The organism is Kosakonia sp. WA-90 (assembly GCF_039871955.1).
GTDB classification, from domain to species: Bacteria; Pseudomonadota; Gammaproteobacteria; order Enterobacterales; family Enterobacteriaceae; genus Kosakonia; species Kosakonia oryzendophytica.
This window is the reverse complement of the sequence record NZ_JBDPLJ010000004.1, coordinates 114,763-172,433: the sequence shown is the minus strand read 5'-3', so window position 1 is coordinate 172,433 and position 57,671 is coordinate 114,763. Positions and strand designations below refer to the sequence as shown.

Annotated in this window: 51 protein-coding genes, 1 pseudogene and 1 other annotated feature (2 of these 53 only partly in view); of the genes and pseudogenes, 16 read left to right on the top strand and 36 right to left on the bottom strand. The window is 53.8% G+C overall.

The window, feature by feature from the left end:
- Together rapA and rluA are read left to right on the top strand one after the other, a co-directional pair.
- A protein-coding gene (gene rapA / locus ABGA49_RS09710) for an RNA polymerase-associated protein RapA (RefSeq protein WP_061497757.1) crosses the window boundary here: on the top strand, positions 1-2,804 show its 3' portion. Its footprint begins 103 nt before the window's first position; the window shows 2,804 of its 2,907 coding nt (coding positions 104-2,907); its start codon lies off the left edge, out of view; the stop codon is at positions 2,802-2,804.
- Positions 2,805-2,815: 11 nt separating this feature from the next.
- Positions 2,816-3,475: a bifunctional tRNA pseudouridine(32) synthase/23S rRNA pseudouridine(746) synthase RluA gene (gene rluA / locus ABGA49_RS09705; RefSeq protein WP_088237374.1), complete on the top strand. Its 660-nt coding sequence runs from the start codon at positions 2,816-2,818 to the stop codon at positions 3,473-3,475.
- A 40-nt stretch (positions 3,476-3,515) separates the two neighbouring features.
- Here rluA and djlA read toward each other — a convergent pair whose 3' ends face one another.
- Positions 3,516-4,337, bottom strand: coding sequence for a co-chaperone DjlA (gene djlA, locus ABGA49_RS09700; protein WP_061497762.1), 822 nt, complete (start codon positions 4,335-4,337; stop codon positions 3,516-3,518).
- 197 nt (positions 4,338-4,534) lie between these two features.
- Here djlA and lptD point away from each other — a divergent pair, with 197 nt between their 5' ends.
- From lptD to apaH, 6 genes are read left to right on the top strand one after another with little or no spacing between them, the layout of a single operon-like run.
- A complete protein-coding gene (gene lptD / locus ABGA49_RS09695; RefSeq protein WP_088237373.1) occupies positions 4,535-6,931 on the top strand; it encodes an LPS assembly protein LptD in 2,397 nt (798 codons plus the stop codon).
- Positions 6,932-6,984: 53 nt separating this feature from the next.
- A complete protein-coding gene (gene surA / locus ABGA49_RS09690) occupies positions 6,985-8,271 on the top strand; it encodes a peptidylprolyl isomerase SurA (protein ID WP_061497765.1) in 1,287 nt (428 codons plus the stop codon).
- The gene (gene pdxA / locus ABGA49_RS09685) at positions 8,271-9,257 is read left to right on the top strand and encodes a 4-hydroxythreonine-4-phosphate dehydrogenase PdxA (RefSeq protein WP_061497768.1); all 987 of its coding nucleotides are present in this window, start codon (positions 8,271-8,273) and stop codon (positions 9,255-9,257) included. Before surA ends, pdxA begins: the two co-directional genes overlap by 1 nt.
- On the top strand, positions 9,254-10,075 hold the full coding sequence (gene rsmA / locus ABGA49_RS09680) for a 16S rRNA (adenine(1518)-N(6)/adenine(1519)-N(6))-dimethyltransferase RsmA (protein WP_061497770.1): 822 nt from the start codon (positions 9,254-9,256) through the stop codon (positions 10,073-10,075). Before pdxA ends, rsmA begins: the two co-directional genes overlap by 4 nt.
- Before the next feature lie 3 nt (positions 10,076-10,078).
- Positions 10,079-10,456, top strand: a complete 378-nt coding sequence (gene apaG, locus ABGA49_RS09675) for a Co2+/Mg2+ efflux protein ApaG (protein WP_061497772.1) — start codon at positions 10,079-10,081, stop codon at positions 10,454-10,456.
- Between the two features lie 6 nt (positions 10,457-10,462).
- Positions 10,463-11,311 (top strand): bis(5'-nucleosyl)-tetraphosphatase (symmetrical) ApaH, encoded by an 849-nt coding sequence (apaH, locus tag ABGA49_RS09670; RefSeq protein ID WP_061497775.1) that lies wholly within the window; start codon positions 10,463-10,465, stop codon positions 11,309-11,311.
- Between the two features lie 33 nt (positions 11,312-11,344).
- Here the strand turns inward: apaH and folA are convergent, their stop codons facing one another.
- The 8 genes from folA to ABGA49_RS09630 form a co-directional block, all read right to left on the bottom strand.
- The gene (folA, locus tag ABGA49_RS09665) at positions 11,345-11,824 is read right to left on the bottom strand and encodes a type 3 dihydrofolate reductase (protein ID WP_061497777.1); all 480 of its coding nucleotides are present in this window, start codon (positions 11,822-11,824) and stop codon (positions 11,345-11,347) included.
- A 177-nt stretch (positions 11,825-12,001) separates the two neighbouring features.
- The gene (kefC, locus tag ABGA49_RS09660) at positions 12,002-13,864 is read right to left on the bottom strand and encodes a glutathione-regulated potassium-efflux system protein KefC (RefSeq protein WP_347665492.1); all 1,863 of its coding nucleotides are present in this window, start codon (positions 13,862-13,864) and stop codon (positions 12,002-12,004) included.
- On the bottom strand, positions 13,857-14,387 hold the full coding sequence (gene kefF / locus ABGA49_RS09655; RefSeq protein ID WP_061497782.1) for a glutathione-regulated potassium-efflux system oxidoreductase KefF: 531 nt from the start codon (positions 14,385-14,387) through the stop codon (positions 13,857-13,859). The genes kefC and kefF overlap by 8 nt, the downstream gene beginning before the upstream one ends.
- A 132-nt stretch (positions 14,388-14,519) precedes the next feature.
- Positions 14,520-14,753 carry a YgdI/YgdR family lipoprotein gene (locus ABGA49_RS09650; protein ID WP_061497784.1) on the bottom strand — a complete coding sequence of 78 codons (234 nt, stop codon included), beginning with the start codon at positions 14,751-14,753 and terminating at the stop codon, positions 14,520-14,522.
- Between the two features lie 197 nt (positions 14,754-14,950).
- A complete protein-coding gene (carB, locus tag ABGA49_RS09645; protein ID WP_088237370.1) occupies positions 14,951-18,175 on the bottom strand; it encodes a carbamoyl-phosphate synthase large subunit in 3,225 nt (1,074 codons plus the stop codon).
- A gap of 17 nt (positions 18,176-18,192) precedes the next feature.
- Positions 18,193-19,341: a glutamine-hydrolyzing carbamoyl-phosphate synthase small subunit gene (gene carA / locus ABGA49_RS09640; protein WP_134318876.1), complete on the bottom strand. Its 1,149-nt coding sequence runs from the start codon at positions 19,339-19,341 to the stop codon at positions 18,193-18,195.
- Positions 19,342-19,794: 453 nt separating this feature from the next.
- Positions 19,795-20,616 carry a 4-hydroxy-tetrahydrodipicolinate reductase gene (gene dapB / locus ABGA49_RS09635; RefSeq protein ID WP_061497792.1) on the bottom strand — a complete coding sequence of 274 codons (822 nt, stop codon included), beginning with the start codon at positions 20,614-20,616 and terminating at the stop codon, positions 19,795-19,797.
- A gap of 163 nt (positions 20,617-20,779) precedes the next feature.
- The gene (locus ABGA49_RS09630) at positions 20,780-21,409 is read right to left on the bottom strand and encodes an alanyl-tRNA editing protein (RefSeq protein ID WP_347665491.1); all 630 of its coding nucleotides are present in this window, start codon (positions 21,407-21,409) and stop codon (positions 20,780-20,782) included.
- Positions 21,410-21,508: 99 nt separating this feature from the next.
- On the opposite strand from ABGA49_RS09630, the gene ABGA49_RS09625 reads away from it, so the two are divergent.
- Positions 21,509-22,408, top strand: a complete 900-nt coding sequence (locus ABGA49_RS09625) for a LysR family transcriptional regulator (RefSeq protein WP_061500189.1) — start codon at positions 21,509-21,511, stop codon at positions 22,406-22,408.
- Here the strand turns inward: ABGA49_RS09625 and rihC are convergent.
- From rihC to ribF, 6 genes are all read right to left on the bottom strand, one after another.
- A complete protein-coding gene (gene rihC / locus ABGA49_RS09620; RefSeq protein WP_088237368.1) occupies positions 22,405-23,319 on the bottom strand; it encodes a ribonucleoside hydrolase RihC in 915 nt (304 codons plus the stop codon). The two genes, ABGA49_RS09625 and rihC, sit on opposite strands and share 4 nt — an antisense overlap.
- Before the next feature lie 74 nt (positions 23,320-23,393).
- Positions 23,394-24,344, bottom strand: coding sequence for a 4-hydroxy-3-methylbut-2-enyl diphosphate reductase (gene ispH / locus ABGA49_RS09615; protein WP_061497798.1), 951 nt, complete (start codon positions 24,342-24,344; stop codon positions 23,394-23,396).
- Positions 24,345-24,794, bottom strand: a complete 450-nt coding sequence (fkpB, locus tag ABGA49_RS09610) for an FKBP-type peptidyl-prolyl cis-trans isomerase (RefSeq protein ID WP_061497800.1) — start codon at positions 24,792-24,794, stop codon at positions 24,345-24,347.
- 106 nt (positions 24,795-24,900) lie between these two features.
- Complete coding sequence (lspA, locus tag ABGA49_RS09605; protein WP_061497802.1) at positions 24,901-25,401, bottom strand: signal peptidase II; 501 nt, start codon at positions 25,399-25,401, stop codon at positions 24,901-24,903.
- A complete protein-coding gene (ileS, locus tag ABGA49_RS09600; RefSeq protein ID WP_347665490.1) occupies positions 25,401-28,217 on the bottom strand; it encodes an isoleucine--tRNA ligase in 2,817 nt (938 codons plus the stop codon). The genes lspA and ileS overlap by 1 nt, the downstream gene beginning before the upstream one ends.
- A 45-nt stretch (positions 28,218-28,262) precedes the next feature.
- A complete protein-coding gene (gene ribF, locus ABGA49_RS09595; protein WP_061497806.1) occupies positions 28,263-29,204 on the bottom strand; it encodes a bifunctional riboflavin kinase/FAD synthetase in 942 nt (313 codons plus the stop codon).
- 327 nt (positions 29,205-29,531) lie between these two features.
- Between ribF and rpsT the strand changes: the two genes are divergently transcribed.
- Entirely contained in the window at positions 29,532-29,795 is a 264-nt protein-coding gene (rpsT, locus tag ABGA49_RS09590) for a 30S ribosomal protein S20 (RefSeq protein WP_061497808.1), read from the top strand.
- A gap of 47 nt (positions 29,796-29,842) precedes the next feature.
- Here the strand turns inward: rpsT and nhaR are convergent, their stop codons facing one another.
- The 4 genes from nhaR to dnaK all read right to left on the bottom strand — a co-directional run bounded on the left by nhaR (position 29,843) and on the right by dnaK (position 35,242).
- Complete coding sequence (nhaR, locus tag ABGA49_RS09585; RefSeq protein WP_061497810.1) at positions 29,843-30,742, bottom strand: transcriptional activator NhaR; 900 nt, start codon at positions 30,740-30,742, stop codon at positions 29,843-29,845.
- 30 nt (positions 30,743-30,772) lie between these two features.
- Entirely contained in the window at positions 30,773-31,936 is a 1,164-nt protein-coding gene (gene nhaA, locus ABGA49_RS09580) for a Na+/H+ antiporter NhaA (protein ID WP_088237367.1), read from the bottom strand.
- 164 nt (positions 31,937-32,100) lie between these two features.
- Positions 32,101-33,243, bottom strand: a complete 1,143-nt coding sequence (dnaJ, locus tag ABGA49_RS09575) for a molecular chaperone DnaJ (protein ID WP_061497814.1) — start codon at positions 33,241-33,243, stop codon at positions 32,101-32,103.
- An 85-nt stretch (positions 33,244-33,328) separates the two neighbouring features.
- On the bottom strand, positions 33,329-35,242 hold the full coding sequence (dnaK, locus tag ABGA49_RS09570; RefSeq protein ID WP_061497816.1) for a molecular chaperone DnaK: 1,914 nt from the start codon (positions 35,240-35,242) through the stop codon (positions 33,329-33,331).
- 297 nt (positions 35,243-35,539) lie between these two features.
- Here dnaK and satP point away from each other — a divergent pair, with 297 nt between their 5' ends.
- Positions 35,540-36,106: an acetate uptake transporter gene (gene satP / locus ABGA49_RS09565; RefSeq protein ID WP_347665489.1), complete on the top strand. Its 567-nt coding sequence runs from the start codon at positions 35,540-35,542 to the stop codon at positions 36,104-36,106.
- 50 nt (positions 36,107-36,156) lie between these two features.
- On the opposite strand, the gene ABGA49_RS09560 is transcribed toward satP, so the two are convergent.
- The 3 genes from ABGA49_RS09560 to tal form a co-directional block, all read right to left on the bottom strand.
- Entirely contained in the window at positions 36,157-37,464 is a 1,308-nt protein-coding gene (locus ABGA49_RS09560) for an MFS transporter (RefSeq protein ID WP_134318877.1), read from the bottom strand.
- A 126-nt stretch (positions 37,465-37,590) separates the two neighbouring features.
- Complete coding sequence (gene mog, locus ABGA49_RS09555) at positions 37,591-38,178, bottom strand: molybdopterin adenylyltransferase (protein ID WP_061497822.1); 588 nt, start codon at positions 38,176-38,178, stop codon at positions 37,591-37,593.
- A 110-nt stretch (positions 38,179-38,288) separates the two neighbouring features.
- On the bottom strand, positions 38,289-39,242 hold the full coding sequence (gene tal / locus ABGA49_RS09550; RefSeq protein ID WP_061497824.1) for a transaldolase: 954 nt from the start codon (positions 39,240-39,242) through the stop codon (positions 38,289-38,291).
- A gap of 284 nt (positions 39,243-39,526) precedes the next feature.
- On the opposite strand from tal, the gene ABGA49_RS09545 reads away from it, so the two are divergent.
- Positions 39,527-40,957, top strand: a complete 1,431-nt coding sequence (locus tag ABGA49_RS09545) for a sodium:alanine symporter family protein (protein ID WP_347665488.1) — start codon at positions 39,527-39,529, stop codon at positions 40,955-40,957.
- An 80-nt stretch (positions 40,958-41,037) separates the two neighbouring features.
- Complete coding sequence (gene yaaA, locus ABGA49_RS09540) at positions 41,038-41,811, top strand: peroxide stress protein YaaA (RefSeq protein ID WP_347665487.1); 774 nt, start codon at positions 41,038-41,040, stop codon at positions 41,809-41,811.
- A gap of 37 nt (positions 41,812-41,848) precedes the next feature.
- Here the strand turns inward: yaaA and ABGA49_RS09535 are convergent, their stop codons facing one another.
- From ABGA49_RS09535 to yjjY, 7 genes and pseudogenes are all read right to left on the bottom strand, one after another.
- Positions 41,849-42,145 (bottom strand): DUF2502 domain-containing protein, encoded by a 297-nt coding sequence (locus ABGA49_RS09535; RefSeq protein ID WP_061497829.1) that lies wholly within the window; start codon positions 42,143-42,145, stop codon positions 41,849-41,851.
- A gap of 193 nt (positions 42,146-42,338) precedes the next feature.
- Positions 42,339-43,625: a threonine synthase gene (gene thrC, locus ABGA49_RS09530; protein ID WP_088237362.1), complete on the bottom strand. Its 1,287-nt coding sequence runs from the start codon at positions 43,623-43,625 to the stop codon at positions 42,339-42,341.
- 3 nt (positions 43,626-43,628) lie between these two features.
- On the bottom strand, positions 43,629-44,558 hold the full coding sequence (gene thrB / locus ABGA49_RS09525) for a homoserine kinase (RefSeq protein ID WP_061497833.1): 930 nt from the start codon (positions 44,556-44,558) through the stop codon (positions 43,629-43,631).
- A 1-nt stretch (position 44,559) separates the two neighbouring features.
- Complete coding sequence (gene thrA / locus ABGA49_RS09520) at positions 44,560-47,022, bottom strand: bifunctional aspartate kinase/homoserine dehydrogenase I (protein ID WP_347665486.1); 2,463 nt, start codon at positions 47,020-47,022, stop codon at positions 44,560-44,562.
- A 24-nt stretch (positions 47,023-47,046) separates the two neighbouring features.
- Positions 47,047-47,164: a sequence feature (Thr leader region), on the bottom strand.
- Positions 47,103-47,171: a thr operon leader peptide gene (gene thrL, locus ABGA49_RS09515; RefSeq protein ID WP_134319007.1), complete on the bottom strand. Its 69-nt coding sequence runs from the start codon at positions 47,169-47,171 to the stop codon at positions 47,103-47,105. (Overlaps the previous feature by 62 nt.)
- 210 nt (positions 47,172-47,381) lie before the next feature.
- Positions 47,382-48,068 (bottom strand): tRNA/rRNA methyltransferase, encoded by a 687-nt coding sequence (locus ABGA49_RS09510; protein ID WP_347665485.1) that lies wholly within the window; start codon positions 48,066-48,068, stop codon positions 47,382-47,384.
- Positions 48,069-48,469: 401 nt separating this feature from the next.
- Positions 48,470-48,609: pseudogene (gene yjjY, locus ABGA49_RS09505) on the bottom strand (protein YjjY).
- 94 nt (positions 48,610-48,703) lie between these two features.
- On the opposite strand from yjjY, the gene arcA reads away from it, so the two are divergent.
- Complete coding sequence (arcA, locus tag ABGA49_RS09500; RefSeq protein ID WP_061497839.1) at positions 48,704-49,420, top strand: two-component system response regulator ArcA; 717 nt, start codon at positions 48,704-48,706, stop codon at positions 49,418-49,420.
- Positions 49,421-49,460: 40 nt separating this feature from the next.
- Here the strand turns inward: arcA and creD are convergent, their stop codons facing one another.
- From creD to creA, 4 genes are read right to left on the bottom strand one after another with little or no spacing between them, the layout of a single operon-like run.
- Positions 49,461-50,840 (bottom strand): cell envelope integrity protein CreD, encoded by a 1,380-nt coding sequence (gene creD / locus ABGA49_RS09495; RefSeq protein ID WP_347665484.1) that lies wholly within the window; start codon positions 50,838-50,840, stop codon positions 49,461-49,463.
- A 57-nt stretch (positions 50,841-50,897) separates the two neighbouring features.
- Positions 50,898-52,322, bottom strand: a complete 1,425-nt coding sequence (creC, locus tag ABGA49_RS09490) for a two-component system sensor histidine kinase CreC (protein ID WP_347665483.1) — start codon at positions 52,320-52,322, stop codon at positions 50,898-50,900.
- On the bottom strand, positions 52,322-53,017 hold the full coding sequence (gene creB, locus ABGA49_RS09485; RefSeq protein WP_088237358.1) for a two-component system response regulator CreB: 696 nt from the start codon (positions 53,015-53,017) through the stop codon (positions 52,322-52,324). Before creB ends, creC begins: the two co-directional genes overlap by 1 nt.
- 4 nt (positions 53,018-53,021) lie before the next feature.
- Positions 53,022-53,495, bottom strand: coding sequence for a protein CreA (gene creA / locus ABGA49_RS09480; RefSeq protein ID WP_061497856.1), 474 nt, complete (start codon positions 53,493-53,495; stop codon positions 53,022-53,024).
- Positions 53,496-53,709: 214 nt separating this feature from the next.
- Between creA and robA the strand changes: the two genes are divergently transcribed.
- Positions 53,710-54,585 carry an MDR efflux pump AcrAB transcriptional activator RobA gene (gene robA, locus ABGA49_RS09475; RefSeq protein WP_061497858.1) on the top strand — a complete coding sequence of 292 codons (876 nt, stop codon included), beginning with the start codon at positions 53,710-53,712 and terminating at the stop codon, positions 54,583-54,585.
- Here robA and gpmB read toward each other — a convergent pair.
- The gene (gene gpmB / locus ABGA49_RS09470) at positions 54,582-55,229 is read right to left on the bottom strand and encodes a 2,3-diphosphoglycerate-dependent phosphoglycerate mutase GpmB (protein ID WP_061497859.1); all 648 of its coding nucleotides are present in this window, start codon (positions 55,227-55,229) and stop codon (positions 54,582-54,584) included. The two genes, robA and gpmB, sit on opposite strands and share 4 nt — an antisense overlap.
- Positions 55,230-55,328: 99 nt before the next feature.
- On the opposite strand from gpmB, the gene yjjX reads away from it, so the two are divergent.
- Positions 55,329-55,844 carry an inosine/xanthosine triphosphatase gene (yjjX, locus tag ABGA49_RS09465; protein WP_061497860.1) on the top strand — a complete coding sequence of 172 codons (516 nt, stop codon included), beginning with the start codon at positions 55,329-55,331 and terminating at the stop codon, positions 55,842-55,844.
- On the opposite strand, the gene trpR is transcribed toward yjjX, so the two are convergent.
- Positions 55,835-56,164 (bottom strand): trp operon repressor, encoded by a 330-nt coding sequence (trpR, locus tag ABGA49_RS09460; protein ID WP_061497861.1) that lies wholly within the window; start codon positions 56,162-56,164, stop codon positions 55,835-55,837. The two genes, yjjX and trpR, sit on opposite strands and share 10 nt — an antisense overlap.
- Before the next feature lie 74 nt (positions 56,165-56,238).
- A protein-coding gene (gene sltY / locus ABGA49_RS09455; protein WP_088237357.1) for a murein transglycosylase crosses the window boundary here: on the bottom strand, positions 56,239-57,671 show its 3' portion. The gene runs 508 nt beyond the window's last position; the window shows 1,433 of its 1,941 coding nt (coding positions 509-1,941); its start codon lies beyond the right edge, outside the window — the gene reads right to left on this strand; it ends in the stop codon at positions 56,239-56,241.

Genomic DNA, 57,671 nt, shown 5'->3' with positions numbered 1-57,671 from the left:
CTGCCACAGGTGAGAACCGTTTGTACGCACGCAGCGACTCGCCGGTTACCCGTGTGATGTTTAACCCCGGCGATACGGTAACCAGTCACGAAGGCTGGCAACTCGCGGTTGAAGAGGTAAAAGAAGAAAACGGTCTGCTCGCCTATACCGGTACCCGCCTGGATACGCAAGAGAACAACATCGTCCTGCGTGAAGTACTGCTCGACAGTAAACTGGTATTCAGCAAACCGCAGGATCGCCTGTTTGCCGGGCAAGTCGATCGCATGGATCGTTTTGCTTTACGTTTTCGCGCCCGTAAATACCAAAGTGAACAGTACCGCATGCCGTGGAGCGGCCTGCGTGGTCAGCGCACCAACCTGATCCCACACCAGTTACATATCGCCCACGACGTGGGTCGCCGCCATGCGCCGCGCGTACTGCTGGCGGATGAAGTGGGCCTTGGGAAAACCATCGAAGCCGGGATGATCCTGCATCAACAGCTGCTCTCCGGCGCGGCCGAGCGCGTGTTGATCGTGGTGCCGGAAACCCTGCAACATCAGTGGCTGGTGGAGATGCTGCGCCGCTTTAACCTGCGTTTCTCACTGTTTGATGATGAGCGTTACGCTGAAGCGCAGCACGATGCGGACAACCCGTTTGAAACTGAACAACTGGTGATCTGCTCGCTGGATTTCGTACGCCGTAACAAACAGCGCCTGGCGCATCTGTGTGAGGCTGAGTGGGATCTGTTAGTCGTCGACGAAGCCCACCATCTGGTGTGGAGTGAAAACGAGCCGGGTCGGGAATATCTGGCGATTGAGCAACTGGCTGAACGCGTACCGGGCATTCTGCTGCTGACCGCCACGCCGGAACAGTTAGGGATGGAAAGCCACTTCGCGCGTCTGCGTTTGCTGGATCCAAACCGTTTTCACGACTTTGCCCAATTTGTTGAAGAGCAAAAAAATTACCGCCCGGTTGCCGATGCTGTCGCGCTGCTGCTGGCGGGTGATCACCTGAATAATGATGAACTCAATACGCTGGGTGATCTGATTGGCGAACAGGATATTGAGCCGTTACTGCAGACGGCCAACAGCGATCGTGAGGGTGCGGCCGCTGCTCGCCAGGAATTGATCACCATGTTGATGGATCGCCATGGCACCAGCCGTGTGCTGTTCCGTAACACCCGTAATGGCGTAAAAGGTTTCCCGAAACGCGAACTGCACACGGTGAAACTGCCGTTGCCAACGCAGTACCAGACTGCAATTAAAGTCTCCGGCATTATGGGCGCGCGTAAAAGCCAGGAAGAGCGCGCTCGCGATATGCTCTACCCGGAGCAGATTTATCAAGAGTTTGAAGGGGATAGCGGCACATGGTGGAACTTTGATCCCCGTGTCGAGTGGCTGATGGGCTATTTAACCAGTCACCGCTCGCAGAAAGTGCTGGTGATCTGCGCCAAAGCGGCAACCGCCTTGCAACTGGAGCAGGTTCTGCGCGAACGCGAAGGCATCCGTGCGGCGGTTTTCCATGAAGGAATGTCCATTATCGAACGCGACCGCGCAGCGGCCTGGTTTGGTGAAGAAGACAGCGGCGCACAGGTGCTGCTCTGTTCCGAAATCGGTTCTGAAGGCCGTAACTTCCAGTTTGCCAGCCATCTCGTGATGTTCGATCTGCCGTTTAACCCGGATCTGCTGGAACAACGTATTGGGCGTCTGGATCGTATTGGTCAGGCGCACGACATTCAAATCCATGTTCCTTATCTGGAAAAAACCGCACAGTCCGTGCTGGTGCGCTGGTATCACGAAGGGTTGGATGCGTTCGAGCACACCTGCCCGACTGGCCGCGCCATCTATGATAGCGTGCACGGCCAGCTCATTAATTACCTTGCTGCACCGGAGAACACCGACGGCTTTGAAGCGCTGATCGCATCCTGCCGCGAGCAGCACGATGCGCTGAAAGCACAGCTGGAACAGGGCCGCGACCGCCTGCTGGAGATCCACTCTAACGGCGGCGAAAAAGCGCAGGCGCTGGCGGAGAGCATCGCCGAACAGGACGATGACACGGCGCTGATCAGCTTTGCGATGAACCTGTTCGATATCATTGGCATCAACCAGGACGATCGCGGTGAAAACATGATCGTCCTGACGCCATCAGACCATATGCTGGTGCCGGATTTCCCGGGCCTGCCGGAAGACGGTTGCACCATCACGTTTGAGCGTGATGTGGCCCTCTCTCGCGAAGATGCGCAATTTATTACCTGGGAACACCCGCTTATCCGCAACGGTCTGGATCTGATCCTCTCAGGCGATACCGGTAGCAGCACCCTGTCGCTGTTGAAAAACAAAGCCCTGCCGGTCGGTACGCTGTTGCTGGAACTGATTTATGTTGTGGAGGCGCAAGCGCCGAAGCAGTTGCAGCTTAACCGCTTCCTGCCGCCAACGCCTATCCGCCTGCTGGTGGACAAAAACGGCACTAACCTGGCGGCGCAGGTGGAATTCGAAAGCTTTAACCGTCAACTCAGCGCGGTTAATCGCCATACGGCCAGCAAGCTGATCAACGCCGTACAGCAGGACGTGCATACCATCCTGCAAAAAGGTGAAGCGCAGGTGGAAGCGGCCGCACGTGAACTGATCGACGCAGCGCGCAGCGAAGCCGACGAAAAATTGTCTGCGGAACTTTCACGCCTGGAAGCGCTGAAAGCGGTCAACCCGAACATTCGCGATGACGAACTGGCTGCCATCGAAAGCAACCGCCAGCATGTTATGGAAAGCCTGTCGCAAGCGGGATGGCGCCTGGATGCGCTGCGATTAATCGTTGTGACGCATCAGTAACGGAGCCGACCATGATGATGGAGCCCTACAATCCGCCGCAAGAACCCTGGCTGATCATTCTTTATCAGGATGAGCATATTATGGTCGTCAACAAGCCCAGCGGCTTGTTGTCGGTCCCGGGGCGTCTGGACGAGCATAAAGACAGCGTGATGACACGTATTCAGCGCGACTTCCCGCAGGCTGAATCCGTGCATCGTCTGGATATGGCGACCAGCGGTGTGATTGTGGTGGCGCTCACCAAAGCCGCAGAGCGTGAGTTAAAACGTCAGTTCCGCGAGCGCGAGCCGAAAAAACAGTATCTGGCGCGTGTCTGGGGCCACCCCGAAAACGTGGAAGGTCTGGTAGATCTGCCGCTGATTTGCGACTGGCCGAATCGCCCGAAACAAAAGGTCTGTTATGAAACCGGCAAAACGGCGCAGACCGAATATGAAGTGCTGAGTACGGATGAGGATGGAACGGCACGCGTGCGTCTGAAGCCGATCACCGGTCGTTCGCATCAATTGCGTGTGCATATGCTGGCGCTGGGACACCCCATCCTTGGCGATCGTTTTTATGCTCCACCGGAAGCGCTGGCGATGGCACCGCGTTTACTGCTGCATGCAGAAACACTGACCATCACCCACCCGGCGTTCGGCAACAGTATGACCTTTAAAGCCCCGGCCGATTTCTGAATCTTCCCCCCGGCCTGACGACGGCCGGGGGTTCTCACGCTTACCTGAAGCCCTTCTGCTCGCGGATAAGTTCGTACGCTTTCTGTATTTCTTGCGCTTTTTGCTTCGCCATTTCCATCATCTCTGGCGGTAAACCTTTCGCCACCAGTTTGTCCGGATGGTGTTCGCCCATTAATTTACGGTAAGCACGCTTGATGGTGGTGGCATCGTCAGACACTTTAACCCCCAGCACATTACAGGCATCTTCCAGCGTAGGCCCGCGCCGCGCCTGCTGCCAACCGCCGCCCGTCTGTTGTTGCTGATGATGGTAACCGCCACCAAACTGCGCCCCACCCTGCATCATGCGCAGGAACTGGTCGAACTGCATGCGCGAGATGCCAAGTTCTTCAGCAATCACGTACAGTACATCTCGTTCGCTGGGGTGCAACGTGCCATCGGCAAAGGCGGCCTGGATTTGAATTTCCAGAAACATCCTAATCAAATCAAAGCGCCCGAAACAGATGCTGCGGAACTGACGCATTTTGTCCCGTAGCGGGTAATTATCCGCTTTGCCGACGCGAAAAGCCTGCTGCGCCGCCGTACGCGATTCGCCATGCAGGTTCATCCGATCCATAAACAGGCTGGCTACCTGAATGTCGGCTTCGGTGACACGGCCTTTCGATTTGGTCAGATGCCCCATCACTTCAAAGGTAGTGGCAAAAAAGAGCGACTGACGTTCACGTTGATTGGCAAACCACGCCATTTTCCGGCTGCGGGCTTTATCAAACATATGCCCGATAATGAGTCCCAGAATCGCGCCCCAAAAGCCGCCGCCCACGAAAAGGGCAATGACCACACCAACCACTTTTCCCCAATACTGCATATACTCCCCAAATCGTCATGCCGTCGGCTAAAATTTGCTTTATCATACCCGTCATTCTATGCCGTGCACAGGCACAGTCTTCTCTGACCTGGCTCGAACGCGGGCAGGATTAACACTAGCGTTGCAAAGGTGAGTAAGTTAGTCTCTGACCGTTTGCCAGCGTAAAGCCACAGATGACGGAACAACAAATACAACGTATGAAAAAACGTATCCCCACCCTCCTGGCCACCATGATTGGCTCTGCTCTCTATAGCCAGCAGGGGTTGGCAGCCGATCTTGCCTCGCAGTGTATGCTTGGCGTTCCCAGCTACAACCGCCCACTGGTGCAGGGCGACACCAACAACTTACCGGTGACCATCAACGCCGATGATGCGAAGGGCAACTACCCGGACAATGCCGTTTTCAGCGGCAATGTGGATGTGAATCAGGGTAATAGCCGCTTACAGGCGGATGAAGTCCAGCTTCATCAACAGCAGGCGGAAGGTCAGGCGGATCCGGTACGCACAGTGGATGCACTGGGTAATGTGCACTATGACGACAACCAGGTCATCCTGAAAGGTCCTAAAGCCTGGGCGAATTTAAATACGAAAGATACTAACGTCTGGGAAGGTGACTACCAAATGGTGGGGCGTCAGGGGCGCGGCACCGCCGACCTGATGAAACAGCGTGGGGAAAACCGCTACACCATTCTGGAAAATGGTTCTTTTACCTCCTGTCTGCCAGGTTCCAATACCTGGAGCGTAGTGGGTACTGAAGTGATCCATGACCGCGAAGAACAGGTCGCTGAAATCTGGAATGCGCGCTTTAAGCTGGGGCCGGTTCCGGTGTTCTACAGCCCTTATCTGCAATTGCCGGTCGGCGATAAACGCCGTTCAGGTTTCCTGATCCCGAACGCCAAGTACAGCACCAACAACTCCTTCGAGTTTTATCTGCCGTACTACTGGAACATTGCACCAAACTTTGATGCCACAATTACCCCGCACTATATGCATAAACGCGGCGGCGTACAGTGGCAAAACGAATTCCGTTATCTGACGCAAGCCGGTGCTGGTCTAATCGAATTTGACTACCTGCCGTCGGATAAAGTGTATCAGGATGAGTACCCTACCGAAGGCGATCGCCATCGCTGGCTATTTTACTGGCAACATGCCGGGGTAATGGATCAGGTATGGCGTTTTAACGTTGACTACACCAAAGTCAGCGATGCCAGCTATTTTAACGACTTCTCGTCCAAATACGGTTCCAGCACCGACGGTTACGCCACGCAGAAATTCAGCGTCGGCTACGCGGTGGAAAACTTTGACGCCACGGTTTCCACCAAACAGTTCCAGATCTTTAACCGCCAGAACAGCAACTCTTATTCCGCACAACCGCAATTGGATGTGAACTGGTACCAGAACGATCTGGGGCCATTCGATGCGCATATTTATGGCCAGGCCGTAAACTTCGTTAGCTCCAACTCCAATCGTCCTGAAGCGACGCGTGTTCACCTGGAGCCGACATTAAGCCTGCCGGTATCAAACGAGTGGAGCAGTCTGAATACCGAAGTCAAAATGCTGGCGACTCACTACCAGCAGAGCAATCTTGACTCCTATCGCTCATATGCTCAGCAGCTTTACAGCAATGATGCCAGCAGTTCAAACCTGACAACGCTGGAGTCAGCAAATAAATTAAAAGACTCCGTTAATCGCGTGATACCGCAGTTCAAAATGGACGGCAAAATGGTTTTCGAGCGCGATATGAACTGGGCGGAAGGCTATACCCAAACGCTGGAGCCACGTGCCCAGTATCTCTACGTTCCGTATCGCGATCAGAGCCATATCAACAACTACGACTCGACGCTGCTGCAATCTGACTATAGCGGTCTGTTCCGCGATCGTACTTACAGCGGCCTCGACCGTATCGCATCCGCGAACCAGGTCACTACCGGCGTCACATCCCGCATTTATGATGATGCGGCAGTTGAACGTTTTAACGTTTCTGTTGGTCAAATCTACTATTTCACCGAGTCCCGTACCGGTGATGACAACATTAACTGGGAGAAAGATAACAAAACGGGTTCGCTGGTGTGGGCGGGAGACACGTACTGGCGCATCTCCGATCGCTGGGGTCTGCGCGGCGGGGTGCAGTATGACACTCGTCTGAACAACATCGCGAACAGCAGCACCTCGCTGGAATATCGCCGTGATGAAGACCGTATGGTGCAACTGAGCTACCGTTACGCCAGCCCGGAATACATTCAGGCAACACTGCCAAGTTATGCGTCAGTGGCGCAATACAAAGACGGTATTTCGCAGGTGGGTATGGCAGCAAGCTGGCCGATCGTAGACCGTTGGTCTGTCGTCGGCGCTTACTATTACGATACTAATACCCGTAAACCGGCCGATCAGATGTTAGGTTTACAGTATAACTCCTGCTGTTATGCCATTCGCGTTGGCTATGAACGCAAAATTAACGGCTGGCAAAATGACCAAAGCAAGTATGACAACGGCATCGGTTTCAACATTGAGCTGCGCGGCTTGAGTTCCAACTACGGTTTGGGCACGCAACAAATGCTGCGTTCAAACATTCTGCCGTACCGTAGTTCAATGTGATCTGTTTGATTTGCAACGTAATCCGCATTGCGGTTAATTGAAATGGAAAAGGTATGAAGAACTGGAAAACGCTGCTTCTCGGTATCGCTATGGTTGCGAATACCAGTTTTGCTGCGCCTCAGGTTGTAGATAAAGTCGCCGCTGTCGTGAACAATGGCGTGGTGCTTGAAAGTGACGTTGATGGTTTGATGCAATCTGTGAAGGCTAACGCAGGACAGGCAGGCCAGCAGTTACCTGATGACGCCACACTGCGCCATCAGATCCTTGAACGCCTGATCATGGATCAAATCATTCTGCAGATGGGCACGAAGATGGGCGTCAAAGTCACTGACGAACAGCTTGACGCTGCCATCGCCGATATTGCGAAACAAAACAATATGACGATGGATCAGATGCGCAGCCGCCTGGCTTACGACGGGGTGAACTTCAGCACCTACCGTGCCCAGATCCGCAAAGAGATGATCATTTCCGAAGTGCGCAACAGCGAAGTTCGCCGTCGCGTCACCGTGCTGCCGCAGGAAGTTGAAACGCTGGCAAAGCAAGTGGGCAACCAGAACGACGCCAGCACCGAGCTGAATTTGAGCCATATCCTGATCCCGCTGCCGGAAAACCCAACTTCTGATCAGGTCAACGAAGCCGAAAGCCAGGCGCGTTCTATTGTTGAACAAGCCCGTAGTGGCAATGACTTCGGAAAACTCGCTATCACTTACTCTGCCGACCAGCAAGCGCTGAAAGGCGGTCAGATGGGCTGGGGGCGTATTCAGGAACTGCCAAGTATTTTCGCCCAGGCATTAAGCACGGCGAAAAAAGGCGATGTGATCGGCCCCATCCGTTCTGGTGTGGGTTTCCACATTCTGAAAGTGAACGATCTGCGTGGTCAGAGCCAGAGTATTTCCGTTACCGAAGTGCACGCACGTCACATCCTGCTGAAACCATCGCCGATCATGAGCGACGATCAAGCTCGAGTGAAACTGCAAGAAATCGCTGCCGATATCAAGAGTGGCAAAACCACCTTTGCTAACGCGGCAAAAGAGTTCTCTCAGGATCCAGGCTCAGCGAACCAGGGAGGCGATCTTGGTTGGGCTGCGGCCGACATTTACGATCCCGCTTTCCGTGACGCGTTGATGAAACTGAAACGCGGGCAAATGAGCGGCCCGGTTCACTCCTCTTTCGGTTGGCATCTGATCGAAATGCTTGATACCCGCAACGTTGATAAAACCGACGCGGCGCAGAAAGACAGAGCCTACCGTATGCTGATGAACCGTAAGTTCTCTGAAGAAGCGGCAACCTGGATGCAGGAACAACGCGCCAGCGCCTACGTGAAAATTTTGAGCAACTAATGAAAACAGCGCGTGTCGTTATCACTCCCGGCGAACCCGCCGGGATTGGCCCGGATTTGGTGGTGCAACTCGCCCAGCGCGACTGGCCGGTTGAACTGGTTATCTGTGCAGATGCGACGCTGCTAACCGAGCGGGCTGCCCTGCTCGGTCTGCCGCTGGTGCTGCGGGAGTACGCTCCCGCCGCCCCCGCCGCGCCGCAACAGGCCGGGACACTGACCGTGTTGCCCCTGTCTCTGCGCGCTACAGTTACCCCCGGCGTGTTGAATACGCAAAACGGTCCGTATGTTGTCGAAACGCTGGCTCGCGCTTGCGATGGCTGCCTGAACGGTGAATTTGCCGCATTGATCACAGGTCCCGTGCATAAAGGCGTGATCAACGATGCCGGAACTCCCTTTACCGGGCATACGGAGTTCTTCGAGGAGCGCTCGCACGCCGCCAAAGTGGTGATGATGCTGGCCACCGAAGAGCTACGCGTTGCGCTGGCCACCACCCATTTGCCGCTCAAGGCGGTAGCTGACGCGATCACGCCGGAACTGCTTCGCGAAGTGATCGGCATCCTGTACGGTGACCTGCAACAAAAGTTTGGCATCCGCCAGCCGCATATTTTAGTTTGCGGTCTTAACCCGCATGCGGGCGAAGGTGGCCATATGGGCACCGAAGAGATTGATACCATCATTCCGGTGCTGGATGAAATGCGGGCGCAAGGGATGAACTTAAGTGGCCCATTGCCCGCCGATACGCTGTTTCAACCCAAATACCTCGATAATGCCGACGCTGTGCTGGCGATGTACCACGATCAGGGCCTGCCCGTGCTAAAATACCAGGGATTTGGCCGCGGCGTGAATATCACCCTCGGTTTACCTTTTATTCGCACATCCGTTGACCATGGCACCGCGCTTGAACTCGCAGGCCTGGGAACAGCGGATGTCGGCAGTTTTATTACGGCGCTTAATCTCGCCATCAAAATGATTGTTAATACTCAATGAATAATCGCGTCCATCAGGGCCACTTAGCCCGCAAACGCTTCGGGCAAAACTTTCTCCACGACCAGTTCGTGATCGACAGCATCGTTTCGGCGATCAACCCGCAAAAAGGTCAGGCCATGGTCGAAATCGGCCCGGGTCTTGGCGCGCTGACGGAGCCTGTCGGTGAACGTCTGGATAAAATGACGGTCATCGAACTTGACCGCGATTTGGCTGCGCGCCTGCAGACGCACCCATTTCTTGCGCCAAAACTGACTATCTATCAGCAAGATGCAATGACCATGAACTTTGGCGAATTGTCTCAGACGCTGGGTCAGCCACTGCGCGTCTTCGGCAATCTGCCGTATAACATCTCTACGCCGCTGATGTTCCATCTGTTTAGCTATACTGATGCCATTGCCGACATGCATTTTATGTTGCAAAAAGAGGTGGTCAATCGCCTGGTTGCAGGACCAAACAGTAAAGCGTATGGTCGATTAAGCGTCATGGCGCAGTACTATTGCCAGATCATTCCGGTATTGGAAGTGCCGCCGACGGCGTTTGCGCCGCCGCCAAAAGTGGATTCAGCCGTGGTTCGCCTGGTTCCGCACGCGACACTGCCGCATCCGGTAAAAGATATACGCGTGTTGAGCCGCATCACTACGGAAGCCTTTAACCAGCGTCGCAAGACTATCCGCAACAGCCTCGGTAATGTGTTTACCGTCGACGTGTTGACATCGCTGGGTATCGATCCGGCGATGCGTGCAGAAAATATCTCTGTTGCGCAATATTGCCAGTTGGCGAACTACCTGGCTGATAATCCGCCGCCGAAGGAGAGTTAACGTATGATCAATTCGCCCCGAGTCTGTATTCAGGTGCAAAGCGTCTATATTGAGTCTCAGTCCGCTCCCGACGATGAACGTTATGTCTTTGCTTACACCATTACTATCCGGAACCTGGGGCGAACCCCTGTCCAGTTGCTGAAACGCTACTGGTTGATCACAAATGGAAATGGCCGCGAAACGGAAGTTCAGGGCGAAGGTGTGGTCGGCGTACAGCCGCACATCGAACCCGGCGGCGAATACCAGTACACCAGCGGCGCGGTTATCGAAACGCCGCTGGGCACCATGCAAGGCCACTACGAAATGATCGATGCGCAAGGGGACCTCTTTCGCATCTCCATCCCGGTCTTCCGGCTCGCCGTTCCTACACTGATCCATTAATACACAATGTCTACATATCTTATTGGCGACGTTCATGGTTGCTATGATGAACTGATCGCATTGTTAAAACAGGTCGACTTTACCCCCGGCCAGGATACCTTATGGTTGACCGGCGATCTGGTTGCCCGTGGGCCTGGCTCACTGGATGTGCTGCGTTTTGTCAAATCCCTTGGCGACAGCGTACGTGTCGTACTGGGAAATCACGACCTGCATCTGCTGGCCGTCTTTGCAGGCATCAGCCGCAATAAGCCGAAAGACCGGCTGACTCCGCTCCTGGAAGCCGCCGATGCCGATGAACTGATTAACTGGCTGCGCCGCCAGCCGCTACTCCAGGTCGACGAAGAGAAAAAACTGGTGATGGCTCATGCCGGGATCACGCCCCAGTGGGACCTCGAGACGGCCAAACATTGCGCGCACGATGTTGAAGCCGTGCTGTCGAGCGACTCCTATCCTCTGTTTCTGGACGCCATGTATGGCGATCTGCCCAACCACTGGTCAACGGAACTGAGTGGACTTGCTCGTCTGCGCTTTATCACCAACGCATTAACGCGCATGCGCTACTGCTTCCCAAACGGGCAGCTTGATATGTACTGCAAAGACATTCCTGCCCATGCTCCCGCACCGTTAAAACCGTGGTTTTCCATCCCAGGCCCTGTGTCAGAGGAGTACAGCATTGTCTTTGGTCACTGGGCTTCGCTGGAAGGTGAAGGGACACCAGAAGGGATCTACGGCCTGGATACGGGGTGTTGCTGGGGCGGCGTGTTAACCTGCCTGCGCTGGGAAGACAAAGCCTACTTTGTGCAACCCTCTAACCGCCAAATGGATCTGGGTGAAGACGAGGCGATCGCCTCCTGAAAGCAGTCCCCGGCATAAAGCCGGGGACGTGTATTATCTGCGGTCCAGGATCTCGAAGCAGTAGCTGTGCGAGTTCTGCGCATCCGCATCGTTAAACTCGCTAAATACCGATTCCCAATCGTCCGGATCGTAGTCAGGGAAATGGGTATCGCCTTCCACTTCCGCGTCGATATGCGTCAGGTAGAGACGCTGCGCTTTCGGCAGGAACTGCTCGTAAACGCGACCGCCGCCGATCACCATGATCTCTTCCACATCACCGCAGGCGGCAATCGCTTCATCGACAGATTTCACCCACACCACACGATCGTCTGTGCCTGGCTGGCTACTGATGACAATGTTTTTACGGCCTGGCAGCGGGCGACCAATGGATTCCCACGTCAGACGCCCCATCACAACCGGTTTGTTTAAGGTATTGCGCTTAAACCAGGCCAGATCGGCAGGTAAATTCCACGGCATCGCGTTTTCCATGCCAATGACGCGATCCACCGCTAACGCCGCAATCAAACTGATCATTCATTCATTCCTGGATGCAAAAAAATTGTCGCCACTATACGGAAAGCGCAATCTTTCGTCGACGGTGGGCAGGGTAAAGAATGAGAAAATTTTTCATTCTGCTGGCGACACCACAGCACAGTACTGTATCGCCAGCGTTCCACCGTTTTTGAATCAAACGCTTACCCGATAATGCCGTCAGACCTGTGGTTTCACTACGGGCTCATCACCAGGATCGCCAGTATGCCGCCCTTCATCCGTCCCCTGCCAGCCATGTTGCTGAATCAGCGACAGATGCGCGCGATCTTCTGCAATAATTTCCGTCAGCATCGCGCTGGTGCGTTTGAATACCGCCGCCCGCGCCAGCGCATCGTTTTCGACCTGTGCCATCTCCTCCACCATCCGGGTGTTGAAACGGCGGAAGTGATCGGCACGCTCACGGGCTTCATACGAACCCAGGCCTAACCCTTCCAGTGCGATGCGCCCCACTTTCAGCGCCGCCTCAAAGGTTTCACGCTCCGGTTTATCAACCCCGGCCTGGCGCAGCCGTATATAGTGATCAACATCGCGCGCACGGGCAATCACCTGCAGATCGGGGAAGTGCTCTTTCGCCAGTTCTGTCAGCAACAGGCTGGCCTGGGGATCGTCAATCGCATTGATCAAGACTTCCGCGCGCCCTGCGCCGGCAGACTCCAACAGATCCACCCGCGTGGCATCACCGTAAAAGACCTTCATGCCGAACTTGCGCAGTGTTTCGATATGATCCGGATCGTGATCGAGCACCACCATCTTCACGCCGCTGGAGAGCAACAGGCGCCCGGCAATCTGACCAAAACGCCCGAACCCGGCGATAATCACCCGCGCTTCTTCTTCATCAATTTCATCGGCTTCGCGCTCCTGCTGTGAGCCCGCTGTTTCCAGACGAGTTAACAGCACCAGCAGCAGCGGCGTCGCCGCCATTGAGAGCGCGACGGTAAGCGTTAACGCTTTTGCCCACTCGCTATCGAGCACCTGCGCCGTTTGTGCCGCGCCAAACACCACAAAGGCGAATTCGCTCCCCTGCCCCAACAATGCCGCAAACCATAGTCGCTGCTTACCGGGCACCTTCAACGGGCGGGCAATCAGCCACAGCACCGCACTTTTAATGGCCAGGAAGCCCACCAGCAGCAACAAAATCCGCAAGGGGTGTGTTACCAGTGTGCCAAAGTCGATAGACATGCCAACGCCGATAAAGAACAACCCGAGCAGCAAACCTTTGAAGGGTTCAATATCGCTTTCCAGCGCATGCCGGTATTCGGAGCTGGCGAGCAATACGCCAGCCAGAAATGCCCCCATCGCCATCGACAAACCCGCCTCTTCCAGCAACAAACCAAAACCGAAGACCAGAAAGAGCGCCACGGCGCAGAACACTTCTCTCAGGCCAGAGCGCGCGACAAAGCGCAATGCCGGACGGGCAACATAGCGCCCCAGCAAAACAACCAGCACCAGCGCGCCAACCACTTTCAGCGCCGAAAGCGTGAATGCTCCCAGCGTGGTAGAAGCGCCGCTCGCCGCCAGAAGTGGGATCATCGCCACCAGCGGAATGGCGGCGATATCCTGGAAGAGCAACACCGAAAAAGCGCTGCGTCCCATTTGCGACACCGTCAGGTTACGCTCATTCATCGCCTGCATCGCAATAGCGGTTGAGGAGAGTGCCAGCGTCAGGCCAATCAACAATGCTACCGGCCAGGGGAGGCCTAACAGCGCGCAAAACAGGCCCAGCAGGAGCCCACAACTGGCCATTTGCAACGCGCCACCGCCAAACACCGAGGCTCTCAGCTTCCATAGCCGCTGCGGATCCAACTCAAGGCCGATCACAAACAGCATCAGCACAACGCCGATTTCGGCGAAATGCAGGATAGATTCAGCGTCGGTGACCAACCGTAATCCCCACGGACCAATCACGCTGCCGGCTATCAGATAGCCGAGCACAGACCCCAACCCCAGCCTGACGGCAATAGGCACTATCAGTGCCGCCGAACCAAGGTAGATCAACGCCTGAATTAAGGAATGACTATCCATGTTGCGCCTCCTGCCACTCCAGCAAACGTTGTTTATAATGACGCGCCTGCGCCTGCAACGTTTCATCATCGCAGACAAAGGTGTAATGCACCGCGCAGGGCGGCAGCCAGTTCAACCCGCAATAAAGCGCTGTGGCCTGTAACGGCTGGCACAGCACGTCAAACCCCGGATGAGAACCAATATTGAAATGATTTTCCCCTCCGCCGGTGGTGACCGCCCACATCACACTCTTACCGTGTAACGCCGTACCTCCGTGACCATAAGCCCAGCCGTGCGACAACACTTTATCGATCCACAACTTGAGCAACGGCGTGACGCCATACCATTGCATTGGATGTTGCCAGATAATCAGATCAGCACGGGAAACAGCCTCCTGCTCGGCGGCTACGTCGATATTAAAATCGGGATAGAGCTCATAGAGGGAACGCACTTCGACATTTTCCAGCGTCCGTGCCAATTCAATCATCCGCTTATTCGCATGGGAGTGTTGCGGATAGGGATGTGCATAAATAATCAGAATCATCGATCAGCCTGTCTTCACTGCCTTATTTTTCTTTGAGTGTAGACAGTTAATCGTCCGGCTAAAAGCGGCAATCTGTGTGGGAATAAGGGGAGAGGCGTGCGATGGCAATCGCCACCGCACCACATTCGCGGATCAGTTATCCAGCTCGCTCATGTTTTTTACCTGATCGCGGTTAATCTGCTCGGTTTTACCGGTTTCTGCATTTTTATAGGAAACCAGCCCGGTGTCATCATCCACTTTCGGTTTTCCGTCGGTGACAATGGTCTTACCGTCGGTGGTACGTACAGCCTGATTCGAAGAACACCCGGCTACGGTAAACAGTGCAGCGGCAGTAAAGAGTGAAGTCATAAGAAGTTTCGTTCGCATGGTTATCTCCCTGCTTTTCAGTGTATTTCATTCATCTGTTAACCCATTTTAGGTTAACTCACTGAGTAACGGGGAAAATGCAGAACACTCTGAAGAGAATGGAAAGCGTGAGGTATCACAGACCTGATGAGTAAAGCGCCATCAGGCCTGTGAATCAGGAGAAGCAAATCCGGCCCAGGAAGCGGGCCAGAGGTCGATTACTTACCGATCAGTGCGTGCATTTCCTGCACCGAAATCACTTTCTCCGTTGCATCCGCGTTCAGTGCCATGGTCGTCGCGAAGCCACCGTTCAGTGTGGTGTCATAGTGTACTTTGTACTGCAGTGCACTGCGGCGAATCAGTTTGGAGTCTTCAATCGCCTGGCGACCCGCAGTGGTGTTAATGATGTAAGTGTATTCGCCATTCTTGATACGATCCTGAATGTGCGGACGCCCTTCATGCACCTTGTTCACCAGACGTGGATTAATGCCCGCTTCGCCCAGTACAATCGCCGTCCCGTGAGTCGCATCCAGCTCGAAGCCCTGTTTCAGCAGTTTCGCCGCCAGATCCACCACACGCTCCTTGTCGCCTTCACGCACAGAGAGCAGCGCACGACCGTGTTTCTTCATCGTGGAGTTGCTGCCGAGCTGCGCTTTGGCAAACGCTTCCGCGAATGTACGCCCCACGCCCATCACTTCACCGGTCGAGCGCATTTCTGGCCCTAACAGCGGATCGACGCCCGGGAATTTATTGAACGGCAGCACCACTTCTTTCACTGAGTAGTATGGCGGGATGATCTCTTTGGTGTGGCCCTGCTGCACCAGTGTTTTACCGGTCATCACGCGCGCAGCAACTTTCGCCAGCGGCAGGCCAGTCGCCTTGGAGACAAACGGTACGGTACGCGCGGCACGCGGGTTCACTTCAATCAGGTAGACTTCGTTATCTTTCACGGCAAACTGCACGTTCATCAGACCGCGCACCTGCAATTCGAACGCGAGTTTCTGCACCTGCTGGCGCATCACATCCTGAATTTCCTGACTCAGGGTATAAGCTGGCAGGGAACAGGCGGAGTCGCCGGAGTGTACGCCAGCCTGCTCGATGTGCTCCATGATGCCGCCAATCAGCACATTTTCGCCATCGCACACCGCATCGACATCCACTTCCACCGCGTCGTCGAGGAATTTATCCAGCAGTACCGGCGCATCGTTGGAGACGCTGACAGCCGTCATAAAGTAGCGACGCAGATCCACTTCGTCATAGACGATTTCCATCGCGCGACCACCCAGCACATAAGAAGGGCGCACGACCAGCGGGTAAGTAATCTCTTTTGCTTTCTCAACCGCCTGCTCCAGCGCCGTTACCGTGGCGTTAGCGGGCTGTTTCAGTTTCAGACGTTCAACCGCATGCTGGAAACGCTCGCGGTCTTCCGCACGGTCAATGGCATCCGGGCTGGTGCCAATTACCGGCACGCCAGCGGCTTCCAGCGCACGCGCCAGTTTCAGCGGCGTCTGACCGCCGTACTGCACAATCACGCCTTTCGGTTTCTCGATGCGCACGATTTCCAGCACGTCTTCGAAGGTAACCGGTTCAAAATAGAGGCGATCGGAAGTGTCATAGTCGGTCGACACGGTTTCCGGGTTACAGTTGACCATAATGGTCTCGTAACCATCTTCACGCAGCGCCAGCGAGGCGTGTACGCAGCAATAGTCGAACTCAATACCCTGACCGATACGGTTTGGACCACCGCCCAGCACCATGATCTTGTCGCGATCCTGGTTCGGGTTGGCTTCGCACTCTTCTTCATAGGTGGAGTACATATACGCGGTATCGGTGGCGAATTCGGCAGCACAAGTATCAACGCGTTTATAAACCGGGTGTAAGTCATACTGATCGCGCAGCTTGCGGATTTCCACCTCGCGTACGCCAGCCAGTTTCGCCAGTCGCGCATCAGCAAAGCCTTTACGTTTCAACTGGCGCAGGAAGTCCGCATCCAGACCGTTGATGCCCACTTCCGCAACCTGCTCTTCCAGACGCACCAGCTCTTCAATTTGTACCAGGAACCAGCGGTCGATATTGGTCAGGTTAAACACGCCATCCACGGAGAGGCCTGCGCGGAATGCGTCCGCGATGTACCAAATGCGCTCTGCGCCGGCATCTTTCAGCTCGCGGCGGATTTTGGTCAGCGCTTCCGGGTCGTCAAGGCTAACTTTCGGGTCAAAGCCGGTTGCGCCCACTTCCAGACCACGCAACGCTTTCTGCATCGATTCTTGCTGTGTACGACCAATCGCCATCACTTCGCCCACAGACTTCATCTGCGTGGTCAGACGGTCATTGGCACCAACAAACTTCTCGAAGTTGAAGCGCGGGATCTTGGTCACGACGTAGTCGATAGAAGGTTCGAACGATGCCGGGGTACGACCGCCAGTGATGTCGTTCATCAGCTCGTCCAGCGTGTAGCCCACTGCCAGTTTCGCCGCGACTTTGGCAATCGGGAAGCCGGTCGCTTTTGACGCCAGCGCTGAGGAGCGGGACACGCGCGGGTTCATCTCAATTACAATCAGACGGCCGTTTTTCGGGTTTACCGCGAACTGTACGTTGGAACCGCCTGTTTCTACGCCGATTTCACGCAGTACCGCCATCGAAGCGTTACGCATGATTTGGTACTCTTTATCGGTGAGCGTTTGCGCTGGCGCAACGGTGATGGAGTCACCGGTGTGGATCCCCATGGCATCGAAGTTTTCAATCGAGCAGACGATGATGCAGTTGTCGTTCTTATCACGCACCACTTCCATCTCGTACTCTTTCCAGCCAATCAGCGACTCGTCAATCAGCAGCTCATTGGTTGGGGACAGATCCAGGCCGCGGGCGCAAATTTCTTCAAACTCTTCGCGGTTATAAGCGATGCCGCCGCCGGTGCCGCCCATGGTAAAGGAAGGACGGATAATGCACGGATAGCCGACATCTGCCGCCACCGCCAGCGCTTCATCCATTGTGTGCGCAATGCCGGAACGGGCAGTATCGAGACCGATTTTCTTCATCGCAATATCAAAGCGACGGCGATCTTCTGCTTTATCAATTGCATCGGCAGTCGCGCCAATCATGGTCACGCCAAACTCTTCCAGTACGCCCTGGCGCTCCAGCTCCAACGCGCAGTTCAGCGCAGTCTGGCCGCCCATGGTCGGCAGTACAGCGTCCGGACGCTCTTTTTCGATGATTTTGCGCACCACTTCCCAGTGGATAGGCTCAATATAGGTGGCATCCGCCATCTCCGGGTCCGTCATAATGGTCGCCGGGTTGGAGTTCACCAGGATCACGCGGTAGCCCTCTTCACGCAGGGCTTTACAGGCCTGCGCGCCAGAGTAGTCAAACTCACACGCCTGGCCGATAACAATCGGACCTGCGCCAAGGATCAGGATGCTTTTTATATCTGTACGTTTTGGCATGGCTCTTGTTCTCCTGATTATTTGGCGGTGTTGCGGTATTGCTCAATTAACTCGATAAAATGGTCGAACAGCGGCGCGGCATCGTGCGGCCCCGGGCTTGCTTCCGGATGCCCCTGGAAACTGAATGCCGGTTTGTCGGTGCGATGAATCCCCTGCAGCGTGCCATCGAACAGCGATTTATGCGTTACGCGCAGGTTAGCAGGCATAGAGGCTTCGTCGACGGCAAAACCGTGGTTCTGCGCGGTAATCATCACCGTGTTGTTATCGATATCTTTTACCGGGTGGTTACCGCCGTGGTGACCAAATTTCATTTTCACAGTTTTCGCACCGCTCGCCAGCGCCAGCAACTGATGGCCGAGACAGATGCCGAACACCGGAATCTCCGTCTCAAGGAACGTTTTAATCGCGTCGATAGCGTAGTCACACGGCGCCGGGTCACCAGGACCGTTAGACAGGAAAATCCCATCCGGATTGAGTTTCAAGACATCTGCGGCAGGCGTTTTCGCCGGAACCACCGTCAGGCGGCAGCCTCTGTCCACCAGCATGCGCAGGATGTTGCGTTTCGCACCGTAGTCATAAGCCACTACATGGAACGGCAATTCACTCTCTTTTTTTGCCTGCGGCAGGTCGCCCGCCAGTGTCCAGCTTCCTTGTGTCCAGCTGTAGGTTTCTGCGGTGGTCACTTCTTTCGCCAGATCCATACCGTTCAGGCCCGGGAAGGCTTTCGCTTTCTCCAGCGCCACAGCGGCATCAACATTGTCGCCTGCGATAATGCAGCCGTTTTGCGCACCTTTTTCGCGCAGCAAACGGGTCAGCTTACGGGTATCAATATCAGCAATGGCCACAATGTTATGGCGCTTCAGGTAAGAAGAGAGATCTTCGGTATTGCGGAAGTTGCTGGCAATCAGCGGCAGGTCACGAATGACAAGGCCTTGCGCATGTACCTGAGAGGATTCTTCGTCAGCGGAATTGGTGCCGACATTACCGATATGGGGATAAGTAAGAGTGACGATTTGGCGGGAATAGGAAGGATCAGTGAGGATTTCTTGATAACCGGTCATTGAAGTATTGAAAACGACTTCCCCAACCGCCGTGCCCGTTGCCCCTATGGCCCGACCGTGAAACTGGGTTCCGTCTTCCAGAACCAATAGCGCTGACTTAATCAAAACATCCTCCAGAGAATATTCACTCACTTTATTTGCATATTAATTCAAATGCAGATGATGAATCAATGCAAATTTGCTGGCCGTGGATTTTTGGCAAACGGCGGCATTCTGGAGAGATGTCGGTTAAAAGTCAACTTATCTCGCATATTTTTCTTATTCTTTTACGCCACTGCCTTTGTTTACTGGCTTTAACAGACAAAAAGATCACATAAACCGTCCAGGAAAACGCTTGCGCCGCAAGAAAATTGCTTACGGGTTGTGCCATAACGTAAAAAGTAGACCAGATGGTCAAAATTTACAATTATGAAACAAAAAATACGGGGAAGATTGATAATTTTAGATGACTCTCGGCAAAATCACCTTGAAATGGAAAAAATAAAAGGGCAATAAAATATTGCCCTTTGCAATCAAGTCACTATGACTGCAACAACCACATCACGATGGGTAATAAACTTACAAATTATTGAGATCAAGCACGTCTCGCATATCAAAAAGGCCCTTATTTTTTCCTTTCAGCCACAAAGCGGAGCGCACTGCGCCATTAGCGAACGTCATGCGGCTTGAAGCTTTATGCGTAATCTCGACACGTTCGCCAAGATCGGCGAACATTGCCGTATGTTCGCCGACGATATCGCCTGCACGCACGGTCGCAAAACCAATTGTGCCTGGAACACGTTCGCCGGTGTGACCTTCGCGGGAGTACACGGCGCACTCTTTTAAATCTTTATTCAGTGCCTGCGCAATCGCTTCGCCCATTGCCAGCGCGGTACCTGACGGGGCATCGACTTTGTAACGATGATGGGCTTCAACGATTTCGATATCGGTATAGTTGCCCATCACTTTTGCTGCTTTCTCCAGTAGCTTCAGCATGACGTTTACGCCTACGCTGAAGTTCGCGGCAAAAACAATCCCTATCTCCTGCGCAGCATCAGCGATTGCCTGCTTACCTGCATCATCAAACCCGGTGGTACCGATGACCATGCCTTTGCCATGCTGACGGCAGAAAGCGAGATGGTTCAGCGTTCCTTCCGGACGAGTGAAGTCGATAAACACATCAAAATCATCTTTTACCGCCTCAAGGCTGCTCTGTATGGCTACGCCTGTTTTAGCCACACCGGCCAGTTCGCCCGCGTCGCTGCCTAACAGGGAAGATCCCTCGCGCTCCAGCGCGGCGCCAAGCTCCACGCCTTCCATTCCCAGTGCCGCCTGAATCAGCTGACGGCCCATACGCCCGCCAGCGCCCGCGATGGCTACGCGGATTGGTGCATCATGCATAGTTGTACTCTTTTGTTAAAAAAATGCGTGAGAATCGTTTCCAGATTAACCAGCCCGCGACGGGGCCACCAGCCGAAAACGCCGATAATTAGAATTTAATGATATACAGCCAGAAATATCAGTAAAAGGCATGATACGACGAAGCAGACTCAGACGTTATGGCTTATTGCACCGTGTAACTGACGATAAGCTGACCTTTTTTCATTTTAACGCTACCGATCACCACCGAACCCAGTTCAGCCAGCGAAGCGACATGCGTACCGCCGCAATCATAGGCAGGGAGATCGCCAAAGCGCACTTTGCGACGCCCATCTTCAAAGGCAATATGACGGGGCAATGCCGCAGACCGCCAGCCTTCAATGAACTCATCCAGCCACTGAATCTCCGGTTCGCGGGCATTCTCCCCGGCAGCAAAGGTGATGCGCCCTTCCCCCGGCCAGTGGTGCGCTTTTACGGGCCGCCAGCCATACTGCTCTCCGGCATAACCAATCAGGTGCCCGGCGGAATGCAGACGCGCATGCAGTGCCCGACACAGGGCATCGACTTCTAACCTGACCGCATTTGCCGCCAATGGCTGGGCCAGAATATGCACAACGTCATCACCTTGTTGCAAAACAGTCTCAACCGGCATCCCGGCGATCCATCCCTTATCGGCGGGCTGTCCCCCGCCCTGCGGATGAAAAATTGTTTTATCGAGCACAATTGCATAGTGCTCTTCGCTTTGTTGATCGCAGCGTCGCACCTGTGCAGTACATTCCAGCACATCGCTGGTGTAATAAAGGCGTTCAGTCATGGGGTGTCCTCCTCTCAAGAGGCAGAGTATATTCAATTCACTGGCAGCGATAATTACATCGCCATTCAATGCACTTTTGCCTGAGACGCACAAATGAATCTGAATCTGAGCCTGCTTCCGGATCTTGCGACGTTTGTCTGCATCGTTGATCAGGGCAGTTTTTCCGCTGCCGCTCGCTTGTCAGGCGCGACACCCTCGGCAATCAGCCGTAGCGTTACGCGACTGGAACGTGAGTTAGGCAATAAGTTGTTGCACCGTACCACCCGCAAACTGGCGCTCAGCGCCACTGGAAAAATGGTATATGACCATGCAGTGGAGATGCTGGATGCCGCACGCCAGGCCATGGATTCTGGTAGCAGTATGCAGAGCATCGCGCAGGGTAAGTTGACCGTCAGCGTTCCCAAAGCCATTGGTCGTTTTGTTATTCACCCGCTGATACCTGAGTTTCTTCAGCGCTACCCGCAAGTGGATATCTGTTTGCGGCTTGAAGACCGCTATATGGATTTGATCGACGATGGCGTTGATTTGGCGCTGCGCATAACCCATTCTCCCTCCCCCGGACTCTATGGCAGAACACTGATGCCAGTGACGCACGTTATCTGCGCGACACCGGAATACTTGCGCCAGCATGGTACGCCAACTCACCCGCAGGCATTGCGCGACCACAGCTGTATAAGCCTTGGCGAGACGCCAACGGATTCACGCTGGAAATTCTGTCGCGGCGACAACGTGGAAACCATTCAGACACGGGGACGTTATGCCGCGAATCACACTGGCGTGCGACTGGATGCTGTTAAGCAACATCTTGGTATTGGCAGCCTGCCACTGTTTACCGCCCGCGAATCACTCAACAGCGGCGAGATTGTGCAACTCCTGCCGGAATGGGAATTCATCAGCAGCTATACCGGAGAACTGTGGCTACTGTGGGCGCGTAACAAACATATGCCCGCCCGCATGCGGGCAATGATCGATTACCTGACTGAAAAAATGGCCTCTTAGGGTGCCAGTGCCAGCACTTCCGCCACCCAGTGGCGAAAACCGTTTATGTCGATGTCCAGCGCTACCCGTGCGTTTGGCGGTTGATTAAGCTTGCCGTCAAGATCCACCACGGTGGTCCCTGCGGTATAACGTCCCTGGGTTTCTACCGCCACAAAACAGGATTTCAGCGTAAACAACTCAGGGCGAACCAGACAGGCAATCGCACAGAGATCGTGCATCCGCAATCCCGTTGTCATGCTGCCGCTGCGGTAGTGGCTAAACAGCGCGTGTAGCATGTGGCCCGTGCGGTTTAGCGTGGGCAGCGTCGCCAGAAACTCGGGGGTTAATGTCGCCCGGTTGGTGACGTCCAGCCCACACATCACAATCTCCAGACCGCTGTTAAACACGCGGGCGGCGGCTTCCGGATCGACAGCAATATTAAACTCAGCGTTCGGAGTAAAATTGCCGCGCCCGGCGGAACCGCCCATCATCACCAGTCGGCGGATGTTGAACTGGCACTCCGGATAGTGCGACAACAATAGCGCAATGTTGGTGAGCGGGCCGATGGTGACCAGCGTTATCGGCTCCGGCGATGCCAGTAGCACGTCGCGGATCGCCTGAAATGCCGGTTTCGCCAGCGGCTGGCGCGGGTGCTCAACAAAGTCGTATCCCTCCATTCCGGACTCGCCGTGGACATCGGCTGCACAGTAAAGAGGTCGCAGCAAAGGTGTTGCCGCCCCCTGCGCCAGCGGAATGTCGGCCTGCCAGAAATTCAGTAGTTGCAACGCGTTACGGGTGGTTTTTTCCAGCGAAACGTTGCCGGCAACGGTGGTGATTAACCTGAGATCGCACTGCGGCGCAAACAAGGCCGCAGCAAGGGCAACAGCATCATCAATGCCGGGGTCGGTGTCGAGAATGATCGGCTGGCGCATAACACCTCCACAAGATTATTAAAAAAAATGCCAGACTGAGTCTGGCATCTTCGCATAAGGCACGGGTAAAAACGTTATTCGACTTCGCGAACATCCACGCGCAGCTCTTTTGGCACTTCGAAAACAATATTCTCTTCACGCCCTTCCAGCGGAATGGCCTCGCCGCCACCCAGCGCCTGTAAACGCGCAATCACTTGCTGCACCAGAATATCCGGTGCGGATGCGCCTGCCGTCACGCCAACGCAGGCAATGTTTTGCACCCAGACTTCCTGAATATCAGACGCGTCATCAATCAGATATGCCCGTTTCCCCATACGCTGCGCCAGCTCAGCAAGGCGGTTGGAGTTGGAGGAGTTTTTCGAGCCGACGACCAGCACCACTTCGGCCTGCTCAGCCAGCGCACGCACGGCTTCCTGACGGTTGGTGGTGGCATAGCAGATATCGTCTTTACGCGGGCCAACAATCTGCGGGAAACGCTCACGCAGCGCATCAATCACAGCAGACGTGTCATCGACTGAAAGTGTGGTCTGCGTCATAAATGACAGCTTGCCCGCGTCTTTGATATTCAGCGTTCCGACATCTTCCGGCGATTCCACCAGATACATGCCCCCTTCCGGGTTGCTGTACTGGCCCATAGTTCCTTCCACTTCCGGATGACCAGCATGACCAATCAGAATCGCCTCTTCGCCGCGTCGACTGGCACGAGCAACTTCCATATGGACTTTGGTGACCAGCGGACAGGTCGCATCGAAGACAGTCAGATCGCGACTTTTTGCTTCATTACGCACCGCCTGGGAAACTCCGTGGGCGGAGAAAATGAGGATCGCGCCATCCGGCACTTCGCTGATCTGCTCAATAAAAATAGCGCCACGCTCGCGCAGGCTATCAACGACGTAGCGGTTATGCACCACTTCATGGCGCACATAAATCGGCGCACCGTAGATGGCCAGCGCGTTTTCAACAATGCTGATAGCGCGGTCAACCCCGGCGCAAAAACCGCGCGGGTTAGCCAACAGGATCTGCATTTATGCCTCCAGCGCTGGATCGACTTCCAGCACATCGATATCAAAATGGACGGTTCTGCCCGCCAGCGGGTGGTTAAAATCAACGGTAATAGAGTCGCCGTTGACTTCACGGATCACGCCGGGCATTTCACTGCCGTCCATTGCCGTAAAAAGCATAATCGCACCGACTTCAGGTTCACCGGCGTCCATAAACTCGCGACGGGAGAAATACTGGATCAGGTCCGGGCTCGGCGTACCAAATGCGGCGTCCGGCTCGAGAGAGAACGCTTTTTTCTCACCGGCCTTCAAACCCAGCAGATGTTGTTCCAGCCCTTCGGAAAGTGAACCGTCACCAAGGCGAAACAACGCCGGTTTGCCGTTATTGCGGGTTGACTCAGCAAGAGAGCCATCTTCAAGTTTCAGCGTAAAGTGCACCAGCACTGCGCTATCGCTTTGTACGGATTTAGACATGCAGGTTGCTCTTATGTTTTGAGCAGTGATACTGCCCGGTTGCATTTCATTGCCGGATGACACAACGCTATCCGGCCCACAACCGGGCCTGCACTGCTTTGACGGATTACGCCTGTTTTTTCGTTGCCGCGGAGGGTAAGAAACCTTCCAGCACAATCAACGCCGCACCGATACAGATCGCGGTATCAGCAAGGTTAAACGTAGCAAAATGCCAGTCGCCCATATAGAAATCGATCATATCGACGACAAAACCATGCCACAAACGGTCGAACAGGTTACCCAACGCACCACCGATAATCAGCGCATAAGCGATGTTATTCAGTTTCTGCGAGGCTTTCGCCCGGTACATCAGCACCGCCAACACCACGCAGATGCCTATAGCGATACCCGCGAAAAACCAGCGCTGCCAGCCACCACTGTCAGCCAGAAAACTGAATGCGGCACCATAGTTACGCGCATAATGCAGATTAAGAGACGGGAACAGAGAAACCGTATCCCCCAGAGCAAAGTTCTGGAGGATCAGGTATTTACTGCCCAGATCGATAATCAGCACAACCACGACCAGCCATAGCCAGCGCAGCCCTGTTGAAAGGATCGGTTTACTCATCAGGCAAACTTACGTTTTTCGCCGTCACCGGCGACGTTGCTTACACAGCGTCCGCAGATATCTGCGTGTTCCGCCACCTGACCGACATCGGTAGTGTAATGCCAGCAACGCGGGCATTTCTCACCTTCGGCTTTGCTTAATTCGACCTTCAGCCCTTTGAGCACATCGCTCTGCCAGGCGTCCGCAGAAGCCGTGGCATAATCCGCAACTTTCGCACCCGAGGTCAACAGGACAAATCGCAATTCATCCCCCAGCGCTGTCAGCTTCGCCGCCAGCTCAGGTTCGGCAAACAGCGTTACCGCCGCTTCCAGAGAACCACCGACTTTCTTGTCAGCTCGCGCCTGTTCAATCACCTTGTTCACTTCGCCGCGGACTTTCAGCAACTCGTCCCAGAAGGCATCGTTCATGGCTTCGGTTTCAGCAAGACCAAACAGGCCTTCGTACCACTCACCAGTGAAAACATACTTCTCACGATCGCCCGGCAGGTATCCCCAGATTTCATCAGCGGTGAAGGACAGGATCGGTGCCATCCAGCGCACCAGCGCCTCGCTGATATGATACAGCGCGGTCTGGCAGCTACGACGCGCAACGCTGTCTGCTTTTGCGGTGTACTGACGGTCTTTGATGATGTCGAGGTAGAACGAGCCCATCTCGATGGAGCAGAAGCGCATCAGACGCTGTACCACTTCATGGAAGTCGTAGGACTCGTATGCTTTCAGGATATCTTCCTGCGCTGCTTGCGCGCAGCCAACCGCCCAGCGATCCAGCACCACCATCTCTTCCGGCTGCACCATATCTTTTACCGGGTCGAAACCGTTCAGGTTCGCCAGCAGGAAGCGCGCGGTGTTACGGATACGACGATAGCTGTCGGCGGCACGTTTGAGGATTTCGTCCGACACCGCCATTTCGCCGGTATAGTCGGTCGACGCCACCCACAGACGTAAAATGTCTGCACCCAGCTTATTCATCACATCCTGCGGCGACACGGTGTTGCCGATGGATTTGGACATTTTGCGGCCCTGGCCATCAACGGTGAAACCGTGTGTCAGCACCTGGCGGTATGGCGCTTTGCCTTTCATTGCCGTAGAAATCATCAGGGAAGACATAAACCAGCCACGATGCTGATCCGAACCTTCCAGATACATATCCGCCGCATGACCGGCAAATTCCGGGCGCACATCCACAACGGAAGCATGGGTTGAACCGGAGTCAAACCAGACGTCCAGCGTGTCCGGCACTTTCACATAATTGTCAGCATCGTCACCCAGGATGTCACGAGGATCGAGATCCCACCATGCCTGGATCCCCTCCGCTTCAACGCGTTTAGCAACGGCTTCAATCAGCTCTTCAGTACGCGGATGCAGCTCTTCCGTGTCTTTGTGAACAAACAGCGACATCGGCACGCCCCAGGTACGCTGACGCGAAATACACCAGTCAGGGCGGTTAGCAACCATGGATTCGATACGCGCCTGGCCCCAGTCCGGGATCCACTGTACACCTTTGATCTCTTTGAGAGACTGCGCGCGCAGGCCTTTTTGATCCATGCTGACAAACCACTGCGGCGTCGCACGGAAGATGATCGGCGACTTGTGACGCCAGCAGCACGGATAGCTGTGCTGCAGTTTTTCGACATGCAACAGTGCGCCGCTGTCACGCAGCATATTGACGATGATGTCGTTGGCTTTGAAGACGTTGATGCCATCCAGCGCAGGATAGGTCCCGGCCAGATACGCGCCGTCCGGGCCGACCGGATTAGCAATTTCCAGACCGTATTTCAGGCTGATGGTGTAGTCGTCCGGGCCATGACCGCCGGCGGTATGCACCGCACCGGTACCGGCATCCAGCGTAACGTGATCGCCCAGGATCGCTGGCACATCAAAGTCGAGGAACGGATGTTTAAAGCGCATCAGTTCCAGTTCAGAACCTTTCACGGTGCCCAAAACAGCGTAGTCTGCAGCGCCGATGCGTTTTGCTACGCTTTCAACCAGATCTTTCGCCAGGATCAGCGCCTGACCATCAACCTGCACCAACGCATAGTCGAATTCTGGTGAGAGGGAGATCGCGCGGTTGGCTGGTAGTGTCCATGGGGTGGTGGTCCAGATAACCAGCGAAATCGGGCCATTAACCGACGATACGCCGAATTTGGCTTTTACCGCAGCTTGATCAACCGCGTGGAATGCAACATCAATGGACGGAGAGGTTTTGTCGTAATACTCCACTTCCGCTTCCGCCAGCGCAGAGCGGCAGTCAACGCACCAGTGCACCGGTTTCGCGCCTTTATGCAGGTGGCCATTGCCAATGATTTTCCCCAGCGCACGAATGATGTTAGCTTCGGTTTTGAAGTCCATCGTCAGATACGGGTGCGACCAGTCGCCCAGCACGCCAAGGCGGATAAAATCAGCGCGCTGACCTTCAACCTGCGTGGCTGCATATTCGCGACATTTGGCGCGGAACTCGGCGGCGGTGAACTTCTCGCCCGGTTTCCCGAACTCCTGCTCCACTTTCAGCTCGATCGGCAAGCCATGGCAGTCCCAGCCCGGAACGTAAGGCGAGTCATATCCTGCGAGTCCTTTGGACTTCACAATAATGTCTTTCAGAATCTTGTTAACCGAGTGACCAATATGAATGCTGCCATTCGCATAAGGAGGGCCATCATGCAGAATGAAGGTTTTTTTGCCTTTTTTCGCTGCACGGATGATGCCGTACAGGTCATCATCAGTCCAACGCGCCAGCATCCCCGGCTCGCGTTTGGCGAGATCGCCACGCATCGGGAACCCTGTTTCCGGCAAATTCAGGGTAGATTTATAGTCACTCATCAGATTCTCGGTTCCGTATTTCGGTTTGATTAATACCACCAGGCCTTAAGAAGCCGGTTTAGATAGCCCAAAAAACTCGCGGGCCGCTACCTCATCTCGGGCGATTTGCGCTTTCAATTCATCGAGGGAGGCAAATCGCTGCTCATTGCGTAATTTTTTACGCAGTACTACATCTATATGGCGCCCGTAGAGGTCCATTACAACATCCAGCAAATGCACTTCCAGTTGCTGACGTACACCAGAGACTGTCGGGCGAGTGCCGATATTGGCAACGCCGGGAAGGACAGTATCGCCCAGTCCAGCCACTTCTACCGCATACACCCCTTTAACCGGGGAGACCTGACGACGCAGCGGTAAATTCGCCGTCGGGAAACCTATCGTCCGCCCCAACTCATCGCCGTGCACCACGCGCCCGGAGATGCTGAAAGGATGGCCCAGTAACGTTTCAGCTTGTTCGAGGTTATCGTCAGCCAACGCCTGCCGCACCGCCGTGCTGCTTACGCGAGTACCGCCTTCACAAAAGGTTTGTGTGCTGATAACGTCAAAGCCATACTTCTCGCCCGCTTTCTGTAATAACAAGAAATCCCCCTGGCGACCAGCGCCAAAGCGGAAATCATCACCGACGGCGAGAAATTTCACGCCAAGACGATCGACAAGCAGATCGCTGACAAACGTTTGTGCGGTCAGCGCTGCAAAACGGCGATCGAAACGCACGCACAGCACGTAATCCACGCCGCATTCCGCCAGCCAACGCAGCTTTTCCCGCAAACGCGTCAGGCGTGCAGGCGCTTTTTCGCCAGCAAACAGTTCCAGCGGTTGTGGTTCAAAAATCATCACCACCACGGGTAGCCCACGAGCACGGCCTTCTTCGCCAAGCCCTTGTAATAACGCCTGATGGCCACGGTGGACGCCATCGAAATTACCAATAGTCAGCACACACCCGTGCGGTGCCTGGCTGAGATTATGTATGCCGCGTATCAGCTTCATGTCTGGCTCAAAACAGTGAAAATCGTCGGATTATACCTTGTACAGCGTGCGACGTTAACCGACGATTGCCTTAACAAAGCAGAAAGGAGAAGGATTTCATCAGGCTGTGTCCTGTAGGTATGAAAATCTGGCCTTGATAGCGATTTTTCTGGTGGAAAAGCTGTATTCGCGACACGCAAGCTGTTAGAATCCTGCGCCATCACTACGTAACGTAGCGTCGTGCATTAACGGCGCTTATTTGCACAAATCCATTGACAAAAGAAGGCTAAAAGGGCATATTCCCCGGCCTTTGAATTGTCCATATAGATCATATTTGGGAGTTGGACCTTGGCTAATATCAAATCAGCTAAGAAGCGCGCCGTTCAGTCTGAAAAGGCTCGCAAGCACAACGCTAGCCGTCGCTCAATGATGCGTACTTTCATCAAGAAAGTGTACGCTGCAATTGAAGCTGGCGACAAAGCCGCTGCGCAGAATGCATTTAACGAAATGCAACCGATCGTGGATCGTCAGGCCGCTAAAGGTCTGATCCACAAAAACAAAGCAGCGCGTCATAAGGCTAACCTGGCCGCGCAGATCAGCAAACTGGCTTAATCGCCCGCTTGTTGGCTTTGTGAAAAACCCGCCTCCTGGCGGGTTTTTTATTTCCGTAAAGGTGAGAAGAGCCCTGAGTAATCTCGATTACAAATGCGCTGCACCGCCGGATGCTGGATCATCCGTTCCGCGAAAATGGCGTGATACTCCTCCATCACATTATCCACCCGCCCTATCTCTACCATGCGCTCGTCCGCATAAAAGTCGTGAATATACAGCGATGGTGCGACAAAAATTGCGTTATGCGCTGCACCGAACGCCTTCATTAACGCGGCATCGTCAAACTCCCCGAGGATTTCCACCTGTAACCCCTGGACGTTAAACCAGTTCAACAACTTGCGTCCGAGCATTGAGCGTCGGCCAGGTATCAATAAACGACGTTCTTCCAGGCAAAACGGGAATGGTTTTTGCGGCGGCGGATTACAACACCAAAAACTGACGCTGCATTCACCAATCTTCACGGAAAAGAGCCCCTCTTGTTGCGTGGAATCGATTGGGCAATCAGAGATGATCATATCCAGTTTATGCTGGCTTAATTGCTCAAGCAGCAGCTCGTGGGTAGACTCAAAACAGCGCAGATGAATTTGTTCCCCGTCCTGTACGGCAGCGTCCAGCACCCCACTCACCAGCCGTTTAGAGAGCGCATCGGCGACCCCCACATCAAAGAGCAAATTGGACTCTTTACGGTAATTAATGGTATCCAGCATTTCCTGACTCAGGGTGAACATTTTATCCGCATAGCGAAACACCAATTCACCCAGTTCTGTCGGCTCCAGCCCACGCCCCTTACGTTTAAAGAGTTTGCCTTGCAACCGCTCTTCCAGCGCTTTGATCTGCCCGGTGATAGTTTGCGGCGTCAGCCAGAGTGCCTCCGCCGCGCCAACGACGGAGCCTTCACGATAAACATGCCAGAAATAATACAAATGATTGTAATTAATATAAGACATCGATGATTCACTCCCTGCCGACGCCAGGCATTAAGGGCGGGCAATGCGCGTACGTAACAGGCAATAACCGAGTATTGCCGAGATGACAGAACCGGTGAGAATGCCCAGTTTACTCCAGGCAATCATCTCCGCATGTGCATCGCCGAAGGCCAGTGAAGAGATAAAGATAGACATGGTAAAACCAATACCGCACAGCACGCCCACAGCCATAATTTGACTGAATACCGCGCCTTGCGGCAGTTTCGCCAGTTTTGCACGTAGCGCCAGCCAGCAGAAAATAGAGATACCGAGTGGCTTACCGATAACCAGACCCGCAATAATTCCCAGGGGCAGCACATCAGCCAGCCCGGAGATCGACATGCCGTCCATGGAAACGCCCGCATTGGCGAAAGCAAACAACGGCAGAATGAGCCATGCCACCCACGGATTAATGGCATCCACCAGTTGATGTAAGGGTGAAACACCTTTCTCTTCACGCAGCGGAACAAAAAAGCCAACGACAACACCTGCGAGAGTTGCATGCACGCCGGATTTCAATACTGCCGTCCAAAGTACAACACCGACCAGCATGTAGAGGCCAATACGACGGACATTCAGGGCATTCATAATGGCCAACACGACGATAGCAGCAGCAGCCACACCCAGCGCCATGGTGGAGAGATCGCTGGTATAGAACAGCGCAATGATGATAATCGCTCCGAGATCATCGATGATGGCCAGCGCCATCAGAAACACTTTCAGCACGGGCGGAACCCGGTTCCCCAACAGGGCAAGCACACCGAGGGCAAAGGCAATGTCTGTGGCTGTAGGAATTGCCCAGCCGTGGCTCGCCAGCGGATTGTGAAAATTAAACAACAAAAAGATCAGCGCCGGTGCAACCATGCCGCCGAGTGCAGCGATGACGGGGAAAACCGCCTGCTGACGGCTGGCAAGCGTGCCTTCAACCAGCTCATATTTCACTTCCAGTCCGACCATCAGGAAAAAGACTGCCATCAACGCGTCGTTGATCCACAGCAACATGTCTTTTTTGATTTCCAGCGATCCGACTTTCAGCTCGACAGGCATTTGTAGAAAAGAGTTGTATAAATCCTGCGTAACGCCGAGGTTGGCGCATAACATCGCCAGCGCTGCCGCAATGATAAGGACAATGCCGCCGGAGGCGTCACTGTTAAAAAAACGTTGTAATAACTTCATCTTATTCTCCCGATCCCTGTAACGTCGTGGCAGCTATCTTACGCTCGTCAACTCTTCGCTAAAAACAGATTATTATTGCTTATAGACTCCTTTTTTCCGAGTAATGAGAAAGCGTAAAAAAAACCCGGCAAAAGCCGGGCCTGATAAATGTCTGGTGATCTCGCTTAACGCGTCAAATCATCAAAGAATTTTTTCACACCGTCGAAGAAGCTTTTAGAACGCGGGCTGTTATGTTCACCCGTCGGACCACCAAAGCTATCTTGCAGATCTTTCAACAGTTGTTTCTGTTTCTCATTCAGACCGACTGGCGTTTCTACGACGACCCGACACAGTAAATCGCCCTGTGCGCCGCCGCGTACAGATTTCACACCTTTGGCACGCATACGGAACAGTTTGCCCGTTTGGGTTTCGCTTGGCACTTTCAGCTTCACGCGACCGTCCAGCGTCGGTACTTCAATCTCACCGCCCAGCGCCGCCATAGCAAAATTGATCGGCACTTCGCAGTACAGGTTGTTACCTTCACGTTCGAAAATCGGGTGCTGTTTCACCTGTACCTGAACGTACAAATCGCCTGCTGGCGCACCGTGTTCACCCGCTTCGCCTTCACCGCTCAAACGAATACGATCGCCGGTATCGACACCTGCCGGGATTTTAACGGACAGGGTTTTGGATTTTTCTACACGACCATGACCATGGCACTTGTTGCATGGATCTTTGATCAGCGTACCGCGCCCCTGGCAATGCGGACAGGTTTGCTGCACAGCAAAGAAGCCCTGACGCATCTGCACCTGACCGGAACCATGACAGGTCGGACAGGTCTGCGGCTGTGTGCCTGCTTTCGCGCCGCTACCATGACACACATCGCACTCTTCCAGAGTCGGAATGCGGATCTCTTTTGTGACGCCACGGACCGCTTCTTCCAGCGTTAAGTCCATGTTATAGCGCAGGTCAGCACCCCGTGCCGCGCGCTGGCGACCACGGCCACCGCCGAAGATATCGCCGAACACATCGCCGAAAATATCGCTGAAATCCGCGCCGCCGCCAAAACCGCCGCCGCCGAATCCACCGCCGCCACCGCCCTGCTCAAATGCCGCATGGCCATACTGATCGTAAGCCGCACGTTTTTGGGCATCGGTCAGGATTTCGTAGGCTTCTTTGATCTCTTTAAATTTGGCTTCGGCCTCTTTATCGCCCTGATTGCGGTCCGGGTGATATTTCATGGCCAGGCGTTTGTACGCCTTTTTGATTTCACGCTCTTCCGCTGTTTTCGGAACGCCTAAAATCTCGTAATAATCTTGCTTCGCCATCGGTTTATCTGCCCCTTAACATACGAGCACGGGCGTGGAGAGAACTCCGACGCCCGTGCTGGTTATCTACCCTGCATAAGGGCGATTATTTTTTGTCTTTTACTTCTTCGAACTCGGCGTCAACAACATCGTCATCTTTCGCGTTGTTCGCGGAAGCATCAGCACCTGCTTGCTGCTGTGCGTGCTGCTGCTGTGCGATTTCCAGTAATTTCTGGGAAACCTGCGCCAGCGCCTGCATTTTCGCTTCGATATCAGCTTTGTCTTCACCTTTCAGTGCCGTTTCCAGCGCGCTCAGTGCAGACTCGATAGCAGTCTTGTCTTCTGCCGGCAGTTTGTCGCCCGCTTCTTCAACCTGCTTACGCGTGCTGTGCAGCAGATGGTCACCCTGGTTACGGGTTTGCACCAGTTCCTCGAACTTACGATCGGACTCAGCGTTCGCTTCTGCCTCACGCACCATTTTCGCGATCTCTTCTTCATTCAGACCAGAAGAGGCTTTGATGGTGATTTTCTGTTCGCGGTTGGTGTTCTTATCTTTTGCAGAGACATGCAGAATACCATCGGCATCGATATCGAAGGTGACTTCAATCTGCGGCATACCGCGCGGAGCAGGGTTGATGCCATCGAGGTTGAACTGACCCAGCGATTTGTTATCAGACGCACGTTTACGCTCACCCTGCAGCACATGGATGGTTACCGCAGACTGGTTGTCTTCCGCAGTAGAGAACACCTGGCTGTGCTTGGTCGGGATGGTGGTGTTTTTGTTGATCAGCGCAGTCATTACGCCGCCCATGGTTTCGATACCCAGCGACAGCGGGGTAACGTCCAGCAGCAGAACGTCTTTCACTTCACCCGTCAAAACACCGCCCTGAACCGCAGCACCGATAGCAACAGCTTCGTCCGGGTTCACGTCTTTACGCGGCTCTTTACCGAAGAATTCGGCAACTTTTTTCTGCACCATCGGCATACGTGTCTGACCACCGACCAGAATCACGTCGTGAATGTCGGAAACAGACAGACCAGCATCCTGCAGTGCAACTTTCAGCGGCTCGATGGAACGGTTTACCAGGTCTTCCACCAGGCTTTCCAGTTTCGCACGAGTCACTTTGATGTTCATGTGTTTCGGACCGGTTGCATCTGCAGTGATATACGGCAGGTTCACATCGGTCTGCTGTGCAGAAGAGAGCTCGATTTTCGCTTTTTCTGCAGCTTCTTTCAGACGCTGCATCGCCAGTGGATCGTTACGCAGATCGATACCCTGATCTTTCTTAAACTCTTCCACCAGGTAGTTAATCAGACGGCTGTCGAAGTCTTCACCACCCAGGTGGGTATCACCGTTGGTTGCCAGAACTTCGAAGGTTTTTTCACCGTCAACATCATCGATTTCGATGATAGAGATATCGAACGTACCGCCACCCAGGTCGTATACCGCAATGGTACGGTTACCGGTTTCTTTATCCAGACCGTAAGCCAGTGCCGCCGCGGTCGGTTCGTTAATGATACGTTTGACTTCCAGACCTGCGATACGGCCGGCGTCTTTGGTCGCCTGACGCTGCGCATCGTTAAAGTAAGCCGGAACGGTGATAACAGCTTCAGTTACCGGCTCACCCAGGTAATCTTCCGCGGTTTTCTTCATTTTTTTCAGGACTTCCGCAGAGATCTGCGGCGGCGCCATTTTGGTGCCTTTTACGTCAAGCCATGCGTCGCCGTTGTCGGCAGCAATGATTTTGTACGGCATGATGGATTCATCACGCTGAACTTCTTCGTCCTGGAAGCGACGGCCAATCAGGCGTTTGATCGCAAACAGGGTGTTTTGCGGGTTCGTCACTGCCTGACGTTTAGCCGGCTGACCCACCAGAGTTTCGCCATCCTGTGTGTAGGCAATGATAGAAGGTGTGGTGCGGTCGCCCTCTGCGTTCTCCAGCACACGTGCCTGAGTGCCATCCATAATCGCTACACAAGAGTTGGTAGTACCCAGGTCGATACCAATAATTTTACCCATCTAAACGTCTCCACTAAAAATTCGGTCAACATGTGGTTGTGAACCTGTAATAAGGGCGAAACGTGCGGTTTCAACTGCCCAGTATCGTTTTTTTTCAGGCCCACATACTGCGGTTGACTACAAGATGGGGTCGTAACGTCACGCATCAAGGGGGAGGGATAAAAAATTTTTTAATTTCCACCTGTTCAGATCATAGACAGGCTTATTGGCGCTAATTATGATGCCGCGCCTCGCTTCCTCAATAGTGATGCGGGGACTTTTCATTTCACCATTCAAATTGATTTATTTTGAGGAATTATGGGCAACACTAAGTTGGCTAATCCGGCTTCGCTGGGCTTAATGGGCTTCGGCATGACCACTATTCTGCTTAACCTGCACAATATTGGCATGTTCCCGCTGGATGGCATTATCCTGGCTATGGGCATTTTCTATGGTGGTATTGCACAAATTTTCGCTGGCCTTCTTGAATTCAAAAAAGGCAACACCTTTGGTTTAACCGCATTCACCTCTTACGGCTCTTTCTGGCTGACGCTGGTTGCTATCCTGCTGCTGCCGAAAATGGGGCTGGCGGATGCGGCGAACGGCCACTTCCTGGGCGTTTATCTGGGCATTTGGGGTGTGTTCACGCTGTTTATGTTCTTTGGCACCCTGAAAGGCGCGCGCATGCTGCAGTTCGTGTTCCTGAGCCTGACCGTACTGTTTGCTCTGCTGGCTGTGGGTCACCTGGCTGATAACGAAAGCATCGTCCACGTCGCTGGCTGGATCGGTCTGGTATGTGGCGCCAGCGCCATTTATCTGGCAATGGGCGAAGTGCTCAACGAACAGTTTGGCCGTACCGTATTGCCGATTGGTGAAAAACACTGATTTGTCATGCAATCGTATGAATAAGAACGGAGCCCTGTGGCTCCGTTTTTTTATGACTGCTGTACTGTAGGCCCTGCAATACGATCTTCATAGTAGAGATCCTGGCGCAACCAGATCCCCAGTGCCAACCCCATCAGCGATAGCGCCAACACATACCAGGCAGGAGCCATTGGCGAGACGCCCATCAACATGGTTACCGCAATCGGCGTCAGCCCGCCAAAAATGGCGTAGGAAACATTGTAAGAGAAGGAAATGCCCGTGAAACGGACCTCCGCAGGGAATGCACGTACCATCACAAAAGGCACCGCGCCCACCACGCCGACACACAGCCCGACCAACCCATAAAGCAAAAACAGGTATTCAGGATGGGGGCCAACCAGATGGTAGAAAAACCAGCTGGAGCAGGCGAGCAGAATGCTCCCGACAATAAAGGTGCGGCTGGCGCCAACACGATCCACCAGCAGTCCGGCGGCAAGGCAACCGAAACACAGCATAACGGTAGCGACGCTGTTCGCTTGTAACGTCAGTGCCGGAGCAAGCCCGTACTGTTTTTGCAGCCACACCGGCGACATCAGGATCACAACCACAATCCCGGCGGATAGCAGCCAGGTCAGTAGCATGCTGACCACCACCGCTTTCTTATGCTTCAGCACAACAGATTTCACCGGGAGCTCCTGCGCTAACGCTTTGCGTTGTTGCATCTCGAGGAAAATCGGCGTTTCCTGCAACCAGCGGCGCAGGTACATCGCTACCAGACCAAACACCCCGCCGAGCAGGAACGGAATACGCCATCCGCCATCGTGGATCCCTTGCTGCGTCATGCTGGTATTCACCAGCGTCGCCACGACCGAACCCAGCAGGATCCCCACCGTCAACCCAGCAGTCAGCGTCCCACAGGCAATGCCAATGCGCCGCGCCGGAACGTGTTCAGCAACGAACACCCACGCCCCCGGCACTTCACCGCCAATAGCCGCGCCCTGCAAAACGCGCATCAGCAGCAGTAATAATGGCGCGAGGATCCCCATAGAGGCATAGGTTGGCAGTAAACCAATCGCCAGCGTCGGCAGCGCCATCAGCAGGATACTCAGGGTAAACATCTTTTTACGCCCGACTAAATCGCCAAAGTGCGCCATCACAATACCGCCGAGCGGACGCGCCAGGTAACCTGCGGCAAAAATACCGAAGGTTTGTACCTGGCGCAGCCATTCCGGTATATCAGCAGGAAAGAAGAGCTCGCCAACAACCGCGGCGAAGAAGACGAAGATAATGAAGTCGTAAAACTCCAGCGCGCCACCAAGTGCGGCAAGGGTCAGAGTTTTATAGTCCTGTCGGTTCAGTGGGCGAGTGTAATTTGACATAATCAACCATTTGTAAAGAGGAAGTGCTGATTTAATTATTACGCACGATGTAAATTAAAAATTACTATATCGTAAATAAATCAACACTCCAGCACTGGCATCACTTATGTCATACAATCCCATTTTTTAGGATAATGTTTCGCGCCTTGCGCTTTTAGGACGGAAAGATGCTACAACTTGCGCATTGGTCTCCACATAAGGCCCATCAAGCAGCTGTACACAATACGGTACACTCGCAAAAATACCAGGCACCTTCACTTCGCCGTTTTCTGCTTTGACGCCTTCCAGCGTCTCTTTGATGGACTTCGGCTGGCCGGGTAAATTGAGAATCAGCGCCTGTTTACGAATAACCCCCACCTGGCGGGAAAGAATCGCGGTTGGCACAAAATGAAGGCTGATCTGCCGCATCTGTTCACCGAACCCCGGCATTTCGCGATCGGCAACTGCCAGCGTCGCATCCGGCGTTACATCACGACGCGCGGGCCCGGTTCCGCCCGTTGTCAGCACCAGATGGCAGCTCATTTCATCAACCAGTTCACACAGGGTTTGTTCAATGATGCTCTGCTCATCGGGGATCAGGCGGGTTTCAATGTGAAAAGGCGTGGTTAACGCGCTCGCCAGCCATTCTTCCAGAGCGGGGATGCCTTTGTCCTGATAAACGCCGCTGGAGGCGCGATCGGAAACAGAAACCAAACCAATGCGTAGTGTGTCCATATTCATTCCGTTCAAAAAAACCGAGATATACGGAAATGATACACGCTGAGGGGAGAGTCAAACAGAGCGGAGAAAAGTAAGCGTGACCGGAACCCGGCCACGCATGAGGATTACAGCAGGTCGCCAACCATTTTTTCCAGTTTTTCCTGGTCAACGGCAAACTTGCGGATACCGTCCGCCAGTTTGTCTACCGCCATCGGATCCTGGTTATGCTGCCACAGGAATTCCGCTTCGGTGATACGCTCCGGACGTGCTTTCACGTCGCCGGTGTACGCCAGTTTACGTTCAAGGCTGCCCGCGCTTTCAGACAGCTCTTTCAGCAATGCCGGAGCAATAGTCAGACGGTCACAGCCCGCCAGTTCAATGATTTCGCCAGTATTACGGAAGCTTGCGCCCATCACCACGGTTTCATAGCCGTGTTGTTTGTAGTACTGATAAATTTCGGTTACGGAAACCACGCCCGGATCTTCGGCCGGCGCATACTCTTTCTTATCGGTATTGGCTTTGTACCAGTCAAGAATACGGCCAACAAACGGAGAAATCAGGAAAACGCCCGCTTCAGCACAGGCACGCGCCTGGGCGAAAGAGAACAGCAGCGTCAGGTTACAGTTGATGCCTTCTTTTTCCAGTTGCTCAGCCGCGCGAATACCCTGCCAGGTGGAGGCCAGTTTGATCAGAATACGATCGTTGCTGATGCCAGCATCGTTGTACATTTTGATCAGACGTTTCGCTTTCGCGATAGAGGCTTCGGTGTCATAAGAGAGACGGGCGTCAACTTCAGTAGAAATACGACCAGGGATCAGTTTCAGGATTTCCAGACCAATGTTCACCGCCAGCTTATCCGTCGCGTCAACCACCTGCTGCGCACGATCGCTGCTCTGGCTACGCGCCCACGCCACCGCATCATCAATCAGCTTGCGGTATTCCGGGATTTGAGCAGCGCCAAGGATCAGAGAAGGGTTGGTTGTTGCATCCTGCGGCTGGTAAAGCTTCATTGCCGCGATGTCTCCGGTATCAGCCACGACTGTTGTGTACTGACGCAGGGAGGTCAATTTATCCGTCATGATAATGTTTCTCTTTAAACGATACCCTGAATAAATCACGTTAAGACCAACAGCGCATTCGTCATCCGGAAACCCGGAATCACAAACGCAGCCAGCGCACCTGAACGAGAAGTATGACGAGTATACTAGTTAGGGGGATGTAACCGGTCTGCCCCGATGATATCACGACGCACTGTGAGCGCAACCGCAGACAATGCTGTGAATATTGTATGGTAAACTCAGTGGATTCATCGCCTGCAACAGGCTGCAGGACCAGATTACCGGCATCAACAAGAGGGACGTTAATGCCAGAATTTTTCTCATTTATCAGCGAAATACTCTGGGGCTCCTTAATGGTTTACCTGCTGGCGGCAGCGGGTATCTGGTTTTTGCTTCGCACCCGGTTTGTTCCCTTTCGCTTTATCACGGACTTTGGGCTAAGTCTGAAAAGCAGTCGCTTATTGCAACCCGGCACGCTCTCTTCGTATCAGGCATTATGCCTCAGTCTGGCGACGCGGTTGGGCAGCGGTAACCTTGCGGGCGTCGCGTTTGCCCTTACCACAGGCGGCCCTGGTGCTATTTTTTGGATGTGGGTTTCCGCCATCATCGGCATGGCAACCAGTTTTGCTGAGTGCTCGCTGGCGCAGCTCTACAAGGAGCGAGATGCCAGCCACCAGCTACGCGGGGGACCGGCGTGGTACATGGAACGAGGGCTGGGCATGCGCTGGATGGGCGTGCTGTTCTCTGTTTTTCTGCTGCTTACCTATGGGCTGGTATTTAATACCATTCAATCCAGCGCTGTCGCACGCGCCATACACTATGCCTGGCAGGTGCCGGGATTTATTACCGGTCCATTGCTGGCCGCATTCTCTTTCCTGTTTATCGTTAAAGGTCTGAGAGGCGTAGCCCGGTTAACGCAATGGATGGTGCCGATAATGGCGTTTACGTGGATTATCATGGGCTTTGGCATCAGCCTCTGGCACGCGAATCTGCTGCCAGGGGTCTTTATCACCATCATTAAAAGCGCTTTTGGCTGGCAGGAGGCCGCAACAGGCACAATGGCTTACACCTTGAGCCAGGCCGTCACCAGTGGTTTTCAGCGCAGTATGTTTGCCAATGAGGCGGGCATGGGGTCATCACCCAATGCCGCCGCGACCGCTGCATCATGGCCGCCGCACCCCGCTGCGCAAGGCATAGTACAGATGATTGGCGTATTAACGGATACCTTCCTGGTGTGCACCGCCAGCGCACTGGTGCTATTACTGGCAGGCGTCACCCCGGCCACTGACACGTACGGCGGCATTCAGTTAATGCAACAGGCCATGGTATCGCTCACCGGTGGCTGGGGCGCGGGTTTTGTGGCGCTTATCGTGATTCTGTTTGCTCTGACTTCCATCGTCGCCAACTATATCTACGCGGAAAATAACCTTGTCTTCCTGCGGCGCAACAGCCGACGAAATATCCTGCTGCTACGTACCTGTGTCATGGTGATGGTGTTACTGGGCGCGGTGATCAACGTGCCGCTGATCTGGCACGTTGCAGATGTGGTGATGGCGCTGATGGCGATGATCAATCTGACTGCGATTCTGCTCCTGTCCCCGGTGGTGAGGCTGCTGGCTCGCGATTATATGCGCCAGCGCAAGCTGGGCGTCATGCCAGTGTTTGATCCCAAGCGCTACCCGGATATTAACCGGCAACTGGCGCCAGGCGCCTGGGATGACATTCCCCGTTCGTAGCGCTAATCGCAACTATCGATCAAGTTTGTTCTTTTTTTTGCTAAAGTCAGCGGAAATTTCTCGCACAGCAAGGACTGAGTATGCTGATTTTAATTTCACCTGCTAAAACACTCGACTACCAAAGCCCGCTGGCGACTACGCGTTATACGCAGCCGGAGCTGCTGGATTATTCGCAGCAACTGATTAAGATCGCGCGCAAACTCTCTGCGCCGCAAATCAAAACGTTGATGGGCATCAGCGATAAACTGGCCGACCTGAACGCCACCCGCTTTCATGACTGGCAGCCAGACTTCACGCCGGATAACGCCCGCCAGGCGATCCTGGCTTTTAAAGGCGATGTCTACACCGGGCTTCAGGCTGAAACATTCAGCGACGCGGATTTCGACTTCGCGCAGCAGCATCTGCGGATGCTGTCTGGCTTATATGGCGTGCTACGTCCGTTGGATCTCATGCAACCTTATCGCCTGGAAATGGGCATCCGTCTCGAGAACGCCAAAGGCAAAGATCTGTACTCATTTTGGGACGATGTGATCACTAACAAACTCAATGAAGCGGTTGCTGCGCAAGGCGACAACGTGGTGGTGAACCTGGCTTCTGATGAGTACTTCCGTTCCGTTAAAACGCAAAAACTGAATGCGCAGCTGATTAAGCCCGTATTCCTTGATGAGAAGAACGGTAAATTTAAGGTGATCAGTTTCTATGCCAAGAAAGCGCGCGGCCTGATGAGCCGTTACATCATTGAGCATCGTTTAACGAAGCCTGAGCAGTTAACCGGATTCAACAGCGAAGGTTATTTCTTTGATGAAGAGGCTTCGGTAACAGGCGAAATGGTGTTTAAGCGCCACGAACAGTAAAAGTTACCCTCTCCCGGTCGGGAGAGGGTGATAAAGGTTACGGGTGGCGCTGCCACTCCTGCTCCGGGTCGCCACGGTGGTCATCGTGGTGATCGCGGGGATCATCACGACGATCGTCAAAGTGGCCGTGCGGTTGCCAGCGGTTTTCACGCCATTCGTAGTGTTTTTTCCACCAACTGTGATCGCGCCAGTGGTCACCATCCCAGTAGTGACCGCTATTGTCACGGTCGCCAATTTGCAGTTTCACTGCCGGCACAAGCGTGATTTCTGCGGCCTGAACCGCAAGGGGAGCCACCAACATCATGGAAAGCGCTAACATTACAGGTTTCAACATAGGTTACTCCTTTGCATCATCCAGCCCGTAGTGGGCCGATGTGAGGAGATTACGTAACGCCTGCCTGCGTTGTTATTGGCGCAATCCTATTCTCTAACCCTGCGCATTTATTGGGAATTTCTGCTTTTTCCCTGCCAGATCTCTACATAATTTCTCCCCATTTCCCCCGCCAGTACAGGGGGAAACAGAGAAATTACGCGTTACGCATCATTAACTGACGTAATGCCGCAAAATCCGCAGGCAACTGATGGGACAGCAGCGGCAGGTCCGCGCGATCCGCCAGTTCTTTTGGCAGCGCTAACGGTTCCCCCAGGATCTCCTCTACGCTCTCTTTAAACTTCGCCGGGTGCGCAGTCCCAAGGAACAGACCGTATTCTCCCGGATTCAATTGATCGCGCAGCGCACGATAGGCGATGGCCGCATGCGGCTCGGAAATATAGCCTTTGCCCTGCAGCTCACGCATCGTGGCTTTGGTGGTTTCATCATCCACTGCGGCATAGCCCAACTCATTGAGACGCCAGATTTTACGGCGGAACAACTCTTCGACGCGCGGCCAGTTATTGGGTTGGCTGACGTCCATAGCGTTAGACAACGTGGCCTGGGTCGCTTTTGGCTTCCACTCACCCTCTTTCAGGAAGCGTGGAACCGTGTCGTTGCTATTGGTCGCTGCAATAAAGCGTTTGATCGGCAGGCCGAGGGATTTTGCCAGCAGGCCGGCGGTCAAATCACCGAAGTTACCGCTGGGGACAGAGACAACCAGTTGGTTGCGCGCTTCCTGAGGCAGTTGTGCAACCGCTTCAAAGTAGTAACAAATCTGCGCCAGCAGACGGCTAATGTTGATCGAGTTCGCTGAGTTCAGCCCCAGCGCCGCTTTCAACTCTTCATCGTCAAAAGCCTGTTTTACCAGAGCCTGGCAGGCATCGAAGTCCGCATCAACAGCGACCGTTTCGATATTACCACCCAGCGTGCAGAACAGTTTTTCCTGCAATGGGCTGATTTTGCCCTGTGGATAGAGGATAACAACGCGGACGTTTTTCATGCCATAGAATGCATGCGCCACTGCCGCTCCGGTATCCCCTGACGTTGCGGTCAAAATAGTGACTGGTTTATCGCCGCTGATGGCGCTCAGCATCTGCGCCATAAAACGCCCACCAAAGTCTTTGAACGCCAGAGTCGGCCCGTGGAAGAGTTCCAGGCAGCCCACATCGCTTTCAACCGAACGCACCGGCGCCGGGAAGGCAAAAGCCGCACGAACACGTGCTTCCAGCGCATCCTGAGGGATTTCATCACCGATATAGGCAGCGAGGATTTTCGCGCTACGGGTGACAAAATCCTGATTCAGCATCTCGTCAATTTCCGTCAGGTTGAATTCCGGTAAATCGTGAGGGAAAAACAGCCCCTGATTTTTGCCAAGCCCTTGGGTGACGGCCTGCGCAAAGCTGACCTGCTCGTTGTGATCTTTTAAATTGTAGAGTTTCATTGGTTATCCCACTACTCGTGCGCCCGCCGTATCCAGCCGGCAAATATGAACGAAGCCTTCCTGATTTTGCAGATAGTGTTTACCCAGCCAGTCAGCCACGCGTTGGGCCGTGTCCGGTTTGTCACACAGTGCAAATAACGTTGGGCCGGAACCGGAGATCCCGCACGCCACAGCGCCGATATCCGCCACGGCCTGCCGTGCCTGGTCAAACCCCGGCAGCAATTTCATGCGGTATGGTTCGGCAATCACGTCTTTCATTAATTTTGCCGCCAGACCTGGCTGACGGCTGTAGCAAGCGTGAATAAAGCCTGCCAGATGACGACCATGAGCAATACAGTCCTGACGGCGATACTGTGCCGGCAAAATTGCCCGGGCTTCCGCTGTCGAGACTTTAATGCCCGGATAGGCAAGCACCCATAACCACTCATCAAAGCCTGGCACTTGCTGGCTGATAATGCCGCTTTCCTCGATCATCAGTTGCATACCGCCGAGGAAACAGGGCGCGACGTTATCATAATGCACACTGCCGGAAATGCGCCCTTCCAGTTCACCCATCAGCGCCAGCATCCGGGTATCACCCAGCGGTTTCCCGCAAAACTCGTTCATTGCCACCAATGCGGCAACGACCGAACACGCGCTGGAGCCCAGACCGGAGCCAATCGGCATATTCTTTTCCAGCGTCATCGCCACCGGAACCGACTTACCAATCTCCCGGCAGAACAGCTCCCAGCATTGATAGACGATATTTTCCCGGGGCTCACTCGGCAATTTGCTGGCAAAGCGACCGAGATTTTGCAGACTAAAATGATCCGCCGCTTCCACCGAAACGGTGTCGCCCAACAAGGTGCCATCAACGGGCGTTACGGCAGCACCAAGTACATCAAAACCCACGCTCATATTGGCACTGGAGGCCGGAGCATAAACCTTTACCATCTCAGACTCCTAACTTCCATGACAGGGTGCGGAGCAGGTCGGCGAACACACCCGCCGCCGTCACATCATTACCCGCACCGTAACCGCGTAATACCAGCGGAAGCGGTTGATAGTAATGGCTGTAGAATGCCAGCGCATTCTCGCCATTTTTCACTTTGAACAGCGGATCGTTACCATCAACTTCGGCAATCTTCACCCGGCAGGTACCGTCTTCCTCAATATTGCCAACATAACGCAGAACTTTGCCTGCATCACGGGCTTTTGCTACACGCGCTGCAAACGCATCATCAAGCTGCGGCAAACGCCCCATAAAACTCTCAACATCACCGGAATCATCAAAAGTGGCAGGTAATACCGGTTCAATCACAATATCCGACAGTTCCAGCTCACGGCCCGTTTCGCGAGCCAGAATCAAGAGTTTACGCGCCACGTCCTGGCCGGAAAGATCGTCTCGCGGATCCGGTTCGGTATAGCCCATCTCGCGTGCCATGTTGGTCGCTGCCGACAGGCTCATTCCCTCATCCAGCTTGCCGAAGATAAACGACAGGGAACCGGAGAGAATGCCGGAGAAATGCTGTAATTCGTCGCCAGCATTGAGCAGATTTTGCAGGTTTTCAATCACCGGCAGACCCGCACCAACGTTGGTGTCATACAGGAATTTACGACGGGATTTCTCCGCTGCGCGACGCAGCTGATGATAGTAATCCATTGACGAGGTGTTGGCTTTTTTGTTCGGCGTTACCACGTGGAAACCTTCACGCAGGAAGTCGGCATATTGATCGGCCACGGCCTGGTGCGAAGTGCAATCCACAATCACCGGGTTAAGCAGGTGATACTCTTTCACCAGGCGGATCAAGCGCCCCAGATTGAAAGGCTCTTTCGCGGCAGCCAACTCTTCACGCCAATTATCCAGATCCAGACCGTGTACGTTAGTCAGCAACGCCCTGGAGTTCGCCACGCCGCAAACGCGTAAGTCGATATGCTTGTTCTTCAGCCAGGTCTGCTGGCGTTTGATCTGTTCCAACAGCGCACCGCCCACGCCCCCGACGCCGATAACAAACACTTCAATCACTTGATCGGTGTTAAACAACATTTGATGCGTCACACGCACACCAGTAGTGGCATCATCATTGCTGACGACAACAGAAATTGAACGCTCGGAAGAGCCCTGTGCAATCGCGACAATATTGATATTGGCGCGAGCCAGCGCCGCGAAGAATTTGGCAGAGATCCCGCGCAATGTACGCATACCGTCGCCGACAACAGAGATGATCGCCAGACGCTCCATCACTGCCAGCGGTTCCAGCAGGCCTTCTTTTAACTCCAGGTAAAACTCCTCGTTCATGGCGCGCTGAGCGCGAACGCAATCCGATTGCGGTACGCAGAAACTGATGCTGTACTCAGAAGAGGACTGCGTGATCAGCACGACCGAAATACCGGAGCGCGACATCGCTGCAAATACGCGCGCTGCCATGCCGACCATACCTTTCATACCCGGACCGGAAACGCTGAACATCGCCATATTATTCAGGTTGGAGATCCCTTTTACCGGCAGACCGTCTTCATCCGACGTCGCGCCGATAAGCGTGCCAGGCGCTTGCGGGTTTCCGGTGTTTTTAATCAGGCAAGGGATTTGGAACTGGGCGATAGGGGTGATAGTGCGGGGGTGAAGAACTTTAGCGCCGAAATAAGAGAGCTCCATGGCCTCCTGATACGACATCGACTTCAGTAACCTGGCGTCCGGCACCTGTCGCGGATCGCAGGTATAAACCCCATCAACATCCGTCCAGATCTCGCAACAATCAGCACGCAGGCAGGCCGCTAACACTGCTGCAGAGTAATCAGAACCATTACGGCCCAACACGACCAGTTCACCTTTCTCGTTGCCGGCGGTAAAACCCGCCATCAACACCATATGATCCTGCGGGATACGGCTGGCGGCGATACGCCGAGTGGATTCGGCAATATCAACGGTCGATTCGAGGTAATGACCAACGGCGAGTAACTTCTCAACCGGATCGATCACACTCACTTTATGTCCGCGCGCTTCGAGCAAACCCGCCATGATGGCTATGGATAATTTCTCACCGCGGCAGATAAGCGCGGCGTTAATGCTGTCCGGGCACTGCCCCAGCAAGCTAATACCGTGCAGAACGTGTTTGATCTGCGCGAGCTCTTGTTCAACAAAGGCTTTTAACTGTGCGAGGGGGAAACCTGGTTGCGCATCCGCCAGTCCTTGCAGAAGTTCAGCAAAAATACGTTCAGCGTCGCTGATATTCGGTAATGCATCCTGGCCACCGATCGTTTTTTCGATCATCGCAACCAGGTGATTAGTGATTTTCGCCGGGGCAGAGAGTACGGTTGCTACCTGCCCCTGCCTGGCATTGCTTTCCAGGATGTCGGCAACACGCAGAAACCGTTCCGCATTTGCCACTGATGTACCGCCGAACTTCAAGACTCGCATGGTTTTACCCCTTGATCTTTGGTCGAAAAAAAAGCCCGCACTGTTCAGGTGCGGGCTTTTTTCTGTGTTTCCTGTACGCGTCAGCCCGCACCGTTACCTGTGGTAATGGTGATGGTTGTAATGGTGATAATCGTGCTGATGCGTGTCATGGATGTTGTGTGCTCTGTCATTGTTATCTGTCTGTGCTGTATCCTCTATTGGTTAAAGTATCTGCCTGCTTAAGTCAATTTATTTTTCATTTTGGTTGTTTTTTAAACAGTTGCAACTACGCTAAAACTTGATTACCAAACAACCTGTTCAGACCAGGACGGCCTTCTCTCGCAGTGACTTTAACTATAAAATAAACTTATCACAGCAGCTTACTCGATCAATTTTTTTTCAATATCATGGAGCAATCGATGCAACATGGCAGTGTCGCGTTGTGCCAGCAGCCCCAGACGTTGATCCAGCCAGTCGGCCATTTTGATATCGTCCGCAACCGCTAATTTTTCCAGCAAAGCATGTACCCGTAATCGCAGCGCCCGCAGTTGATTACCATCAACCTGGGCTGCTCCTTCAGGAGCATGTTGCATTAACGACGCTAATTGATAGCAGTAAACCATCACCGCCTGCCCCAGATTAAGGGAAGGATAATCCGCCACCATGGGCACACCGGTTAAAATATCCGCCAATGCCAGCTCTTCATTTGTCAGCCCCGAATCTTCCCGCCCGAAAACCAGCGCCGCGGTGCTAAGCCATGTGCTTTTTTCTTCTAAAAGCGGAACCAGTTCCACAGGCGTCGCGTAGTAATGGAACTTTGCTCTGCTGCGCGCAGTGGTCGCAATCGTAAACGAAACATCGGCCAGCGCGTCGGCCAGTGTCGAATAAGTTCTAGCATTATCAAGGATATCGCCAGAGCCGTGCGCAACACGGCGCGCGCCCTCCTGTCTGTGCGCATCGCTGTCGACAATACGTAAGTCGCTAAACCCCATGGTTTTCATCGCCCGGGCTGCCGCACCGACATTTTCGGCTCGGGCAGGGGAAACAAGCACAACTGCCAGCTTCATTTGACCTTCTCTGTTTTACTGAAGTCACGCGTCAATATATGACCAATGTCAGCATATTACGCGTCACGAATTTACAATTTTGTAACAGGAATCACTGATTTAGCCCCTGATAACGGTTAAAAAAAGCTAAACTGTTTACGCGTGATATTACCTGCTAAGATGTTAACAGAAGGGACTTATCCCTATGTTTATTCATGGCATTTTAATACAGGTTCTTGCCATAGTGTTGGATTCGTCGTGTTTATCAATTAATATTCGCAACTAGTTGGTTTATTGTAGAATTGTAATAAACGCTAGCAATTAGCTATCATGATTTCGCTAAACTGTTAACGTGCTACAATTGAACTTGATATATGTCAACGAAGCGTAGTTTTATTGGGTGTCATTTACGTCTTAGCCTGTTATGTTGCTGTTAAAATGGTTAGGATGACAGCCGTTTTTGACACTGTCGGGTTCAGAGGGATAGTACCCACGACCAAGCTAATGATGTTGTTGACGTTGATGGAAAGTGCATCAAGAACGCAATACGTACTTTAGTCATGTTACGCCGTCATGTTAATTTTCTACATGCACCAGGCTGGTCAGGGACTTTTGTACTTCCTGTTTCGATTTAGTTGGCAATTTAGGTAGCAAACATGCAGACCCCGCACATTCTTATTGTTGAAGACGAGTTGGTAACACGCAACACGTTAAAAAGCATTTTCGAAGCAGAAGGCTACGATGTCTTTGAAGCGACTGATGGCGCTGAAATGCATCAGATCCTTTCGGACAATGATATCAATCTGGTGATTATGGATATCAACCTGCCAGGCAAAAACGGCCTGCTGCTGGCGCGTGAATTACGCGAACAAGCGGATGTGGCGCTGATGTTCCTGACAGGGCGTGATAACGAAGTCGATAAAATTCTGGGCCTCGAAATTGGTGCAGACGACTACATCACCAAACCGTTCAACCCACGCGAACTGACTATCCGTGCGCGCAATCTGCTGTCCCGTACCATGAACCTGGGCACGGTTAGCGAAGAACGCCGCAGCGTCGATAGCTACAAATTCAATGGCTGGGAACTGGATATCAACAGCCGTTCGCTGGTCAGCCCGAACGGTGAGCAGTATAAGCTGCCGCGCAGCGAATTCCGCGCGATGCTGCACTTCTGCGAAAATCCTGGCAAAATTCAGTCCCGCGCAGAACTGCTGAAAAAAATGACCGGTCGCGAGCTGAAACCGCACGACCGTACTGTGGATGTGACCATTCGTCGCATTCGCAAACATTTTGAATCGACCCCGGATACGCCGGAAATCATCGCCACCATCCATGGCGAAGGTTACCGTTTCTGCGGCGATTTGCAGGAATAAGTGAATAAAGACGAAAAAGCGGCGCTCAGCGCCGCTTTTTTTATTTCCAGATACGTAATGCGTCTTCAGCATCCGCGACAGGCTCATTCGTCTTTTTTCTGCCCGCCGACAACCTGTACCAGTCGAGTTTACGCGTCAGGAACATTACCGTGCTTAGCGCCACAAACAAGACGCCTGTGCCAAGCAGTAGCGCGTTATCCTCTGAATTCAGTAACCCCCACATCACACCATCCAGCAATAGCAGCGCGGCGGTAAACAGTAAACTGGCGCGCCAGCTTCGCATCACACCCTGCAGATAGATCCCATTCAGCAATGCGCCAAGAAGGCTGGCAATGATCCAGGCGAGCGTAAATCCGGTATGTTCAGACAAGGCCAGCAGCACCAGATAGAACATCACCAGCGACAGCCCAACCAGCATGTACTGCATGGGGTGCATCTGCCGCGCGGTTAAGCTTTCAAAAACAAAGAACGCAAGAAATGTCAGTACAATCAATAACACGGCATACTTCACAGCCCTGTCAGTTAATTGGTACTGATCCGCTGGTGTGGCGATATTGACGCTAAATGCAGGCAGAACCCAGTCGTTGCTGGCGGCAAGCCTGATGTTATCGCGCACTTTACTGTCCAGATTGTTGGCAAACCAGCTACTTTGCCAGTGTGCCTGAAAACCACTGGCGCTCACTTCCCGTTTTTCAGGCAGGAAATCGCCCATAAACCCCGGATGCGGCCAGTCGCTATTCAGCGTCATTTCACTGTTACGGCCCAATGGCACTACCGAGAACGCGCCAGTGCCGCTCAGATTAAGGGACATTGACAGTTGCAGGGGTTTATTCACGCTTTCCGCCGCAAGCGGCATATGGATCCCTTGCAACTCACTCATCAACCCGGTTCCGGGTTCCACGCTCAGCGCCTCGCCGTTCAGGCGGGTGGTATGTATCTGACCAATTCCCCGGGCATCGCTAACGGCTAATACCATAAACGGCTCACCCAGGGTGATGTTCTCGCCGGGCTTTATATCCAACCGCTTTGGGTCAAACTCTGCTTTGATATCTATCTCGTTATGCCAGATTTGCCCGTCGTAGATACCAATTTTGCGCGTTTCGACCTGCTGCGTGCCATTGACCATCAGCGACTCCGGCAACCACATGCGTATATAACTGTGCTTACGACGCACCTCTTTTGGCGCATCTTTATCGCCAGCGCTTTCCATTGAAATTACGGTTTCCGTTACCGGAACAGCAATCAAGGGGCCAATCAATTTCTGCGCGCCGGCACTGCTTTGGCGCAGCGTATCTGTCACGTCATTACGGTAGTTCGCGCGCTCACCGATCAGACTGCTGAGCATTGTCAGCGGAATCAGCAGAACACAGAAGCAACCCGCGAGGGTTAACATTTTCCAGAACAGGGGGGATTTCAACATAGCCTTCTCCTTTGTGATGTACGCAGAGTAGCGAGGCTATGTGTGAAGGATTTGAAGTTATGTGAAGTGAGGATGAAGTATCAGCCGGGCTTCGCAACCGCCTTGTGCACGATTCGACACAATAATCTCACCGTGATGCAAACGGGCGACTTCCCGAACAAATGCCAGCCCGAGGCCGCTGCTTTTCTGCCCATTTTCCCGTGGCAATGAGTAAAAACGCTCAAACACGCGCGTCAGCGCATACTCCGGAATACCTGAACCACTGTCACTGACTGAGAGCACCCGCGCCGCACCCTCATCGCTGGCACGAAGCGTCACCACACCGCCGGCTGGCGTGAAGTCAATAGCGTTATCCAGCAGATTACCCAGCGCCTGTGCCAGTAATTCGCTATCTCCCGCCACCTGGACATTTCCCGGCTCGCAGTGAAGCGTCAATCCTTTCGCAGCAAGCGCGACACTGCGCTGCTCCTGTAACTGGCGAAATAACGTGTCCACATCAACAGGCATAAACGCAATTTCCAGGCGATTTTCCAGCTTTGCCTGATGCAGCAGTTTTTCCACCAGGTGCTGCATACGTGCGTTTTGCCGCAGGATATTGTCGGTAAAACGCGACGCGACATCGGGCGGCGGCCCCTCACGCAGAATCTCCGCCGCGCCACGAATGGCCGCCAACGGGCTTTTAAGCTCGTGCGTCAGTGCATAAATATAGTGTTCAATGTAATTTTTACCTTCCAGCTTCACACGCATGCTTTCCAGCGCCTGCGCCAGCTTGCGTAGCTCACTGCTGCCCAACTCCGGCAGTGGAACCGGACGATCCTCCGTTACAGAATCAGCATAACGCGCCAGTTTGCCAATGGAACGATTGATCCACCACACCATCACCGCGCCAATCAGCAATGCAATCCCCAACAACGCGCCACCGGCCCATAAGATCCGTCGCTCGCTGCGTTTGATCACCGGATCCATTGCACTGTTAGGCTTGCCGACACTAACAACACCAATAATCCGCCCCCCATCGCTCACCGGTGCGGCAACATACATCACCGCACTTTGCGGCTCGCCAGCGACAGCCTGCGAACTGCGCGCACCATATTGCCCACGCAGCGTAAGCCAGACATCATTCCAGCGGGAATAATCCTCGCCTAATGCTTTCCCGGCCGAATCAAACACCACACGCCCCGCAGCATCGGTCATATAAACGTGGTACTCATTGCGGACTTTATGGATACCGCTGATATGGGCATTGATCGGATGATGATTGAGGGTTGAGAACGCCTGCGCCAGTCTGCCATCTTGTGCATGGCCGGTACGCAGATCCTCACGGGCAAGTTCCGCCAGCAACGTCGCGGTATCAATGAGCGTACCTTCCGTTGCGCGGCGCACACCAGGTTTGATCTCCTGAACAAAGATCGACAACACGAACCACGCCGCCACCGCAACGATAAGAAAGTAGCCCAGCAGCAAACGCATGCCTATACGCATTAGCGGATCCCCAGGCTATAGCCCATACCACGATGCGTATTGATCGGATTACTTTCCGGATTGATAGCACGTAATTTGGCGCGCAGCGTCTTGATATGGGTATCGACGGTGCGATCAAAACTCTCCTGCGCGTCGCTCCATACCTGATCCATTAACTGCTGGCGGGAGAAAACGCGCCCGGGCGCCAGGAGCAACGTTTTTAACAACAGAAACTCATAGCGCGTCAGCAGCAAAGGTTCACCACACCAGCGAATCAGCGCGGCGGCTTCATCAAGTTCAAACTGCCCTACCCGCAACATATCGCTGTGCAGCGTCGACTTTTGCAGCCTGCGCAGTACGGTACGCACCCTGGCGCAGACCTCCCGTGGAGAAAAGGGTTTCGCGATGTAATCATCCGCGCCCATCTCCAGCCCCAGCAGTTTATCCACCTCATCACTGCGAGCCGTCAGGAACAACACCGGTAGCGCTGGCGCATGCGCCAGAAGCCGCCGACACAATTCGAAACCGCTGATATCCGGCAGGCCAACATCCAGAATAACCAGATCCGGTAACCGTTGTACTGCGGCATCAAGAACCGGCAGTCCACGCTCAAAGGCAGTGACGCTAAACCCATCTTGTTGCAACATGTAAATGAGCGTTTCAGCGATGCTGATTTCATCTTCTACCAGCCAGATCAGCGGTTGCACTCCAGGCATTCTGTTACTTACTCCATGGCATGATCGGTACCGCGCTCAATGCATTTTTCGGCGAACCTTCCACCACTTTATCGGAATAGGCTAAATAGGCCAAAGTGTTACGTTTCTCATCATAGAAGCGCACAACCTGCAATTTCTTGAACACCAGAGACGTACGCTTCTGGAAAACCACGTCGCCCTGCGCCTTGCCGCTCTTAATTTTATCCGTCAGCTCAACCGGCCCTACCTGCTGGCAAGAGATCGCAGCATCGGAGGTATCTTCCGCCAGCCCCAGGCCGCCTTTGATACCGCCAGTTTTCGCCCGGCTGATATAGCAGGTTACGTTTTTCACGTCCGGATCATCAAATGCCTCAACCACGATCTTATGATCGGGGCCAAACATTTTGAAGACGGTATCCACCGATCCAATTTGTTCTGCGTGTGCGCCACTCAGCGTCGTCAACAGCAATGCAGGAACTATTAACTTTGTGTATTTCATATTGTTACCATTTTTGAATATTACGTTACGTAACTATTCATCTTTATGATGAGAATTCGTTTGAAGATCACCAATTTACAAAATTTATGATGAAAATCAGTCACAATGCGCATCAGTGCACAAAAAAAACACTGAATGCTAAAGCAAAAAAAACCCGCTATCATCCGTCCCTTGTATCAAGCGTTAACCGCTGTTTTAAGGAAGAGGATATTATATGGATCAGGCTGGGATCATTCGCGACTTACTTGCCTGGCTGGAAGGCCATCTGGATCAGCCCTTGTCTTTAGACAATGTGGCGGCAAAAGCAGGTTATTCCAAGTGGCATTTGCAAAGGATGTTCAAAGACGTAACGGGCCATGCCATCGGTGCGTATATCCGTGCACGTCGTTTGTCGAAGTCTGCCGTTGCGCTGCGCCTTACCGCCCGCCCAATCCTGGATATAGCTCTACAATACCGCTTTGATTCACAACAAACTTTTACCCGTGCCTTCAAAAAACAGTTTGCCGTTACGCCGGCACTTTACCGCCGTTCACCAGACTGGAGTGCTTTTGGCATCCGCCCGCCAATGCGTCTGGGGGAATTTGCCCTGCCGAAGCATGAATTCGTTACGCTGCCACCAATGCACCTGATTGGTACAACACAGAGTTATACCTGTTCATTGGAAGAGATCTCTGATTTCCGTAATCAGATGCGTATTCAGTTCTGGCGTGACTTTTTAAGTAACTCTCCGACCATCCCGTCTGAGTTGTACGGCCTGCATGAACCGCGCCCGAGCCTGGAAAAAGATGACGAACAGGAAGTGTTTTACACAACAGCGCTAACACCGGAGATGGCGAACGGGCATTTGAATAACGCCGAACCTGTGCTGCTGGAAGGCGGCGATTATGTCGCGTTTTCCTACGAAGGCTCCCCGGACGGCGTACAGGCATTTATCCTGACGGTGTATGGCACCTGTATGCCAATGCTCAACCTTACGCGCCGCAAAGGGCAGGATATTGAGCACTTTTATCCGCAGCATGATGGCAGCGAGAGCGACCGCGAGCCGCCAGCGCACATCCGCTGCGAGTTTCTGGTGCCTATTCGCCGCTAACGCTGTAACTCATCCAGCGCGGGAGCGTCCAGATGCGAGACGTCTCCTGCGGTTTCCACCACCCATCCGGATGCCAGCCACGGGCTTTGCTGATAATCGATACGGGAAATGGAGCAGTTGCGCAGACGCAAACGGCGTTCAGCCCAAGCCGGAAGCCCAAGGATTGTACTGACCAGACAGCCCAGCGCCATACCGTGACTGACCAGCATCGGGCGGCTGCCTTCCGGCAGTTCGAGGCAGTTTGCCAGCGCCGCATGCATGCGGTCACTTAACTCCTGCATAGACTCACCATCAGGAATACGACCATCCGCTGTGCCATTCACCAGTTGGCGACGCCAGCTCTCTTCTTCTTCCGTCAGGGATTCGATGTGGCGACGCTCCAGCACGCCCATATCCAGCTCGCGTAAGCGCGGCTCAAGCGTGACTCCGCAGCCACAAACATCAGCGATAATTTCAGCCGTACGACGCGTTCGACCCAGGTCGCTGGCGATGATGTGGGTGATGCCTAACGCTTTGGCGCGCTCAGCCACCTGCCGGGCCTGCTGCTCCCCTTTGTCGGTTAACGGACTGTCAGACTGGCCTTGAATACGACGCTCGGCGTTCCACTGCGTTTCACCGTGGCGAACAAGGTATACCTGTAACATGCTTTTTTATCCATTATACTGCGATGAATTTATTCTCTGAGGAAGGCCTCTGCCCGGAGTAAAGAACGCGTCTCGTTTCGGACAAGCCAAGTATAGATTATGCACCATGTTGTCTCAGCTACCACTAATCCCGCAAAAATTCGGGCGATTCTGCACGCTTTTAACGAGATCTTCGGGGAGGGATCCTGCCATATTGAGTCCGTCTCCGTCGATAGTGGCGTCCCGGAACAGCCGTTTGGCAGTGACGAAACGCGGGCTGGCGCACGAAATCGTGTTACCAACGCGCGGCAAATCCGACCCGAAGCGGATTTTTGGGTTGCCATTGAAGCCGGTATAGACGGCGACAGCACCTTTAGCTGGGTGGTGATTGAAAATCATCACCAGCGCGGAGAAGCCCGCTCGGCTACGCTTCCGTTACCGGCGGTGATCCTGGAGAAAGTACGAGCAGGAGAAGCGTTGGGACCGGTGATGTCACACCACACCGGCATCGATGAAATTGGCCGTAAGGACGGCGCGATCGGCGTGTTCACCGCCGGGAAACTGACCCGCGCGAGCGTCTACCACCAGGCGGTGATCCTCGCGCTCAGCCCGTTTCACAATGCGATTTACCGTTGACCGTTCAGTAAGGTCTCTTCCAGCCACAAACGTAAATCCGCTGGCGCGGCCTTCAGGCTGTTCGATCCACGGGTAATCGTCGCGATGCCCGCACCGAGTTCGGATTTCAGCTCACGCTGGCTCATCTCACCACGCAGCAGCTCTTCGATAATCCGTACTCGGGTGCCCAATGCTTCACGCTCGTCCGGTGTAAGCATCAGGTTAAGCAACGGAATATGCAGATCCTTCTCATAAGACTGCCGGACCAGTTCAACAAAACGCAGCCACTCCTGGTTGCGTTGCTCGGCCATTGCTGCTGAATAAGGGGATTGCTGAGTCATAATTTACCGCCACTCTCAGGGTTCAGTGCTGTGTACTCTTAAGCGAGTACACAGCATAGCATAAACCACAGAAATCAGTAACGGCGCTGCCATTCAGCATCACTGAACACAGCAGGCTTTCTCTCACCCATAAAGAAACGATAGTACGCATCATAGGCGAGGACGTTTTTCACATAGCTACGGGTTTCAGAAAACGGAATGCTTTCAACAAACGCCACCGCATCCAATTTCCCGCCACTGTTGTTCAACCAGCTACGCACACGTCCAGGTCCGGCGTTATACGCGGCAGAGGAGAAAATACGGTTATTACCAAACTGCTGATAAACATATTGCAGATAGCTGGTGCCGATATTGATATTGGTTTCCGGATCAAAGAGCTGACTGGCATTACTGTACCCTGGAATGTTGAACATCTTCACCGTGTGCGTTGCGGTACCAGGCATAAGTTGCATCAGACCGCTGGCCCCGACTGGCGAACGTGCGGCGGGGTTCCACGCGCTTTCCTGGCGCGAAATTGCCATCGCATAGCTCTGGGTGATCCCTTTGCCGCGGGTGTAACGGGCATAAAGATCGTTGTAGGCCAGCGGGAAACGCTCTTCCAGATGATCCCACAGTTTGCCGGCAATGGTGGCCTGCACGCTGAGATCCCACCAGTGCTGATTAAACGCGTAACGCGCCAGTTGCGCCTGCTCCTGTTGGTTGCGGCTGGTCACCAGATTGGCCCACTCGCTACGGGCAGTGTTATCCAGCCCCCAGTACATTAGCTCACGCACGCGCGCCATTTCCGCGCCCTGGACCAACGCGGGATCGGGGTTACCCGGTGCCTTATCCACCTGCAACGGATAATCCTCACCCAGACGCTGAGCAGCGGCCATCGGGTAGAAGCCACGCTGCTGCATTAGCGCGTGCAGGATCTCTTTGGCCTCCGTGTCTCGCCCGCGTTCAAGCAACAGATCCGCCTGCCAGTATCGCCATTCATCTTTCTCTTTCGCCTCCATCGGCAAACGGGAAAGCCAGGTATTGAGCCCACGGCGGTCGCCATCGCCAATTGCCATACGCACGCGCCGTTCGAGCAGCGAAATAGATTGCGAACGCATGATTGCATCATCGCGCCAGCGTGCCTGATCGCTGGTGACGTCATTGCCCATTAAGCGCCAGGCGACAATATCGCGTAAAGTCTGGGTTTGTTCGTCGTTTAACTGTTGCGCCTGCACCAGCGACGGGATCATCAACCGGGCATTCTCCACATCCTGGCGCGCTACACTTTCAAAAGCTTCCGCCGCCATCTGGCGCGTAAAATCGGTCGCGCCGGTTGTACGGGCAAAATCCATCACCGTACCGGGATCGTTGGCCAGATTAATGATCGCCGTTGAGATAGTCTGATAGTCCGACGGCATCTGCCCGGCCAACAGTGTGACCAGTTTAGTATTGCCTGCTTTCATCGCCAGACGAATGCGTTCCAGGAACGCTAGCGGATCCTGAGCACCCGAGGCTCGCCACGCGCCAA

What these genes read in the sequence shown, in the direction of transcription:
- rluA (WP_088237374.1), top strand. Translation starts at nt 2,816, where the DNA reads ATGATGATGGAGCCCTACAATCCGCCGCAAGAACCCTGGCTGATCATT.
- djlA (WP_061497762.1), bottom strand. Translation starts at nt 4,337, where the DNA reads ATGCAGTATTGGGGAAAAGTGGTTGGTGTGGTCATTGCCCTTTTCGTG.
- lptD (WP_088237373.1), top strand. Translation starts at nt 4,535, where the DNA reads ATGAAAAAACGTATCCCCACCCTCCTGGCCACCATGATTGGCTCTGCT.
- surA (WP_061497765.1), top strand. Translation starts at nt 6,985, where the DNA reads ATGAAGAACTGGAAAACGCTGCTTCTCGGTATCGCTATGGTTGCGAAT.
- pdxA (WP_061497768.1), top strand. Translation starts at nt 8,271, where the DNA reads ATGAAAACAGCGCGTGTCGTTATCACTCCCGGCGAACCCGCCGGGATT.
- rsmA (WP_061497770.1), top strand. Translation starts at nt 9,254, where the DNA reads ATGAATAATCGCGTCCATCAGGGCCACTTAGCCCGCAAACGCTTCGGG.
- apaG (WP_061497772.1), top strand. Translation starts at nt 10,079, where the DNA reads ATGATCAATTCGCCCCGAGTCTGTATTCAGGTGCAAAGCGTCTATATT.
- apaH (WP_061497775.1), top strand. Translation starts at nt 10,463, where the DNA reads ATGTCTACATATCTTATTGGCGACGTTCATGGTTGCTATGATGAACTG.
- folA (WP_061497777.1), bottom strand. Translation starts at nt 11,824, where the DNA reads ATGATCAGTTTGATTGCGGCGTTAGCGGTGGATCGCGTCATTGGCATG.
- kefC (WP_347665492.1), bottom strand. Translation starts at nt 13,864, where the DNA reads ATGGATAGTCATTCCTTAATTCAGGCGTTGATCTACCTTGGTTCGGCG.
- kefF (WP_061497782.1), bottom strand. Translation starts at nt 14,387, where the DNA reads ATGATTCTGATTATTTATGCACATCCCTATCCGCAACACTCCCATGCG.
- ABGA49_RS09650 (WP_061497784.1), bottom strand. Translation starts at nt 14,753, where the DNA reads ATGCGAACGAAACTTCTTATGACTTCACTCTTTACTGCCGCTGCACTG.
- carB (WP_088237370.1), bottom strand. Translation starts at nt 18,175, where the DNA reads ATGCCAAAACGTACAGATATAAAAAGCATCCTGATCCTTGGCGCAGGT.
- dapB (WP_061497792.1), bottom strand. Translation starts at nt 20,616, where the DNA reads ATGCATGATGCACCAATCCGCGTAGCCATCGCGGGCGCTGGCGGGCGT.
- ABGA49_RS09630 (WP_347665491.1), bottom strand. Translation starts at nt 21,409, where the DNA reads ATGACTGAACGCCTTTATTACACCAGCGATGTGCTGGAATGTACTGCA.
- rihC (WP_088237368.1), bottom strand. Translation starts at nt 23,319, where the DNA reads ATGCGCCAGCCGATCATTCTCGACACCGACCCCGGCATTGATGATGCT.
- ispH (WP_061497798.1), bottom strand. Translation starts at nt 24,344, where the DNA reads ATGCAGATCCTGTTGGCTAACCCGCGCGGTTTTTGCGCCGGGGTTGAC.
- fkpB (WP_061497800.1), bottom strand. Translation starts at nt 24,794, where the DNA reads ATGTCTAAATCCGTACAAAGCGATAGCGCAGTGCTGGTGCACTTTACG.
- lspA (WP_061497802.1), bottom strand. Translation starts at nt 25,401, where the DNA reads ATGAGTAAACCGATCCTTTCAACAGGGCTGCGCTGGCTATGGCTGGTC.
- ileS (WP_347665490.1), bottom strand. Translation starts at nt 28,217, where the DNA reads ATGAGTGACTATAAATCTACCCTGAATTTGCCGGAAACAGGGTTCCCG.
- ribF (WP_061497806.1), bottom strand. Translation starts at nt 29,204, where the DNA reads ATGAAGCTGATACGCGGCATACATAATCTCAGCCAGGCACCGCACGGG.
- nhaR (WP_061497810.1), bottom strand. Translation starts at nt 30,742, where the DNA reads ATGTCTTATATTAATTACAATCATTTGTATTATTTCTGGCATGTTTAT.
- nhaA (WP_088237367.1), bottom strand. Translation starts at nt 31,936, where the DNA reads ATGAAGTTATTACAACGTTTTTTTAACAGTGACGCCTCCGGCGGCATT.
- dnaJ (WP_061497814.1), bottom strand. Translation starts at nt 33,243, where the DNA reads ATGGCGAAGCAAGATTATTACGAGATTTTAGGCGTTCCGAAAACAGCG.
- dnaK (WP_061497816.1), bottom strand. Translation starts at nt 35,242, where the DNA reads ATGGGTAAAATTATTGGTATCGACCTGGGTACTACCAACTCTTGTGTA.
- satP (WP_347665489.1), top strand. Translation starts at nt 35,540, where the DNA reads ATGGGCAACACTAAGTTGGCTAATCCGGCTTCGCTGGGCTTAATGGGC.
- ABGA49_RS09560 (WP_134318877.1), bottom strand. Translation starts at nt 37,464, where the DNA reads ATGTCAAATTACACTCGCCCACTGAACCGACAGGACTATAAAACTCTG.
- mog (WP_061497822.1), bottom strand. Translation starts at nt 38,178, where the DNA reads ATGGACACACTACGCATTGGTTTGGTTTCTGTTTCCGATCGCGCCTCC.
- tal (WP_061497824.1), bottom strand. Translation starts at nt 39,242, where the DNA reads ATGACGGATAAATTGACCTCCCTGCGTCAGTACACAACAGTCGTGGCT.
- ABGA49_RS09545 (WP_347665488.1), top strand. Translation starts at nt 39,527, where the DNA reads ATGCCAGAATTTTTCTCATTTATCAGCGAAATACTCTGGGGCTCCTTA.
- yaaA (WP_347665487.1), top strand. Translation starts at nt 41,038, where the DNA reads ATGCTGATTTTAATTTCACCTGCTAAAACACTCGACTACCAAAGCCCG.
- ABGA49_RS09535 (WP_061497829.1), bottom strand. Translation starts at nt 42,145, where the DNA reads ATGTTGAAACCTGTAATGTTAGCGCTTTCCATGATGTTGGTGGCTCCC.
- thrC (WP_088237362.1), bottom strand. Translation starts at nt 43,625, where the DNA reads ATGAAACTCTACAATTTAAAAGATCACAACGAGCAGGTCAGCTTTGCG.
- thrB (WP_061497833.1), bottom strand. Translation starts at nt 44,558, where the DNA reads ATGGTAAAGGTTTATGCTCCGGCCTCCAGTGCCAATATGAGCGTGGGT.
- thrA (WP_347665486.1), bottom strand. Translation starts at nt 47,022, where the DNA reads ATGCGAGTCTTGAAGTTCGGCGGTACATCAGTGGCAAATGCGGAACGG.
- ABGA49_RS09510 (WP_347665485.1), bottom strand. Translation starts at nt 48,068, where the DNA reads ATGAAGCTGGCAGTTGTGCTTGTTTCCCCTGCCCGAGCCGAAAATGTC.
- arcA (WP_061497839.1), top strand. Translation starts at nt 48,704, where the DNA reads ATGCAGACCCCGCACATTCTTATTGTTGAAGACGAGTTGGTAACACGC.
- creD (WP_347665484.1), bottom strand. Translation starts at nt 50,840, where the DNA reads ATGTTGAAATCCCCCCTGTTCTGGAAAATGTTAACCCTCGCGGGTTGC.
- creC (WP_347665483.1), bottom strand. Translation starts at nt 52,322, where the DNA reads ATGCGTATAGGCATGCGTTTGCTGCTGGGCTACTTTCTTATCGTTGCG.
- creB (WP_088237358.1), bottom strand. Translation starts at nt 53,017, where the DNA reads ATGCCTGGAGTGCAACCGCTGATCTGGCTGGTAGAAGATGAAATCAGC.
- creA (WP_061497856.1), bottom strand. Translation starts at nt 53,495, where the DNA reads ATGAAATACACAAAGTTAATAGTTCCTGCATTGCTGTTGACGACGCTG.
- robA (WP_061497858.1), top strand. Translation starts at nt 53,710, where the DNA reads ATGGATCAGGCTGGGATCATTCGCGACTTACTTGCCTGGCTGGAAGGC.
- gpmB (WP_061497859.1), bottom strand. Translation starts at nt 55,229, where the DNA reads ATGTTACAGGTATACCTTGTTCGCCACGGTGAAACGCAGTGGAACGCC.
- yjjX (WP_061497860.1), top strand. Translation starts at nt 55,329, where the DNA reads ATGCACCATGTTGTCTCAGCTACCACTAATCCCGCAAAAATTCGGGCG.
- trpR (WP_061497861.1), bottom strand. Translation starts at nt 56,164, where the DNA reads ATGACTCAGCAATCCCCTTATTCAGCAGCAATGGCCGAGCAACGCAAC.